This window comes from Endozoicomonas gorgoniicola (assembly GCF_025562715.2).
GTDB classification, from domain to species: Bacteria; Pseudomonadota; Gammaproteobacteria; order Pseudomonadales; family Endozoicomonadaceae; genus Endozoicomonas_A; species Endozoicomonas_A gorgoniicola.
Window position 1 is genome coordinate 5515191 of sequence record NZ_JAPFCC010000001.1, and the last position, 56625, is coordinate 5571815.

General features: G+C 48.9%; 62 protein-coding genes and 1 pseudogene (2 of these 63 running past the window's edge). 47 read left to right on the forward strand and 16 right to left on the reverse strand.

Annotated features, from left to right (window positions below; translation table 11 throughout):
- Positions 1-1129, reverse strand: partial view of a choice-of-anchor I family protein gene (locus NX722_RS24765; protein WP_262565538.1) — the 5' portion only. Its footprint begins 590 nt before the window's first position; only the first 1129 of its 1719 coding nucleotides appear in the window; it begins with the start codon at positions 1127-1129; the stop codon falls past the left edge of the window.
- Between the two features lie 126 nt (positions 1130-1255).
- A complete protein-coding gene (locus NX722_RS24770) occupies positions 1256-1942 on the reverse strand; it encodes a hypothetical protein (protein WP_262565539.1) in 687 nt (228 codons plus the stop codon).
- 147 nt (positions 1943-2089) lie between these two features.
- Here NX722_RS24770 and NX722_RS24775 point away from each other — a divergent pair, with 147 nt between their 5' ends.
- Positions 2090-3457, forward strand: a complete 1368-nt coding sequence (locus NX722_RS24775; RefSeq protein WP_262565540.1) for a sodium-dependent transporter — start codon at positions 2090-2092, stop codon at positions 3455-3457.
- Positions 3458-3495: 38 nt separating this feature from the next.
- Here NX722_RS24775 and NX722_RS24780 read toward each other — a convergent pair whose 3' ends face one another.
- Positions 3496-3861, reverse strand: coding sequence for a hypothetical protein (locus NX722_RS24780; RefSeq protein WP_262565541.1), 366 nt, complete (start codon positions 3859-3861; stop codon positions 3496-3498).
- A gap of 119 nt (positions 3862-3980) precedes the next feature.
- Entirely contained in the window at positions 3981-4991 is a 1011-nt protein-coding gene (glpX, locus tag NX722_RS24785) for a class II fructose-bisphosphatase (protein WP_262565542.1), read from the reverse strand.
- A 251-nt stretch (positions 4992-5242) separates the two neighbouring features.
- Between glpX and NX722_RS24790 the strand changes: the two genes are divergently transcribed.
- The 33 genes from NX722_RS24790 to rplQ all read left to right on the forward strand — a co-directional run bounded on the left by NX722_RS24790 (position 5243) and on the right by rplQ (position 27825).
- Positions 5243-8551, forward strand: a complete 3309-nt coding sequence (locus NX722_RS24790; RefSeq protein ID WP_262565543.1) for a hypothetical protein — start codon at positions 5243-5245, stop codon at positions 8549-8551.
- Positions 8552-8888: 337 nt separating this feature from the next.
- Positions 8889-9263, forward strand: coding sequence for a 30S ribosomal protein S12 (rpsL, locus tag NX722_RS24795; RefSeq protein WP_034841716.1), 375 nt, complete (start codon positions 8889-8891; stop codon positions 9261-9263).
- Positions 9264-9426: 163 nt separating this feature from the next.
- Positions 9427-9897 carry a 30S ribosomal protein S7 gene (gene rpsG / locus NX722_RS24800; RefSeq protein WP_034877899.1) on the forward strand — a complete coding sequence of 157 codons (471 nt, stop codon included), beginning with the start codon at positions 9427-9429 and terminating at the stop codon, positions 9895-9897.
- A gap of 18 nt (positions 9898-9915) precedes the next feature.
- On the forward strand, positions 9916-12018 hold the full coding sequence (gene fusA / locus NX722_RS24805) for an elongation factor G (protein ID WP_262565544.1): 2103 nt from the start codon (positions 9916-9918) through the stop codon (positions 12016-12018).
- Positions 12019-12107: 89 nt separating this feature from the next.
- Entirely contained in the window at positions 12108-13331 is a 1224-nt protein-coding gene (gene tuf, locus NX722_RS24810) for an elongation factor Tu (protein ID WP_262565545.1), read from the forward strand.
- Positions 13332-13732: 401 nt separating this feature from the next.
- Positions 13733-14047, forward strand: a complete 315-nt coding sequence (gene rpsJ, locus NX722_RS24815) for a 30S ribosomal protein S10 (RefSeq protein WP_034841731.1) — start codon at positions 13733-13735, stop codon at positions 14045-14047.
- 101 nt (positions 14048-14148) lie between these two features.
- Positions 14149-14787, forward strand: a complete 639-nt coding sequence (gene rplC / locus NX722_RS24820) for a 50S ribosomal protein L3 (RefSeq protein WP_262565546.1) — start codon at positions 14149-14151, stop codon at positions 14785-14787.
- A gap of 11 nt (positions 14788-14798) precedes the next feature.
- Positions 14799-15401, forward strand: coding sequence for a 50S ribosomal protein L4 (gene rplD / locus NX722_RS24825; protein WP_262568718.1), 603 nt, complete (start codon positions 14799-14801; stop codon positions 15399-15401).
- A complete protein-coding gene (gene rplW / locus NX722_RS24830) occupies positions 15398-15694 on the forward strand; it encodes a 50S ribosomal protein L23 (RefSeq protein ID WP_034877904.1) in 297 nt (98 codons plus the stop codon). The genes rplD and rplW overlap by 4 nt, the downstream gene beginning before the upstream one ends.
- An 11-nt stretch (positions 15695-15705) precedes the next feature.
- Positions 15706-16533 carry a 50S ribosomal protein L2 gene (gene rplB / locus NX722_RS24835; RefSeq protein WP_034877905.1) on the forward strand — a complete coding sequence of 276 codons (828 nt, stop codon included), beginning with the start codon at positions 15706-15708 and terminating at the stop codon, positions 16531-16533.
- Between the two features lie 21 nt (positions 16534-16554).
- Positions 16555-16833: a 30S ribosomal protein S19 gene (gene rpsS, locus NX722_RS24840; RefSeq protein WP_034877906.1), complete on the forward strand. Its 279-nt coding sequence runs from the start codon at positions 16555-16557 to the stop codon at positions 16831-16833.
- A gap of 10 nt (positions 16834-16843) precedes the next feature.
- On the forward strand, positions 16844-17179 hold the full coding sequence (gene rplV, locus NX722_RS24845) for a 50S ribosomal protein L22 (protein ID WP_034877907.1): 336 nt from the start codon (positions 16844-16846) through the stop codon (positions 17177-17179).
- Between the two features lie 11 nt (positions 17180-17190).
- Complete coding sequence (rpsC, locus tag NX722_RS24850; protein WP_262565547.1) at positions 17191-17889, forward strand: 30S ribosomal protein S3; 699 nt, start codon at positions 17191-17193, stop codon at positions 17887-17889.
- An 11-nt stretch (positions 17890-17900) separates the two neighbouring features.
- Complete coding sequence (gene rplP, locus NX722_RS24855) at positions 17901-18314, forward strand: 50S ribosomal protein L16 (protein WP_034877909.1); 414 nt, start codon at positions 17901-17903, stop codon at positions 18312-18314.
- Positions 18314-18505 carry a 50S ribosomal protein L29 gene (rpmC, locus tag NX722_RS24860; protein WP_262565548.1) on the forward strand — a complete coding sequence of 64 codons (192 nt, stop codon included), beginning with the start codon at positions 18314-18316 and terminating at the stop codon, positions 18503-18505. Before rplP ends, rpmC begins: the two co-directional genes overlap by 1 nt.
- Before the next feature lie 2 nt (positions 18506-18507).
- Positions 18508-18771 carry a 30S ribosomal protein S17 gene (gene rpsQ, locus NX722_RS24865; RefSeq protein ID WP_034877911.1) on the forward strand — a complete coding sequence of 88 codons (264 nt, stop codon included), beginning with the start codon at positions 18508-18510 and terminating at the stop codon, positions 18769-18771.
- 158 nt (positions 18772-18929) lie between these two features.
- Positions 18930-19298 (forward strand): 50S ribosomal protein L14, encoded by a 369-nt coding sequence (gene rplN, locus NX722_RS24870; RefSeq protein WP_034877912.1) that lies wholly within the window; start codon positions 18930-18932, stop codon positions 19296-19298.
- An 11-nt stretch (positions 19299-19309) separates the two neighbouring features.
- Positions 19310-19627: a 50S ribosomal protein L24 gene (gene rplX, locus NX722_RS24875; RefSeq protein ID WP_262565549.1), complete on the forward strand. Its 318-nt coding sequence runs from the start codon at positions 19310-19312 to the stop codon at positions 19625-19627.
- Between the two features lie 13 nt (positions 19628-19640).
- On the forward strand, positions 19641-20180 hold the full coding sequence (gene rplE / locus NX722_RS24880) for a 50S ribosomal protein L5 (RefSeq protein ID WP_034877914.1): 540 nt from the start codon (positions 19641-19643) through the stop codon (positions 20178-20180).
- Positions 20181-20195: 15 nt separating this feature from the next.
- On the forward strand, positions 20196-20501 hold the full coding sequence (rpsN, locus tag NX722_RS24885; protein ID WP_034877915.1) for a 30S ribosomal protein S14: 306 nt from the start codon (positions 20196-20198) through the stop codon (positions 20499-20501).
- 29 nt (positions 20502-20530) lie between these two features.
- Positions 20531-20923 (forward strand): 30S ribosomal protein S8, encoded by a 393-nt coding sequence (gene rpsH / locus NX722_RS24890; RefSeq protein ID WP_034877916.1) that lies wholly within the window; start codon positions 20531-20533, stop codon positions 20921-20923.
- A 12-nt stretch (positions 20924-20935) separates the two neighbouring features.
- The gene (gene rplF / locus NX722_RS24895; protein ID WP_262565550.1) at positions 20936-21469 is read left to right on the forward strand and encodes a 50S ribosomal protein L6; all 534 of its coding nucleotides are present in this window, start codon (positions 20936-20938) and stop codon (positions 21467-21469) included.
- Between the two features lie 14 nt (positions 21470-21483).
- Positions 21484-21834, forward strand: a complete 351-nt coding sequence (gene rplR, locus NX722_RS24900; RefSeq protein ID WP_262565551.1) for a 50S ribosomal protein L18 — start codon at positions 21484-21486, stop codon at positions 21832-21834.
- An 11-nt stretch (positions 21835-21845) separates the two neighbouring features.
- On the forward strand, positions 21846-22361 hold the full coding sequence (rpsE, locus tag NX722_RS24905) for a 30S ribosomal protein S5 (protein ID WP_262565552.1): 516 nt from the start codon (positions 21846-21848) through the stop codon (positions 22359-22361).
- 3 nt (positions 22362-22364) lie between these two features.
- On the forward strand, positions 22365-22550 hold the full coding sequence (gene rpmD, locus NX722_RS24910) for a 50S ribosomal protein L30 (RefSeq protein WP_034877920.1): 186 nt from the start codon (positions 22365-22367) through the stop codon (positions 22548-22550).
- Position 22551: 1 nt separating this feature from the next.
- Complete coding sequence (gene rplO / locus NX722_RS24915) at positions 22552-22986, forward strand: 50S ribosomal protein L15 (protein WP_262565553.1); 435 nt, start codon at positions 22552-22554, stop codon at positions 22984-22986.
- On the forward strand, positions 22987-24312 hold the full coding sequence (gene secY / locus NX722_RS24920; protein ID WP_262565554.1) for a preprotein translocase subunit SecY: 1326 nt from the start codon (positions 22987-22989) through the stop codon (positions 24310-24312).
- Positions 24313-24359: 47 nt separating this feature from the next.
- On the forward strand, positions 24360-24473 hold the full coding sequence (rpmJ, locus tag NX722_RS24925) for a 50S ribosomal protein L36 (RefSeq protein WP_082212274.1): 114 nt from the start codon (positions 24360-24362) through the stop codon (positions 24471-24473).
- A gap of 381 nt (positions 24474-24854) precedes the next feature.
- Positions 24855-25211 (forward strand): 30S ribosomal protein S13, encoded by a 357-nt coding sequence (gene rpsM / locus NX722_RS24930; RefSeq protein WP_034877923.1) that lies wholly within the window; start codon positions 24855-24857, stop codon positions 25209-25211.
- 52 nt (positions 25212-25263) lie between these two features.
- On the forward strand, positions 25264-25653 hold the full coding sequence (gene rpsK / locus NX722_RS24935; RefSeq protein WP_034877924.1) for a 30S ribosomal protein S11: 390 nt from the start codon (positions 25264-25266) through the stop codon (positions 25651-25653).
- Positions 25654-25669: 16 nt separating this feature from the next.
- A complete protein-coding gene (gene rpsD / locus NX722_RS24940) occupies positions 25670-26290 on the forward strand; it encodes a 30S ribosomal protein S4 (RefSeq protein ID WP_262565555.1) in 621 nt (206 codons plus the stop codon).
- Between the two features lie 31 nt (positions 26291-26321).
- Positions 26322-27323, forward strand: coding sequence for a DNA-directed RNA polymerase subunit alpha (locus NX722_RS24945; RefSeq protein ID WP_034877926.1), 1002 nt, complete (start codon positions 26322-26324; stop codon positions 27321-27323).
- Between the two features lie 112 nt (positions 27324-27435).
- Positions 27436-27825: a 50S ribosomal protein L17 gene (gene rplQ / locus NX722_RS24950; protein WP_262565556.1), complete on the forward strand. Its 390-nt coding sequence runs from the start codon at positions 27436-27438 to the stop codon at positions 27823-27825.
- Between the two features lie 129 nt (positions 27826-27954).
- On the opposite strand, the gene NX722_RS24955 is transcribed toward rplQ, so the two are convergent.
- Positions 27955-28197: a hypothetical protein gene (locus tag NX722_RS24955; RefSeq protein WP_262565557.1), complete on the reverse strand. Its 243-nt coding sequence runs from the start codon at positions 28195-28197 to the stop codon at positions 27955-27957.
- A gap of 584 nt (positions 28198-28781) precedes the next feature.
- Here NX722_RS24955 and NX722_RS24960 point away from each other — a divergent pair.
- The 8 genes and pseudogenes from NX722_RS24960 to NX722_RS24995 all read left to right on the forward strand — a co-directional run bounded on the left by NX722_RS24960 (position 28782) and on the right by NX722_RS24995 (position 36651).
- Positions 28782-29261, forward strand: a pseudogene (locus NX722_RS24960) (DUF29 domain-containing protein).
- Positions 29262-29528: 267 nt separating this feature from the next.
- A complete protein-coding gene (locus NX722_RS24965; RefSeq protein ID WP_262565558.1) occupies positions 29529-30098 on the forward strand; it encodes a hypothetical protein in 570 nt (189 codons plus the stop codon).
- Positions 30099-30157: 59 nt separating this feature from the next.
- A complete protein-coding gene (locus NX722_RS24970) occupies positions 30158-30757 on the forward strand; it encodes a hypothetical protein (protein ID WP_262565559.1) in 600 nt (199 codons plus the stop codon).
- Between the two features lie 86 nt (positions 30758-30843).
- Positions 30844-31938 carry a hypothetical protein gene (locus tag NX722_RS24975; RefSeq protein WP_262565560.1) on the forward strand — a complete coding sequence of 365 codons (1095 nt, stop codon included), beginning with the start codon at positions 30844-30846 and terminating at the stop codon, positions 31936-31938.
- 47 nt (positions 31939-31985) lie between these two features.
- Positions 31986-34478, forward strand: a complete 2493-nt coding sequence (locus NX722_RS24980) for a CS1-pili formation C-terminal domain-containing protein (protein ID WP_262565561.1) — start codon at positions 31986-31988, stop codon at positions 34476-34478.
- Positions 34479-34508: 30 nt separating this feature from the next.
- On the forward strand, positions 34509-35240 hold the full coding sequence (locus NX722_RS24985) for a fimbrial biogenesis chaperone (RefSeq protein WP_262565562.1): 732 nt from the start codon (positions 34509-34511) through the stop codon (positions 35238-35240).
- A gap of 39 nt (positions 35241-35279) precedes the next feature.
- Positions 35280-35558, forward strand: a complete 279-nt coding sequence (locus NX722_RS24990; RefSeq protein ID WP_262565563.1) for a hypothetical protein — start codon at positions 35280-35282, stop codon at positions 35556-35558.
- An 85-nt stretch (positions 35559-35643) separates the two neighbouring features.
- Positions 35644-36651 (forward strand): hypothetical protein, encoded by a 1008-nt coding sequence (locus NX722_RS24995; protein WP_262565564.1) that lies wholly within the window; start codon positions 35644-35646, stop codon positions 36649-36651.
- A gap of 55 nt (positions 36652-36706) precedes the next feature.
- Here the strand turns inward: NX722_RS24995 and NX722_RS25000 are convergent, their stop codons facing one another.
- The 5 genes from NX722_RS25000 to glnA form a co-directional block, all read right to left on the reverse strand.
- Positions 36707-36955 carry a hypothetical protein gene (locus tag NX722_RS25000; RefSeq protein ID WP_262565565.1) on the reverse strand — a complete coding sequence of 83 codons (249 nt, stop codon included), beginning with the start codon at positions 36953-36955 and terminating at the stop codon, positions 36707-36709.
- 222 nt (positions 36956-37177) lie between these two features.
- Positions 37178-38668, reverse strand: coding sequence for a nitrogen regulation protein NR(I) (glnG, locus tag NX722_RS25005; RefSeq protein ID WP_262565566.1), 1491 nt, complete (start codon positions 38666-38668; stop codon positions 37178-37180).
- An 11-nt stretch (positions 38669-38679) separates the two neighbouring features.
- Positions 38680-39723, reverse strand: a complete 1044-nt coding sequence (gene glnL, locus NX722_RS25010; RefSeq protein ID WP_407648080.1) for a nitrogen regulation protein NR(II) — start codon at positions 39721-39723, stop codon at positions 38680-38682.
- Between the two features lie 217 nt (positions 39724-39940).
- Positions 39941-40471, reverse strand: coding sequence for a DUF4124 domain-containing protein (locus NX722_RS25015; protein WP_262565568.1), 531 nt, complete (start codon positions 40469-40471; stop codon positions 39941-39943).
- A gap of 166 nt (positions 40472-40637) precedes the next feature.
- Positions 40638-42041: a glutamate--ammonia ligase gene (gene glnA, locus NX722_RS25020; protein WP_262565569.1), complete on the reverse strand. Its 1404-nt coding sequence runs from the start codon at positions 42039-42041 to the stop codon at positions 40638-40640.
- A 666-nt stretch (positions 42042-42707) separates the two neighbouring features.
- Between glnA and thiI the strand changes: the two genes are divergently transcribed.
- The 4 genes from thiI to NX722_RS25040 all read left to right on the forward strand — a co-directional run bounded on the left by thiI (position 42708) and on the right by NX722_RS25040 (position 48976).
- Positions 42708-44168 (forward strand): tRNA uracil 4-sulfurtransferase ThiI, encoded by a 1461-nt coding sequence (gene thiI, locus NX722_RS25025; protein ID WP_262565570.1) that lies wholly within the window; start codon positions 42708-42710, stop codon positions 44166-44168.
- Positions 44169-44297: 129 nt separating this feature from the next.
- On the forward strand, positions 44298-44807 hold the full coding sequence (locus NX722_RS25030; RefSeq protein ID WP_262565571.1) for a dihydrofolate reductase: 510 nt from the start codon (positions 44298-44300) through the stop codon (positions 44805-44807).
- Between the two features lie 231 nt (positions 44808-45038).
- The gene (locus tag NX722_RS25035) at positions 45039-47384 is read left to right on the forward strand and encodes a hypothetical protein (protein WP_262565572.1); all 2346 of its coding nucleotides are present in this window, start codon (positions 45039-45041) and stop codon (positions 47382-47384) included.
- Entirely contained in the window at positions 47381-48976 is a 1596-nt protein-coding gene (locus tag NX722_RS25040) for an acetate and sugar kinases/Hsc70/actin family protein (protein WP_262565573.1), read from the forward strand. The genes NX722_RS25035 and NX722_RS25040 overlap by 4 nt, the downstream gene beginning before the upstream one ends.
- A gap of 35 nt (positions 48977-49011) precedes the next feature.
- Here NX722_RS25040 and argA read toward each other — a convergent pair whose 3' ends face one another.
- The 5 genes from argA to NX722_RS25065 all read right to left on the reverse strand — a co-directional run bounded on the left by argA (position 49012) and on the right by NX722_RS25065 (position 55305).
- A complete protein-coding gene (gene argA / locus NX722_RS25045) occupies positions 49012-50334 on the reverse strand; it encodes an amino-acid N-acetyltransferase (RefSeq protein ID WP_262565574.1) in 1323 nt (440 codons plus the stop codon).
- A 47-nt stretch (positions 50335-50381) separates the two neighbouring features.
- A complete protein-coding gene (gene argE, locus NX722_RS25050; protein ID WP_262565575.1) occupies positions 50382-51545 on the reverse strand; it encodes an acetylornithine deacetylase in 1164 nt (387 codons plus the stop codon).
- Positions 51546-51703: 158 nt separating this feature from the next.
- The gene (locus NX722_RS25055; RefSeq protein WP_262565576.1) at positions 51704-53005 is read right to left on the reverse strand and encodes an OprD family porin; all 1302 of its coding nucleotides are present in this window, start codon (positions 53003-53005) and stop codon (positions 51704-51706) included.
- A 324-nt stretch (positions 53006-53329) separates the two neighbouring features.
- On the reverse strand, positions 53330-54601 hold the full coding sequence (locus NX722_RS25060; RefSeq protein ID WP_262565577.1) for an inorganic phosphate transporter: 1272 nt from the start codon (positions 54599-54601) through the stop codon (positions 53330-53332).
- A 26-nt stretch (positions 54602-54627) separates the two neighbouring features.
- Complete coding sequence (locus NX722_RS25065) at positions 54628-55305, reverse strand: TIGR00153 family protein (protein ID WP_262565578.1); 678 nt, start codon at positions 55303-55305, stop codon at positions 54628-54630.
- Positions 55306-55458: 153 nt separating this feature from the next.
- Between NX722_RS25065 and NX722_RS25070 the strand changes: the two genes are divergently transcribed.
- Entirely contained in the window at positions 55459-56070 is a 612-nt protein-coding gene (locus NX722_RS25070; RefSeq protein WP_262565579.1) for a CYTH domain-containing protein, read from the forward strand.
- Here NX722_RS25070 and NX722_RS25075 read toward each other — a convergent pair.
- Positions 56067-56625, reverse strand: the 3' portion of a protein-coding gene (locus NX722_RS25075; protein WP_262565580.1) for a hypothetical protein. The gene runs 35 nt beyond the window's last position; the window shows 559 of its 594 coding nt (coding positions 36-594); the start codon falls outside the window, past its right edge; the stop codon is at positions 56067-56069. The two genes, NX722_RS25070 and NX722_RS25075, sit on opposite strands and share 4 nt — an antisense overlap.

Here is a 56625-nt window from a genome sequence, read left to right on the forward strand (position 1 = left end):
CCCGGACTTCTTCAGAAAAGCCAAGACAGCCGTCTTCTTTATTAAATTTGAGCCCGCCTGAAGCAAGGCACTCTTTTTTGGAAAGGCTGTTGTACCAGTAGTCTCTGGCATCCCCTTCATTAGCGCTGACCACAAAGGTTTTGCCATTAACCGTATAGGAAGCAATGGTGTCGGGTTGATACATGCCGTATACACCAGACCATTTTTTCAGGTTTACACCGTCCTTATCGCTAAGGTCTGTCAGGAAACGACCAAAATCTTTAAAGCCCAGCGGTACTACTTTTGCCACTTCAGCTTTATCAATATCAATAATTGCCAGAGCGTTATTTTCCTGCAGGCTGACAAAAGCGGTCTTTGAGTCATCAGACACGGCTATATATTCCGGTTCAAGGTCCTGAGCAACGGATGCATTCCGGCCAAATACTCGCACGTTCTCATCCAGCTCCGCATGCCTTGCTCCACCCTTGTTAAAATCTGCAAAACTGACCCGGCGTACTTCACCTACGGTGCCATTGTCGTGAATTTCAACGATACTGACTGAGCCTTCAGGGTCGACCTTGTAATCATCGGATGGCTCGCCTTCGTTGGCTACCAGAGCATAATGACCGTCTGGTGTGATCGTCACCATATCGGGTAGCTCGCCAACATAGACGTAATCCCTGAAAGTCACCCGACCGGATTGATTGACCTCAAAAAGCATCAGCACACCCTGCTCCTGTTTGTTTTCAGCTTCGACGACAACCGCTAGAAGATCACCATGCAAAGCAAGGCTGTTTGCATTGCCCAGAGGAATCCCTGGTAAAAAGCGTTGAAGGTTAATGAAGCCGCGTTTAGTCAGGTTTGAATTCGTAAGAGGGTTGGGCAGTCGCTGACTGCTTAAGTGGCTGGCATCCAGAATATCGATGGTTTTGCTGCCTGAATTAATAACAAAAACTGACTGACTGCCTGAATGCCAGCTAATAATTTCTGCGGCTCCATCATGAAAAATTCCTGAAGCATAGCGCCCTACAGGTTGCATGTCCGGATGTCGAGCCGTTTCCCTTTGATGTTTTGGTGCACACCCTGTCAGAACGGTTGTCAGGGCTACGGTAGTCAGAAGCAGGCTGCCTTTGAGAGACTGAGGTTTCATTTTCTTACCTGTCGTTTTTATTGTTCATAAAGCAGCGTTATAGCATGAGAAGATGATAAGCAGATGACAAGCTGGCTTATACAGGATGTGGGATTGAATGGCTTTCTGGAGGAATCCTGTCCGGAGTTAGAATTGATCCACAATCGCCCAGTTTGGATTGCCGTTAAGGTAGTTTACCAGATCTTTTGGCAAGGCCCGTCTGGCATCAATAGCCATATAATTGTGAATCAACGCAGTGGAGCGGCAGGCTGTCTGGTAAAGGGCGATGGGCAGGTAAGTGCATATCGCTCCCGAAAACCATCCTGAATGTCCGGATTGAAGTTCGGCAGGCGGTTGCCCGGTACAGTTTACACAAAGGTATTTCGCATAATGTATGGCTTTTGCTCCAAAACAGGCATCCCCAAAAAATGATGAAACGGTGCTTGAAACACTGTAGGTTCCCCTTGCTGATGTTCGGCCGACGCTATGCACATATTTTGCTGATTCGTTCATGCAAACCCAGATATGGCCAATAGAAGCGGCTTTTGCCGGAATCATTTCATCGTTAAGGCGAAAAACGGACCAGACATCATTAAACTCTTTCTCTACGGTCAGGTCACAGGGCAAAAGCCTTTTGGAGAATCCCAGGGATCGGACCATATCGAAAATAGCCGGGATCCGATTCTGTGTCAGTGCAGGCTGAGCGACGACAGCAATATGAAAGTTCAGGGCTTTGGTAATATCCTGGTCTTTACCGTGCCGAACCAGAATATCCCCCTTGCATAAGGTGAATATCTTTTTCAGTGTATTCATCTTTTTTGTTGCTGTTCCCATGAATGACCACCTCCCAGCATGACAAAACTCCATCACCACCTATAATAGCGGCTGATTGAAGTGCCGATTCTGCCAGACGTTGTATACTCAATCTGTCCAGTGTCTACCTCTCCTTATTCCCCGCATAAGTCTTTATTGAGACATACCATGTCAACATCTGAACCGGAAAATGAAATCTGGGAAAGCAGGTTAACTTTTGTGCTGGCGGCCTCAGGCGCTGCAATAGGGCTGGCTAACCTGTGGCGCTTTCCTTACATTGCTATTCAATACGGTGGGGGAGCTTTTATTCTTGTCTATCTGTTGACTGTACTGTTTCTGAGTCTGCCGCTTATGATAGCTGAGGTCGGTCTGGGTCGTTATTCCCGCAGTGACCCAATTACAGCCATGGCGTCTCTGGCTCGCCATGCTGGTAGTTCGCGTGGATGGGGGAGTATCGGCATCACAGGTGCTGCTGCCAGTCTTATTATGCTCTCTTTTTATAGTGTCGTTGGTGGTTGGGCCATAGCTTACATGTTCAAATCTTTCAGCGGCACTTTTGCGGGAATGGATGCGACCAGTATTTGTGATTATTTTGATGATATGGTCAGTGACCCGGTTGCCCTGACTGTCTGGCACTCGGTGTTTATGCTGGCCACCATTATTATTGTTGCCTTTGGCATTCATAAGGGGCTTGAAAACAGTCTTAAGGTTATGATGCCTGCAATGATTGTCATCCTGCTGCTGATGCTTGTCTACGCAATTACTGAAACGGGGCAGTTTGGTCGTACAGTGGCATTCATGTTCAGGCCTGATTTCAGCAAGCTCACTATTGACGGTGTAATAGCGGCAACGGGGCAGGCATTTTTTACCCTGGGGTCTGGCTTATGCATGATGATGACTTATGGAGCCTATATTTCAAAAAAAAATAAAATCCTGACAACAAGCCTGGCCGTTGTCGGGTTTGATACAGCGGTCGCAATTCTGGCTGGTCTTACCATTTTTCCGGTAGTGTTTGCCTTTGGTCTTGAAGCGCGCTCAGGTCCGGGTCTGTTGTTTGTATCCCTGACGACGGCACTGGCACAAAAAACCTTTGGTGCTCTGCTGGGCGGCACAATTTTTATATTGGCGAGTATTGCTGCGCTCAGCAGCTCTATTTCCCTGATGGAGCCTGCTGTTGCCTGGTTGCAGAAGGGTTTTTCCATCAAGCGCTTTTGGGCTGCCGGTGTTGTTGGTTTTCTGGTCTGGTTGTTGGGGCTGGGCAGTGTGTTCTCTTACAATATCTGGTCAGGCGTGGACTACCAGTGGTTTGGCAAGTCATTCTTTGATTTGATGGTTTATTTAACAACCAGTTTGATGATGCCACTGAATAGTCTGATGATTGCGCTGTTTGTTGGCTGGAAAATGGGACGCAACCGTATGGCTGGCTTGCTGGATATGGCTGGTATCCCGCTCAATATCTGGATGTTTTCAATCCGTATAGTTGCCCCGTTGATGATTGTATTCATACTGTTGATGTCTCTTGGTTTATACCGCTAGTTGCACTCTTTGAACCGTTGGGGAAGGGCGGGAAGGGATTAAGGACCCAGCTTCCAGAGCTGTATCGGTAGCTGATAATGGTTGACAACCTTTTGCAGTCGATCCCAGTGCTGCTGATCAGACTCTGAGTTAAGGATCAACACAACACCGGCTTTCTTGCCTGTCAGCATGGCGTAGTCCAGCGACTGACCAATGGCCTCCTGCCATTTACTGGCGAAATCCATTTCGATGGCATACTGTTCTGTCAGGCAGTCTACCCTGCGGCCATCCGGCAAGCGCTGCTCGATCTTGCCACCTCTGCCTTCGCACCAGACCTTCTGATACCAGATTTCCCCGGGGCGGGAGGCGCTGCTAAGGCTTGATGTATATAAAAGAGTGCAGAAGAGCAAAGAGGCTTTTGGCATAGGGTTCGTCCAGTGAACTGTCATTAACAGTGTAGGACGAAGTGTGCGGTACGCTGGAAGCAGGAAGCAGGAAGCAGGAAGCAGAGAGGCCTGCTTCCCGAAGAAAAATCCTGAAACTGTTACAGAATTACATTCTTGATGTCATCGTCTTTACGATCCAGATAATGGGTAGACTGGATGCGACGGATAGTGCGTGAACGACCACGAACCACCAGGGTTTCGGTCTGGGCAATATTGCCTTTGCGGGTAATGCCTTCCAGCAGATCGCCTTTGGTGATGCCGGTGGCGGAGAAAACAACATTGTCTGAGCTTGCCATATCTTCCAGCTTCAGAACGATACCGGTTTCTATGCCCATTGCCGCACAACGTTTGCGTTCCAGCTCGCCTGCTTTTACATTCTCTTCAGACGCACCTTTGGCCTCGTCGCGGGTGACCAGTCGACCCTGCATATCACCACCCAGGGCGCGGATAACAGCCGCGGATACAACACCTTCCGGAGCGCCGCCCACACAGTACATCATGTCGACTTCGCTGTCTGGCATGCAGGTCAGGATGGAGGCTGCAACGTCACCGTCAGGGATGGCGAAAACCTTGACGCCCATCTTCTGCATCATGGTAATGGCGCTGTCGTGGCGAGGCTTTGCCAGCGTAATAACGGTCAGGCTTTCAATGGATTTGTGCAGGGCGGCAGCAACATTGCGAATGTTTTCTACCAGCCCAAGGTTCAGGTCAATGGCACCTTTAGCGGCCGGGCCAGTGACCAGCTTTTCCATATACATGTCAGGGGCTTTCAGGAAAGAGCCTTTCTCGCCGGCTGCCAGTACGGCGACGGCGTTGTTCTGACCCATGGCGGTCATGCGGGTGCCTTCGATAGGGTCTACGGCGATATCAACGCTTTCTCCATGACCCATACCGACCTTTTCACCAATAAAAAGCATAGGGGCTTCATCGATCTCACCTTCACCGATGACGATCTCCCCGTCTATCTCAACTTTGTTGAGCATGGCGCGCATCGCTTCTACAGCGGCACCGTCAGCAGCGTTTTTATCGCCTCGTCCCAGCCACTTGTAGCCTGCCAGGGCAGCAGCTTCGGTTACACGGGAAAACTCAATAGCCAGTTCGCGTTTCATGGGCTTTTCGCAAGTCAAAAGTGGATAACGGCGGGACTTTACCATAAGTATCCGGATTTTGGGGATAAATTGGCCAGAAAGCTGGAGCGACTGGTTTGAACTAAATGCAGAAGCGCCTGTCATAAATGTTAATGATTAAATGGACAGTTTTTTAATTCATTCCTTGATCGCCAGGTCGAAATCGTTGAATCCACAGGGTTTTTTGCAGAATGAATTATAAGGATTGCTGACATGAGAAAGGAGTCTCAAAAATGCACACATTTGACACACCAGTAGGTAAAATGCTTAACCAATTTGCTTCAGAGCACTTTGGAAAAGGATGGGAAGAGCTTGATAAATCTCAGAGAGATGGTTTATGTAATTATTCCGCCAGCTATAGCTCTGAAAAGGGAGAACTTAAATATGTTGAGCGCGCTCCAGGCCTGGTTTGGGGAACACACACTGTAGAAGGAAGTGGCCCAGCTGCTGAGCGAGTGATGGGTTATATGAAAACTTTCGCTGATGAATATTCAACTTTTAGCGGGGAACTGGGAAAGCGCGTTTCACTACCGACCCGTAAGATATCTAAAGACTGCACCATTAAAGAGCTTTCAGACTTGAAGATTCTGCTGGATGAGTGGGCTTCACAAAACAAGGGTAAAGCCCTGCAGGTGGCAAAAGAGACTTGTACAGGTCTTAATAATGCAGTGGTTAATCAAAGGCTTTTCAGGAGTGATTCAGCAGAAGATCGATCAAATATACAAGAAAAAATTCAAAATGCTGTTATTTCAGCGGTGGTTGCTGGTTCTGAGGTAGCAGAAACATCCAAAGGGATTACTCAATACCTTGTAAGTCAGGCAACAAAAGTCAAAAAGCAGGTGGTTGAAGGCGATTCCACTTACTTTGCTCGTGATACTTACCTGAAGATAAGTCAAAACGCACAGAGGCTGGCTGCCCATATCGACGCTATTAAAGCGGATGTGGAGATAGAAGACTATGAAAAGGTCTTGAAAGTTTTGTTCAGGCTTGATTCAGCAGTACAACAGGATCTGGGTGATTCTGCCCTGTTTGATTCAACAGTTAAAGAGTTGATAGCAAGCTTTCCAAATAACAAAGAAGGGGTTAAGGGCGCACACCTTTTGGCGTCCATGTCTTTGAACCCTATGAATGAAAGCGTTAAAAGTAAGTTGAACACTATTTGTGAGCAGTCGTTAAATGCTCAGATTGAAGTGGCACGCAGGAAAAACCGTACAATCAAAACCGGCATTCCACATATTCTCAATCAAATGGCTATGAGGTATGAAGTTGAGCAAAAAAATGGTCAGAAGACGGACTCCAGGAGTCCTGATTATCAACACCAGTCCTCAATAAGCTTTGATGAACTTCCTGAACACATGCAAGAAAATCTTGGAAAAAAGGTTGCGGCATTGCATAAACCAGAAGATAACGGGACTGTCTATTCTTTTGACGATGTTGGTTATGGTCTTCGTTCCGTAGAGGGGGCTGATCTACTGGCAAGCTCGGTTCAAAAGAATGCTGGTGGCGCAATTGATAAAATCAATGCTCTGGCTGAAGCCGCAGGATTTGAGTCAAGCTTTGAGCCTCTGGAACAAACCAATCGTTATTTGGTATCTGAGCTGATAGCTTTGAATGACAAGCTGGCAGTATGGGCTAAAGAAAATCCGTACCTGATGGATCTCAATGAGTATGAAGAAGAGTTATCAGGCCTGGCTTTGCGCAAATCATCGGATTCAGAGTCTGCTCAAGCTGTTCAAAGAGATATTGATGCCTGTTTGAACAAGATCATTACAGCCTGTGTAGATGGTGGTGTTAACAGCCCGGCAGCCATCCTTGGCATCCTTGGGCATTTGAATACAAAGGCGTATGACTGGAGAGATAGCGCCGGCACACAGGCTAAGTCATCCTGTGATTACATAGCTAACAGGACAAAAGAGCTGGGTCATACCGTAAAGCACTTACAAGAAATTCAAAAGGCTAAACCAGACGTAATAACAAAGCTTGACGGAAAAGCTTTTGTTGCGATCATTGCAGAACTTACCTCTCTGAGAGATTCTTGCGCTGATCAATCGCAGAAGCGGCATGGACTGGTAAAGGCTCTCGATTCCTTCAGGGAGAGCGTTGGCAGTAGTAATGAATTTGACCGTTCCTACTGGCAGACCCTGAATACTCTTATGGAGGCGGGTCTCCCGGCTGAAGAGTCTGCGGGTATTATCCGCGACCAGCTGGCTGGAATTCCAGACATTGATACAGGCGGTTTGCTTAAAGGCATGGCAGAAACGCTTCCACTTATTCCTTGCACCAATCCTGTTAATAAAGAATACGTTAGCCTGGTTCGCAGCTGTAGCACTTATATCAACGACCTTCGAGAGGCAGGCAAGAATATAGAGCAATCGGAAAAGGCGAAGGAGGCTATTAACCAGTTTGCAGCAGAATTGATTCAGCAACCAAATATTGTTTCCACTGATGAAGCTTTGAAGCGTATTGAAAAGTGGATTGAAGGTCAGGCAGCGTCTGGAGAGCTTTTTCAAGCCACTGGCTCGGTACTTTCTCAGTGGACAGGCTATGCGCAGTATTATGACAGGGAGCTGAAAGAAACCACGGCAAATATTAGTCGATTGTGTAGGGATTTTGATGCTCAGCGTGATGAATTTGATAAACCAGGTAATTACGGTAAGTTCGTGCCATCGAAGTGGGTTAATGATAAAAGTCTTACTGCGGAACTTAGTCAGGCTTTCATAAAAAGAGGTCGTTTAAGTGATCAGGAGGAGTCTGGTGCATTCTCAGGGAATAACCTTCCACCGTCACCGTCACCGTCACCGCCAACGCCAACGCCAGCGCCAGCGCCAGCGCCAACGCCAGCGCCAGCACCGCCGCCACCGCCACCGCCACCGCTACCGCCACTTCCCAAGGATAGGGCAGCGGCCAACAATAAAAAAACTGAGGTGGCTGGGCAAAAACCTGAGACTGCGATTAAGCAAAAGTCGGCTGCCAGAGCATCGACTAGTGGTGTGAGGCTGCCTGACTTCAACCCTGCAACGGTGTTACTGAAGAAAACCGGTAGGGACACAACTGGTAACCTTGGAGGAAATAATTCTGAAAAGAAAGCAACCCCGGGTTTGATAGATGAGATAAAAAATGCAGGGGGAAAGGTAAAAAATAACAGTCCTCGCCTTTCCAGTGAAACGATCCAGCCAGAAGAGCTGAGGCGTAAAGAACTGGAGGCAAGCCAGAGGTCTCTCAACAGACAGCTGAACTCTCTTAAAGACGAGGTTGCTCGTCTGGAGGGTCTTTTGAAAAAAGGCTCAGATGACAAAGGTGTTGAAAATGTCCACAAGAGGGAGCTGGATGAGGCAAAGAAAGCTCTTAAGGAGTTTCATAAGAAGAACCCTCATTATGAAAAGGGAACTTTGACAAATGTGCAGCTTACTAAACAGCTTTCATTAAGAAATGAGGATCCACGCAATGCGCTTGAAATCGCATTGCGAAAGAGAGCTGAAGTAATGCTACATAGCCTGGGGCCGGAGAGTTTGAGCGACCAAAATGATGACTGGTCACTTTGAAATGCAGGCTAATTGACATTCTCACCCAATAAAAAATGCCGACACTGTTCGGCATTTTTTTATTAAAAACAACCCGTTAATAAAATAGCGTAAAATGTAGCCTTTATGGTTAGTCTCCGAGCTGTAAACTTTGAATACTGATACTTGACGCCATTTCCCGCTTTCCGTACAATTTCGCAGCTTTATTTTACCCTTGGTCTATGATCGACCGGGGTAGCTCTGGCCGGTTTTATACCGGCTTTTGCTGTTTGAAGACCGAATTAACTGTGCAAATCCTCTGGTACAGCAACATTCGACCTCAATAGCTCGAATATAGAAATAATCTGGAGTTCGCTGAATGGCAACTATTAACCAGCTGGTGCGTAAGCCACGCAAGCGCAAGGTCAAAAAGACCGACGTTCCTGCGCTGCAAGCTTGCCCACAGCGTCGCGGTGTTTGTACTCGCGTATACACTACTACTCCTAAGAAGCCTAACTCTGCGCTGCGTAAAGTATGTCGTGTGCGTCTGACTAACGGTTTCGAAGTGACTTCCTACATCGGTGGTGAAGGTCACAACCTGCAGGAACACTCCGTTGTTCTGATCCGTGGCGGTCGTGTAAAAGACTTGCCAGGTGTTCGTTACCACACTGTTCGCGGTAGCCTGGACACTCAGGGCGTTAACGACCGTAAGCAGGGTCGTTCCAAATACGGTACTAAGAAGCCTAAGTCCTAAGGTTAAAGCCTTAAGAGACTGCTGGTTCAGCCGTTTTAAAAGAGTCCTGAGCTCTTTTGCCGAAAATGCTGTGCCCCGTTGCACAAAGAATTTAACAGTAGGTTGATAAGAGTAAGGCCGGATCTATTCCGGACTGCCTGAAGACCGAAATGAGGGCTTATCAATGCCAAGAAGACGCGTAGTCGCTAAGCGCGACGTGCTGCCAGATCCTAAGTTTGGTAACAAAACCCTGACCAAGTTCATCAACCACGTGATGATCTCCGGTAAGAAATCCGTAGCGGAAAAAATCGTATACGGTGCGCTGGATAAGGTTCAGGAGCGCTCTAACAAGGATCCGCTGGAGCAATTCGAAAAAGCTCTGGAATCCATTGCGCCAATGGTAGAAGTAAAGTCCCGCCGTGTGGGTGGTGCTACTTACCAGGTGCCTGTAGAAGTTCGTCCGGCTCGTCGTACTGCCCTGGCAATGCGCTGGCTGGTAGACGCGGCACGTAAGCGTGGCGAAAAGTCTATGGAACTGCGCCTTGCGGGCGAACTGCTGGACGCAGCTGAGAACAAAGGCGCTGCTGTCAAGAAGCGTGAAGACGTGCACCGCATGGCTGAAGCGAACAAGGCGTTCTCTCACTACCGTTTCTAAGTATCAGAGGATTGAGTCGTGGCCCGTAAAACCCCGATCAACCGCTATCGCAACATTGGTATCTGTGCCCATGTTGACGCGGGTAAGACAACGACCACTGAACGCGTACTGTTCTACACTGGTCTGAGTCACAAAATTGGTGAAGTTCATGATGGTGCTGCCACCATGGACTGGATGGAACAGGAGCAGGAGCGTGGTATTACCATTACTTCTGCGGCTACCACCTGTTTCTGGCGTGGTATGGATGCTCAGTTTGATGAGCATCGCATTAACATTATCGACACACCCGGACACGTTGACTTCACTATCGAAGTAGAGCGTTCCCTGCGTGTACTGGACGGCGCAGTTGTTGTGCTGTGTGGTTCCTCCGGCGTACAGCCTCAGACTGAAACCGTATGGCGTCAGGCTGACAAGTACGAAGTGCCACGTATGGTATTCGTCAACAAGATGGACCGTACCGGTGCTGACTTCACTATGGTGGTTGAGCAGCTGCGTGAGCGTCTGGGCGCAATCGCTGTGCCAATGCAGATGACCATCGGCGCTGAAGACGAGTTTAAAGGTGTTGTTGACCTGGTTAAGATGAAGTCCATTATCTGGAACGAGTCTGACCAGGGTATGTCTTTCACCTATGAAGATATTCCTGCTGACCTTCAGGATACTTGCGACGAAATGCGCGAGTACATGATGGAAGCAGCTGCAGAAGCGACTGAAGAGCTGATGGAAAAGTACCTGGAAGAAGGTACTTTGACTGAGGAAGAGATCAAGGCTGGTATCCGTGCGCGTACACTGGCGAACGAAATCATCCCTGTCTTCGGTGGTTCTGCGTTTAAGAACAAGGGTGTACAGGCTGTACTGGATGCTGTTATCGAGCTGATGCCTTCTCCAAAAGAAGTTAAAGCAATCGAAGGTATCCTGGATGACGGTAAGGATACCGTTGAAACCCGTGAAGCTGATGATAGCGCTCCGTTCTCGGCGTTGGCGTTCAAAATTGCTACCGACCCATTCGTTGGTACTCTGACGTTCGTACGTAACTACTCCGGTACCCTCAAGTCCGGTGATACCGTATACAACCCTGTTAAGCACAAGCGTGAGCGTGTTGGTCGTATGGTGCAGATGCACGCCAACACCCGTGAAGAGCTGAAAGAGTGTGTTGCGGGCGATATCGTTGCGTTGATCGGTCTGAAAGACGTAACCACCGGTGACACCCTGTGTTCCATGGATAGCGTTATTACCCTGGAGCGTATGGAATTCCCTGATCCTGTAATCTCTGTTGCGGTTGAGCCTAAGTCCAAGGCTGACCAGGAGAAAATGGGTATTGCTCTGGGTAAGCTGGCTCAGGAAGATCCTTCCTTCCAGGTTAAGACCGACGAAGAGACTGGTCAGACCATTATCTCCGGTATGGGTGAGCTGCACCTCGATATCCTCGTTGACCGTATGCGTCGCGAGTTCAAGGTGGAAGCTAACATTGGTAAGCCTCAGGTAGCTTACCGTGAAAAGATCAAGTCCTCTGTGGACGCGAACCACAAGTTTGCCAAGCAGTCGGGTGGTCGCGGTCAGTACGGTCACGTTGTTATTGAATTCTCTCCTGCCGAAGGTGGCGAAGAGGGTCTGGAATTCATTAACGAAATCGTGGGTGGTGCTATTCCTCGTGAATACATCCCGGCTGTACAGAAAGGTATCGAAGAACAGATGCAAAACGGCGTTATCGCCGGCTACCCGCTGCTGGGTCTGAAAGCGCGTCTGTACGACGGTTCTTTCCACGATGTTGACTCCAACGAAATGGCGTTTAAAATCGCTGCTTCACAAGCGCTGAAGAAATATGCGCCACAGGCTCAGCCTGTGCTGATGGAGCCTATGATGAAGGTCGAGGTGGTAACACCAGAAGACTACATGGGTGACGTTATGGGCGACCTGAACCGTCGTCGCGGTATCGTTCAGGGCATGGATGATACGCCGTCCGGCAAGACTATCAATGCTCAGGTGCCGCTGGGTGAAATGTTCGGCTACGCCACAGATCTGCGTTCAGCAACTCAGGGGCGTGCAACATACTCAATGGAATTCTCCGAGTATGCTGAGGCGCCAAACAGCATTGCTGAAGCGGTCATCAAGAACCAGGGTTGATTGAATTCCGCATTTTGGCAGTCGTTTTGATTTGCTAGAATGCGGGCTTTGACTGTTACCCAGAACCATTGAATCAAAGGTTAAGAGAAATGGCTAAGGAAAAATTTGAACGTACGAAGCCGCACGTAAACGTCGGCACCATCGGTCACGTTGACCACGGTAAAACTACCCTGACTGCTGCGCTGACTCGCGTTTGTGCTGAAGTTTTCGGCGGTGAGATGAAAGCGTTCGATCAGATCGATAACGCTCCTGAAGAGCGTGAGCGTGGTATCACCATCTCTACTGCTCACGTAGAGTACGATTCTAACGAACGTCACTACGCGCACGTAGACTGCCCGGGACACGCTGACTATGTTAAAAACATGATCACCGGTGCTGCTCAGATGGACGGCGCTATTCTGGTATGTGGCGCGACTGACGGCCCTATGCCTCAGACTCGTGAGCACATCCTGCTGTCCCGTCAGGTTGGTGTACCTAACATCGTTGTATTCCTGAACAAAGCTGACCTGCTGGCTGAAGACTGCGGCGGCGTTGATTCTGAAGAATACGCTGAGATGCTGGAACTGGTTGAAATGGAAATCCGTGAGCTGCTGGACACTTACGAATTCCCTGGCGACGACACTCCAATCATCGCTGGTTCCGCTCTGATGGCCCTGAACGGCGAAGACGAAAACGAACTGGGTACTACTGCTGTTAAGAAGCTGGTAGAAACTCTGGATTCCTACATCCCAGAGCCAGAGCGTGCTATCGATCAGCCATTCCTGCTGCCAATCGAGGACGTATTCTCCATCGCTGGTCGTGGTACTGTAGTAACCGGTCGTGTTGAGCGTGGTATCATCACTGTTGGTGAAGAAGTAGAAGTTATCGGTATCAAGGAAACTTCCAAGACTACCGTAACTGGCGTTGAAATGTTCCGTAAGCTGCTGGACGAAGGTCGTGCAGGTGAGAACGTTGGCTGTCTGCTGCGTGGTACCAAGCGTGAAGAAATCGAGCGTGGTCAGTGCCTGGTTAAGCCAGGTTCTGTAACTCCACACGCTAAGTTCGAAGCTGAAGTGTACATCCTGTCCAAAGATGAAGGTGGTCGTCACACTCCATTCTTCAAGGGCTACCGTCCACAGTTCTACTTCCGTACTACTGACGTGACCGGTAACATCGAGCTGCCAGAAGGCGTTGAGATGGTAATGCCAGGCGACAACATCAACTTCATTGCTGAGCTGATCACTCCAGTTGCAATGGAAGACAACCTGCGTTTCGCTATCCGTGAAGGTGGCCGTACTGTAGGTGCTGGTGTTGTAGCTAAGATCCTGGACTAATTGGCAAACGCTAATAGTTCGTGATCTGAACTCACCCTATAAAAACCCCGGGCCTTGTTAATAACAAGGTCCGGGGTTTTTTTATTTCAGGGTTCGATGGTTGTCGGTTTGCCTTTTTTGATGAAGGGGCGAGTTGGTTATTTACGTCCGGGCGTAATTAACAAAAAAGAAGGAAGTAAAATTCCATCTAATTCAGGCACTTGTCCGTATCTTGTTTGTTCATTTCTCCCGTTATTATAATTCCGGAATTTGAATGCGCAGATGAACAGGCTCTTCTTTTTAACAATGGGGTTAGCCCTTGTGTTGACTCATAGTTATGTGCTTAGTACAATGCTGCGTCCTTTTTGTCCGGGCGACAATGATCGCCGGGCCTAGTTCTTTATTGATATGGTTAGAACAAGATGAGTCAAGCTCAGCAAATTCGCATTCGCCTGAAGGCTTTTGACCATCGTCTGATCGACCAGTCCACGCAGGAAATCGTTGATACTGCGAAGCGTACTGGTGCTCAGGTGCGTGGTCCAATTCCTCTGCCAACACGAAAAGAACGTTTTACTGTACTGATTTCTCCTCACGTAAACAAAGATGCGCGTGACCAGTATGAGATCCGTACCCATAAACGTCTTCTCGACATTATCGAGCCCACCGAAAAAACCGTTGACGCACTGATGAAGCTGGACCTGGCAGCCGGCGTTGAAGTGCAGATCAGTCTCGGTTAATTGCGGCTTAGGGCGCCATTCCAGTGTGCACAAGCTTTTGTGTAACGCTCTGCAATGGGCGGCCATAGTGGGTGAAAGCCCCGTACACGAGAGAGGTTGAAATGACTATTGGATTAGTCGGCAAGAAGTGCGGCATGACCCGTATCTTCACAGAAGACGGTGCTTCTGTACCAGTCACTGTAGTTGAAGTTGATCCTAACCGTGTTACCCAGGTTAAAACTCTGGATGTAGACGGTTACAACGCAATTCAGGTGACAACTGGTGCTAAGAAAAGCAGCCGTGTCATCAAGCCAGAAGCTGGCCACTTTGCTAAGGCAAAAGTTGAAGCTGGTCGTGGTTTGTGGGAATTCCGCACCGAAGAAGATGCCAGCTTTGAGCTGGGTCAGCTGATCGGTGTAGACCTGTTCGAACAGGGTCAGAAAGTAGACGTTACTGGTCAGTCCAAAGGTAAGGGCTTCCAGGGCGGCGTTAAGCGTTGGAACTTCCATATGCAAGACGCTACTCACGGTAACTCTCTGTCTCACCGTGCTCCTGGTTCCATCGGTCAGTGTCAGACCCCTGGTCGCGTCTTCAAAGGTAAGAAGATGGCTGGTCACATGGGTGCTGAACAAGTGACTGTACAGTCTCTGGAAATCGTTCGTGTTGACGCTGAACGTAACCTGCTGCTCATCAAAGGTGCAGTTCCAGGTGCGACCGGCGCTGACGTTATCGTTAAGCCGGCTGTTAAAGCGAGCGCCTGAGGGGATTGATGATGGAACTGAATGTAACAGGTGCAGGTACGGTAGAAGTTTCTGACGTGACTTTCGGCACTGAATTCAACGAAGCTCTGGTTCACCAGGCAGTAGTTGCTTTCATGGCTGGCGCTCGTCAGGGTACCCGTGCTCAGAAAACCCGCAGCGAAGTAAGCGGCGGTGGACGCAAGCCTTGGCGTCAAAAAGGTACTGGTCGTGCACGTGCCGGTACTATCCGTAGCCCAATCTGGCGCGGGGGCGGCAAAGCATTTGCTGCTAAACCACAGGATCACGCTCAAAAACTGAACAAGAAAATGTACCGCGGTGCTCTGCGTGCAATCTTGTCTGAGCTGGTTCGTCAGGAGCGTCTGGTTGTTGTTGAATCCTTCAACGCCGAAACTCCTAAGACCAAACAGATGGTCGCAAAGCTGAAAGAACTCAATGTTGAAAAAGGTCTGATCGTTTCTGAAGAAGTCGACCAGAACCTGTACCTGGCTACTCGCAACATCCCTCACGTGGATGCCCGCGACGTGCAAGGCATTGATCCAGTAAGCCTGATTGCCCACGAAAAAGTTGTAATGACTGTGGCAGCCATCAAGAAGTTCGAGGAGATGCTGGGATGAACCAGGAACGTATCTACAAAGTTCTGCTTGGTCCGCACATTTCCGAGAAGGCGACCGTAGTTGCTGAAGAACACGGCCAGTACGTCTTCAAGGTAGCTAAGGACGCCACCAAGCTTGAAATCAAAAAAGCTGTTGAACAGCTGTTTGAAGTAAGCGTCAATTCTGTTCGCACTGCCGTTGTTAAAGGCAAAACTAAGCGTACACGTTTCGGTATGGGCCAGCGCTCAGACTGGAAGAAAGCTTACGTTAGCCTGGAGCAAGGTCAGGAAATCGACTTTGCGGACGCGGAATAAGGAGTTAAAGGATGGCCGTAGTTAAATGCAAGCCGACTTCTCCGGGTCGCCGCTTCGTCGTCAAGGTCGTAAACCCTGACCTGCACAAAGGTCGCCCACACGCGCCTTTGGTAGAGAAGAAGAGCAAGTCCGGTGGTCGTAACAATGCTGGTCGTATCACAACCCGTCATCGTGGTGGTGGTCACAAGCAGCATTACCGTATCGTAGACTTCAAGCGCAACAAGGACGGCATCCCAGCTGTTGTTGAGCGTCTGGAATACGATCCAAACCGTACCGCACACATCGCCCTGTTGAAATACATGGACGGTGAGCGTCGTTACGTGATCGCACCTAAGGGTGTGAAAGCTGGTGACGAGCTGTACTCCGGTGTCGATGCGCCTATTAAAGCGGGTAACACATTGCCACTGCGCAATATCCCTCAGGGTTCCATCGTACACTGTGTAGAGCTGAAGCCAGGTAAAGGTGCGCAGATGATTCGCAGTGCTGGTGCTTCTGCCCAGCTGGTAGCCCGTGACGGTGCCTACGTAACCCTGCGTCTGCGTTCCGGTGAAATGCGTAAAGTTCTGGCTGACTGTCGCGCCACTCTGGGCGAAGTCTCCAACAGTGAGCACAACCTGCGCTCTCTGGGTAAAGCTGGTGCCAAGCGCTGGCGCGGTGTTCGTCCGACCGTTCGTGGTGTTGCCATGAACCCGGTAGATCACCCGCATGGTGGTGGTGAAGGTCGTACTTCCGGTGGTCGTCACCCAGTGACTCCATGGGGTGTTCCGACTAAGGGTCGTAAGACTCGTTCCAACAAGCGTACGGACAAAATGATCGTACGTCGTCGCAGCGCTAAGTAAGCCTAGAGAGAGGATTCGACAGTGCCACGTTCATTGAAAAAAGGCCCATTTATCGACCTTCACCTGTTGAAGAAAGTCGAAGATGCGGCTGAAAGCGGCAACAAGCGTCCGATCAAGACCTGGTCTCGCCGCTCTATGATTATCCCTACTATGGTAGGTCTGACCATCGCTGTTCACAACGGTCGTCAGCACGTTCCGGTTTTCGTCACCGAAGACATGGTCGGCCATAAGCTGGGTGAGTTCTCTGCTACCCGCACCTATCGCGGTCACGCAGCGGACAAAAAAGCCAAGAAGCGCTAAGAGGTAAGAAATGAAAGAAGTAGCTGCTATCCATAAAGGCGCTCGCATTTCTGCCCAGAAAGCGCGTCTGGTTGCTGACCAGGTTCGCGGTAAAGCAGTAAGCGAAGCCCTGGACCTGCTGGCTTTCAGCCCGAAAAAGGCTGCTGAGCTGGTTAAGAAGGTTCTGGAGTCTGCTATTGCAAACGCCGAACACAACGAAGGCATGGACATTGATGAGCTGAAAGTCTCCACCATCTATGTAGATGAAGCGATGACTATGAAGCGTATTCGTCCGCGTGCCAAAGGCCGCGCTGATCGCATTCTCAAGCGGTCTTGCCATATCACGGTTAAGGTTGCAGAGGTCTAAGGAGCGATCAGATGGGTCAAAAAGTACATCCTAACGGGATTCGACTGGGCATCGTAAAACCTCACAGATCTGTGTGGTTTGCTGAAGGTCAAGAGTATGCTGACAAGCTGATCTCTGATCTGGAAGTTCGTGAATTCCTGCAGAAGAAGCTGAAGAACGCTTCCGTAAGCCGTATCGACATTCAGCGTCCAGCGCAGAGTGCTCGAGTTACCATTCACACTGCCCGTCCAGGCATCGTGATCGGTAAGAAAGGTGAAGATGTTGAGAAACTGCGTCGGGCAGTTACCAAGATGATGGGCGTACCTGTCCACATCAACATCGAAGAAGTTCGTAAGCCAGAACTCGACGCTATGCTGGTTGCTCAGTCTATCGCTGGTCAGCTGGAACGTCGTGTCATGTTCCGTCGCGCTATGAAGCGCTCCGTTCAGAACGCTATGCGTCTGGGCGCGAAAGGTATCAAGGTTCAGATCGGTGGTCGTCTGGGCGGTGCTGAGATTGCCCGTTCCGAATGGTACCGTGAAGGTCGCGTACCTCTGCACACCCTGCGTGCAGATATCGACTACGCTACCTACGAAGCCAAGACTACCTACGGTATTCTGGGTGTTAAAGTTTGGATCTTCAAAGGCGAAGTGATTGGCGGAATGGCGGCTGTTGAACAGCAGGCTAAGGAGCCAGCGAAGCGTCCTAAGAAGAGACAACCTAAGAAGTAAGGAGCGCGGTAATGTTACAGCCAAAGCGTACGAAGTTTCGTAAGCAGCAAAAGGGTCGCAATCGCGGCCTGGCACACCGCGGCTCCAAAGTTAGCTTCGGTGAATACGCATTGAAGGCCACTGGTCGTGGACGTATAACTGCTCGCCAGATTGAAGCAGCTCGTCGTGCCATGACTCGTCACATCAAGCGTGGTGGTAAGATCTGGATTCGCGTCTTCCCTGACAAGCCTATCTCCAAGAAACCTCTCGAGGTTCGTATGGGTAAAGGTAAGGGTAGTGTCGAGTACTGGGTAGCACAGATCCAGCCGGGTCGTGTCCTGTACGAGATGGAAGGTGTATCCGAAGAACTGGCTCGTGAGGCATTTGCTCTGGCTGCTGCCAAGCTGCCTGTGGAGACCACCTTCGTTAAGCGGAGCGTGATGTGATGAAAGCAGCTGAATTGCGTGAAAAAACCGTTGAACAGCTCAATGAAGAGCTGATCAGCCTGCTGCGGGATCAATTTAATTTCCGCATGCAGAAAGCGACTGGCCAGCTGAATCAGACTCACCTGATGAAGCAAAACCAGCGCGACATTGCCCGTATTAAGACGGTGCTGAATGAGAAGGCAGGTATCTAAAGATGGCTGAAGTCAAGAAAGTCCGTACTCTGACCGGCAAGGTTGTGAGCGACAAGATGGACAAGACCGTCACTGTCCTCATTGAACGCCGTGTTAAACATCCGCTGTACGGTAAAATCGTAAAGCGGTCCACCAAGTTGCACGCGCACGATGAAAACAACGAATGTCGTATGGGCGACATCGTGACCATCAAGGAAACACGTCCAATGTCTAAGTCCAAGACATTTGAACTCGTTTCCATTGATGAGCGTGCTACTCAAATATAAGGCCAGGGTTCTCAGACTCTGAGTAACGTTAGCCTCTAGCTGTCACGCCAGATGGCTTCAGGATGGCCGGTTGCACTAACCAACCAGTGTTGTGTGACCGGTCAGTCATTACGCAGATTAGCGAGTACCAGTCTGCAGTTTGGGCTTGGAGAATAAGCATGATCCAGACAGAATCTCAACTCGAAGTAGCCGATAACTCCGGCGCTCGTCGAGTACAGTGTATTAAGGTGTTGGGTGGTTCCCATCGCCGTTACGCCCACATTGGCGACATCATCAAAGTATCCGTTAAGGAAGCTATTCCTCGCGGTAAGGTCAAAAAAGGCCAGGTGATGAACGCTGTTGTGGTACGTACCAAAAAAGGTGTACGTCGTCCAGACGGTTCCCTGATTCGCTTCGATGGCAACGCTGCCGTTCTGCTGAACGCAAGCAACCAGCCAATCGGTACCCGTATCTTTGGCCCGGTGACTCGTGAATTGCGCGGTGAGCAGTTCATGAAGATCATTTCTCTGGCGCCAGAAGTACTGTAAGGGAGCAGGAAATGAAAAAGATCCGTCGTGATGACGAAGTCATCGTAATCGCTGGCAAGGACAAAGGTAAGCGCGGTAAAGTGCTGACCGTTCGTGCTGACGGTAAACTGATTGTTTCTGGCATCAACATGATGAAGAAGCATCAGAAGCCTAACCCAATGTTGGGCACCCCGGGTGGAATCGTAGAAAAAGAAGCTGCTATTCAGGCTTCCAACGTTGCGATCCTGAACACAGAAACCGACAAGGCTGATCGTGTTGGCTTCGCTATCTCTGAAGATGGCAAAAAGCAGCGCGTGTTCAAGTCCACTGGCAAGCCGGTTGACGCGTAAGGGGTGGTATAGAATGGCAAATTTTAAGACTAAGTACCGTGAAGAAATCCGCGCCAAGCTCAAAGAAGAGCTGGGCCTGGCCAACATTCACGAAGTACCACGCATCACCAAGATCACCCTGAACATGGGTGTGGGTGAAGCGATCGGTGACAAGAAAGTCATCGAGCACGCTGTTTCCGATATGGAAAAGATTGCTGGTCAAAAAGCAGTAGTAACCAAAGCTCGCAAATCTGTTGCTGGCTTCAAGGTTCGCGAAGGCTGGCCAATCGGTGTCAAAGTGACACTGCGTGACGAACGTATGTACGAATTCCTGGAACGTCTGGTAGACATCGCTCTGCCACGTGTTCGCGACTTCCGTGGTGTAAGCCCGAAGTCCTTTGACGGTCGTGGCAACTACAGCATGGGCGTTAAAGAACAGATCATCTTCCCGGAAGTTGACTACGATAAAATCGACACTCTGCGCGGTCTGGACATTACCATGACCACTACTGCCAAGAGTGATGACGAAGGCCGTGCTCTGCTGCGTGCTTTCAACTTCCCATTCCGTAACTGATAAAGGTACGAGCTTATGGCTAAAGTATCCATGAAGCAGCGGGAGTTGAAGCGTCAGCGCACCGTTGCCAAGTATGCTGAGAAGCGCGCCGCTCTGAAGGCGATCATCAATCACCCAAACAGCTCTGACGACGAGCGTTGGGACGCACTGGTTGCAATGCAAAAGCAGCCACGTGACGCCAGCTCCTCCCGTCTGCGTAACCGTTGTCGTGTGACAGGTCGTCCACACGGCTACCTGCGCAAGTTCGGTCTGAGCCGCATCAAGCTGCGTGAAGCAGCGATGCGTGGTGATGTTCCAGGTCTGGTTAAGGCCAGCTGGTAAGCGCGTTTCATCTTCTGGAGAGATAGATAATGAGTATGCAGGACCCGTTAGCAGATATGCTAACTCGTATCCGTAATGCCCAGATGGCAGAACATGCTTCTGTTGAAATTCCTTCTTCCAAGGTTAAGGCTGCAGTAGCCAAAGTCTTGAAAGAGGAAGGCTACATTACTGACTTTCGTGTAGAAGGCGAGATCCAGAAATCTCTGGTTATCGACCTGAAATACTACGAAGGCAAGCCGGTTATCGAAAACCTGAAGCGCGTAAGCCGTCCGGGTCTGCGTTCTTACACCGGTAAAGAAGAGCTGCCTAAGGTCAATGGCGGCCTGGGTATCGCTATCGTTTCTACCAACAAAGGTGTAATGACCGATCGCGCTGCCCGTGCAGCCGGTGTTGGTGGCGAAATCCTTTGCACCGTATTCTAAGGGAGGGTTGATATGTCTCGAGTAGCTAAAAGCCCAGTAGAAATCCCTGCCGGTGTTGAAGTTAAGCTGAATGGCCAGAACATCTCTATCAAGGGATCCAAAGGTCAGCTGGATCTGAACATCCACGCGAATGTTGTCGTAAGTCAGGAAGACAAAGTCCTGACTTTCGCTCCACGTGATGGCGCCAAGCACTCCCGTGCTCTGGCAGGTACCACTCGTGCGCTGGTTAACAACATGGTAACCGGCGTTACTGCTGGCTTCGAGAAGAAGCTGCAGCTGGTTGGTGTTGGTTACCGTGCGCAGACTAAGGGTAAGACCCTGAACCTGTCTCTTGGTTTCTCTCACCCAGTGGACTACACCATGCCTGAGGGTGTGACTGCGGAAACTCCATCCCAGACTGAAGTCGTTATCAAAGGTATCGACAAGCAGCTGGTTGGACAGGTTGCTGCGGAAATCCGCGAATTCCGTCGTCCTGAGCCATACAAAGGCAAGGGTGTCCGCTACGCCGACGAACACGTTCGTCGTAAAGAAGCCAAGAAAAAGTAAGGTAGGGTGACATCATGATGGATAAGAACTCTGCTCGCCTGCGTCGTGCTCGTCGTGCTCGTATGAAAATGCGTGAACTGGGTGTTAACCGCCTGACCGTTCACCGCTCTTCTCAGCACATGTATGCACAGGTGATTGCCCCTGAGGGTGACAAAGTGTTGGCTGCGGCCTCCACTGTCGAGAAGGAGCTGCGTGCTGAAGCTACCAGCAATGTTGAAGCTGCTAAGAAAGTAGGCGCTCTGGTTGCAGAACGTGCTAAAGCTGCTGGCATTACCAAGGTTGCTTTTGACCGCTCCGGTTACAAATATCACGGTCGTGTGAAGGCGCTTGCTGACGCTGCCCGTGAAGCCGGTCTGGAATTCTGAGGGTAGGCATCATGGCAAAAGATGAGCGTAAACCGCAAAACAACGACGAAGGTCTGATCGAGAAGCTGGTACAGGTTAACCGAGTAGCCAAAGTGGTGAAAGGTGGTCGTATCTTCGGCTTCACAGCTCTGACCGTAGTAGGCGACGGTAAAGGTAAAGTAGGTTTTGGTCGTGGTAAGGCGCGTGAAGTGCCAGTAGCGATCCAGAAAGCTATGGAATCTGCTCGCCGTAACATGATTCAGGTTGACCTGAACGGTGACACTCTGCAGTACCCTGTGAAAGCCCGTCACGGTGCTTCCAAGGTTTACATGCAGCCTGCTTCCCAGGGTACTGGTGTAATTGCCGGTGGTGCTATGCGTGCCGTTCTGGAAGTCGCTGGTGTACACAACGTACTGGCTAAGTGCTACGGTTCCACCAACCCGGTTAACGTTGTATACGCGACCTTTAAAGGCCTGCGTGACATGCGTTCTCCTGAAGGTGTGGCAGCTAAGCGTGGCCTGTCCGTAGAAGAAATTCTGGGGAACTAAGTCATGGCTAAGAAGATGATCACTGTAAAGCTCGTTAAGAGCACCAACGGTCGCCTCGAAAGCCACAAGGCTTGCGTCCGTGGCTTGGGTCTGCGTCGCATCAACCACACCGTTGAAGTGGAAGACACTCCTTCCGTACGCGGCATGATCAACAAGGTATCTTACCTCGTTAAGGTCGAAGGAGAATAACATGCGTCTGAATACTCTGAGTCCAGCTGAAGGTTCTCGTAAAGAGCGCCAGCGCGTTGGTCGTGGTATCGGTTCCGGTCTGGGTAAGACCGGTGGCCGTGGTCACAAAGGTCAGAAGTCTCGCTCCGGCGGTTCTGTTAAGCCTGGTTTCGAAGGCGGTCAGCAGCCACTGCAGCGTCGTCTGCCTAAGTACGGCTTTACCTCTCGTACAGCTCGCTTCTCCGCAGAGATTCGTTTGCACGAACTGGCCAAGGTTGAATCCGAAGTGATCGACCTGGCTGCTCTGAAAGCTGCGAACCTGATCGGCGGTAGCATCCTGCGCGCTAAAGTGGTACTGTCCGGCGAACTGAATAAAGCCGTAACCCTGAAAGGGTTGGCAGCTACTAAAGGCGCTCGCGCCGCGATCGAAGCTGCTGGTGGTAAGATCGAGGACTAAATGGCTAAGACACTACCTGTTGGGAATCAAAGCGGCTTAAACGAGCTCTGGTCTCGTTTAAAGTTCGTGTTTTTGGCGATCCTGGTTTATCGGATCGGTGCGCACATTCCAGTCCCGGGCATCAACCCAGATGCCCTGGCCAGAATGTTTCAGCAAAATGAAGGCACAATACTTGGTCTGTTCAACATGTTCTCCGGCGGTGCGCTGGAACGCATGTCTGTACTCGCACTGGGTATCATGCCTTACATTTCGGCGTCCATCATCATTCAGTTGATGACTGTGGTCAGTCCGCAGCTCGAACAACTGAAAAAGGAAGGCGAAGCCGGACGACGCAAGATCAGCCAATATACACGCTACCTGACGGTGTGTCTGGCGTTCGTCCAGGGTATGGGTATGACCGTAGGTCTGGCCAACCAGGGTGTCGCCTTCAATCCCGATTTCGGTTTCTATCTGGTGGCTGTCGTCACCTTCGTAACCGGAGCCGTATTTATGATGTGGCTTGGTGAGCAGGTTACCGAAAGAGGGATTGGCAATGGCATATCGATACTGATTTTCGCTGGTATTGTCGCCGGTCTGCCGACTGCAATCGGGCGTTCCTTCGAGTCCGCCCGTCAGGGTGATATCAACATTCTGGCATTGCTCACAGTTGCGTTTCTTGCAATCGCAGTAATCGCCTTTGTCGTGTTCATGGAACGCGGTCAACGTCGTATTACTGTCAATTACGCCAAGCGTCAGCAAGGTCGTAAAGTATTTGCAGCACAGAGCAGCCATTTGCCCCTGAAAGTGAATATGGCGGGTGTTATTCCGGCTATCTTCGCTTCCAGCCTGCTGCTGTTCCCTGCGTCTATTGCGCAGTGGTTTGGTCAGGGCGAAGGCATGGGCTGGCTTCAGGACATCGCTTTGGCGTTGGGTCCGGGTCAGCCTCTGAATATCATTCTGTTCTCGGCAGGCATTGTCTTCTTCTGCTTCTTCTACACTGCCCTGGTCTTCAATCCGAAAGACGTGGCAGACAACCTGAAGAAGTCTGGTGCATTCATCCCGGGCATTCGCCCGGGTGAGCAGTCTGCACGATATATTGATGGCGTTCTGACTCGTCTGACGATGTTCGGTGCCATCTACATGACAGCAGTGTGCCTGTTACCTCAGTTCCTGGTAGTTTGGGCTAACGTACCTTTCTATCTTGGTGGTACCAGCTTGCTGATCGTCGTTGTGGTTGTCATGGATACCATGGCTCAGGTGCAATCTCACCTGATGTCGCACCAGTACGAATCACTGCTGAAAAAATCCAATCTTAAGGGCTACGGTGGTGGTGGCCTGACCCGCTAAGCCGGGTTTTGCAACACCCCGGTTCTGCAACGATGGTGGAGTGAATAATGAAAGTACGTGCGTCGGTAAAAAAAATCTGCCGTAACTGCAAGATCATCAAGCGCAAAGGCGCTGTACGTGTGATCTGCGTTGAGCCACGTCACAAGCAGCGCCAAGGTTAATTGTCGTGCAAAGCTCTGCGGAGTTTTGCATAATAAGAAATCTTTGCCCTCGCAGCTTGAAAGAGTGGCTCTGGAAATCGCAATCAATAATGTGATTTCAGGCAAAACACAACCGCTCATGTCAACATGAGCGGTTGTGTTTTATCGAAAGGGAGATTAGAATCTCCGCCTTTCGACCTGTCGGTCACCCCGTGACTGACTCATCAGTAAAGTCAAACTCTGGATTTACTGAATCACGTTATCTGCCTTTGGATAGCGAGTAGATATTCGCACTGGCTTTTAAGTCAGCTTATCTACAAGGCGAAAACAGCCGTGAACTCAAAAGATAGTTTGCAAATCGCAAACTATGCACTCACGGAAAAAACAAACGGAGACGATTGAATGGCCCGTATTGCTGGCGTCAACATCCCGGATAACAAACACGCTGTTATCTCGTTGACCTACATATTCGGCATTGGTAAGCCAACAGCTGCACAGCTGTGTGAAGCTACTGGCGTTAAGCCAGATGCCAAGATCGCTGACCTGAGCGAAGAGCAACTGGAAGCCCTGCGTGGTGAAGTTGCCAAGCTGGACACCGAAGGTGACCTGCGTCGTGAAATCAGCATGAACATTAAGCGCCTGATGGATCTGGGTTGCTACCGTGGTATCCGCCACCGTCGCAGTCTGCCCGTTCGCGGTCAGCGCTCCAAGACGAATGCTCGCACCCGTAAGGGACCGCGTAAGCCAATTCGTAAGTAAGTATTTTTAGAACTGGTTAAGTCCGTTCTTATGACACAGGATTTATTCTGATATGGCAAAGCCAGGTACTCGCTCACGTAAAAAGGTTAAAAAGACAGTCGTAGATGGGATTGCCCATATTCACGCTTCTTTTAACAACACTATCGTGACAATTACCGACCGCCAGGGTAATGCGTTGGCATGGGCAACTTCCGGTGGCTCCGGCTTCCGTGGTTCCCGTAAGAGCACGCCGTTTGCTGCACAGGTTGCTGCTGAACGTGCTGGTCGCGCGGCCGCTGAATACGGTCTGAAGAATCTGGATGTATGCGTGAAAGGACCTGGTCCTGGCCGCGAATCCGCTGTACGCGCTCTGAACGCTTGTGGCTACAAGATCACTAACATCACCGATGTTACCCCGATCCCACATAACGGTTGCCGCCCGCCTAAGAAGCGTCGAGTATAAGCAGGAGACGATATAAATGGCTAGATATATTGGTCCAAAGTGCAAACTGTCTCGTCGTGAAGGCACCGATCTCTTTCTGAAGAGCGGTGTTCGCGCACTCGAGTCAAAGTGCAAAGCAGAAATTCCTCCTGGCCAGCATGGCCAGCGTCGTGGTCGTCTGTCTGACTACGGTGTACAGCTGCGTGAAAAGCAGAAAGTTCGTCGTATCTACGGTGTTCTGGAAAAGCAGTTCCGTAACTACTACAAAGATGCAGACCGTCAGAAGGGTGCTACTGGTTCAAACCTGTTGCAACTTCTGGAGTCTCGCCTTGATAATGTAGTTTACCGCATGGGATTTGGTTCCACCCGTGCTGAAGCACGTCAGCTGGTAAGCCACAAGGCTATCCTGGTTAACGGTAAGACTGTGAACATTCCTTCTTACAAGGTTGTTCCGGGCGACGTTATCGCTATCCGTGAGAAGTCTCAAAACCAGCTGCGTATTAATGCAGCACTCGAATTGGCAGCTCAGCGCGGGTTCTCTACCTGGGTTGAAGTAGATGCCAAGAAGAAGGAAGGTACCTTCAAGGTGCTGCCCGAGCGGAGTGATCTTGCAGCAGACATCAACGAGAACTTGATCGTCGAGCTGTACTCCAAGTAAGGGATAGACAGTTAGGTGGGGTGTAACATCCATGCAGAATTCGGTTACTGAATTTCTAACTCCTCGACACATTGACGTTGAGGAAATCAGCCTGACACGCGCCAAGGTTACCCTTGAGCCGCTGGAGCGGGGCTTCGGTCATACTCTGGGTAACGCGCTGCGTCGCATTCTTCTCTCTTCCATGCCAGGCTGTGCCGTAACGGAAGTAGAGATCGACGGTGTTCAGCACGAATACAGCGCGATTGAAGGTGTGCAGGAGGACGTAATTGAAATCCTGCTAAACCTGAAAGGTCTGGCTATTCGTATGAATGGCCGTGATGAAGCAACCCTGACCCTGAACAAAAAGGGCGCAGGTGTTGTGACCGCCGCCGATATTCAGCTGGATCACGATGTTGAAATCGTGAATCCTGATCACGTTATCGCTCATATGAACGATAAAGGTGACCTGAATATGAAACTGAAGGTAGCTCGTGGTCGTGGTTACGAGTCCGGCGAAAGCCGTCGTCACGACGAAGAAGAAACCCGCGCTATTGGCCGCCTTCAGCTGGATGCCACCTACAGCCCTGTATACCGCGTATCCTATGTCGTTGAAAGCGCCCGTGTAGAACAGCGTACTGACCTCGACAAGCTGGTGATCGACCTGGAAACAGACGGCACACTGGATCCGGATGAAGCGATTCGTCGCGCTGCTACTATTCTGCAGCAGCAACTGGCGGTATTCGTAGACCTGGAAGGTGAAGCTGAGCCTGAGCCAGTGAAGGAAGAGGACGACGTTGATCCTATCCTGCTGCGCCCGGTTGATGATCTGGAACTGACTGTACGTAGTGCGAACTGCCTGAAAGCAGAAAACATCTACTACATTGGTGACCTGATCCAGCGTACTGAAGTCGAACTGCTGAAGACCCCGAACCTGGGTAAGAAGTCCCTGACTGAAATCAAGGACGTTCTGGCCTCCCGTGGTCTGAGCCTGGGTATGCGTCTGGATAACTGGCCACCTGCCAGTTTGAAGAACGACGACAAGATTTCTGCTTAAAACAGCCATGCAGTCCTGACGCCTTTATCCGCTGTCATCAACTCATTCATTTGAATGAGTAAACGGTGGAAGATAAAGGCGGGGCTGATGGCAGAACGAGGAAGTTTGTGCCATGCGTCATCGTAAGAGTGGCCGCAAGCTCAACCGGAATAGCTCTCATCGTAAGGCTATGTTCCGTAACATGACCAGTTCCCTGGTTGAGCACGAAGTAATCAAGACAACACTGCCAAAAGCTAAAGAGCTGCGTCGTGTTGCTGAGCCCCTGATCACCCTGTCTAAAGAAGACAGCGTGGCTAACCGTCGCCTGGCGTTTGATCGTCTCCGTAACAAGGCAACTGTTGGCAAGCTGTTCTCTGATCTGGGTCCACGCTTCAAAGAGCGTCCAGGTGGTTATATCCGCATCCTGAAGTGTGGTTTCCGTAAGGGCGACAACGCTCCTATGGCTATCGTTGAGCTGCTGGATCGTCCAGTTGATGCTGAAGCGGTAGAAGCTGAAGATTAATTTAATCATCAGCTATTGAAAAACCGGGTATTCACCCGGTTTTTCTGTATCTGGAGTAAGGAATAGCTTGGGCAACCCTGGTTCATCTGCCATTGAAGGCGTTTAGACAGAACCATTTGGAAGGTGGTATCACTTGGCGGCTAGATTGTTGACGATTTGTATGAGAAGTTCTTCGATTTTTTCAATACGTCTATCTTGTTGATCGAACCTAGTATTGAGTGAAGCTATGTCTTTGCGGGTTTCAACCTGTTCTTTTAGAACTAGCGAAACCACCTCATGAGTACCGTCGATAACGCTAACCATTCTCTCAAAGCAATCATCCTGTATTCTTTGCTTTGATTCTATTTTTCTCAGTCGACTTTCCAGAGACATAAGAACTGCTCATTTTTATTGGTTGGGGAGTAAGAATAGCAGGCAATGGACAGCTGGACACATCACTTCCGCATGTATGCCACTCCCGCGAAGGTATGAGTTCACCACGAGCAGTAGTTTCCAGCCTTGTCGGAGGGCGAACAGTACTTAATCATCGGAAGGTTATTTTTTGTCGCTTCGCATCTCCGGACTAAAAACGTTGCATTGAATCGTCGAAGTGTTGGCAGCTGCAAAGCCAGAAATAAGAATAAGCGTTAAAGCGAGTGTGATAATGTTGCAGGAACGACCAACGCGGCACTGCTTCTCGTCGCTACGGCACTGGTCGTAAGGTGATAAATCCATTTCTCTAAAGCCTCATAAAATCGTGTACTGGAGCTTTGGCTTCACAACTACAGCATTCCTTTCATGAAGCTACATAACTAAGGGTAGATTAGCAAAAAAATCGCTTTCCGCTTTCCGCTTTCCGCTTTCCGCTGTTGCCTGGTGGTTGTATGAACAACTAATAGCCAGAAGCTAAAAGCTCATTATTTTTGACCCTTTCAGTTTACTGTCTAAATTAGTTAGCGAATAGTGGGAGGCAGAGTATGAAAAATCTCTATAAAACTGATTATTACCAGTGGCTGCAACAGCAAAAAGACTACCTGTCGAATCGGCAGTTTGACAAACTCGACATTGAAAATCTGATCGGTGAAATTGGCGATATAGGTTGGGAGCTGGATACTCTTGAAACACGTCTGACAACTTTGCTCCTGCATCTGCTGAAATACCATTACCAGACCCAGGTCATTAACCCTGTCCTACCGGAGCCGTATAATTGTCGCGACTGGAAAAATACCATTAGCCGAACAAGGCTTGCTCTTATCAAGTTGATTAAATGACGCCCGCATCTTAAAGGTCATGAAAATGATATTCTTCCTGAATCGTACAAGGATGCCAAACACCTTGCTATCGAGGCTATGAACTATTACGTTCAGCCCCATCAGCAGTTAAATAATGAAAGTTTTCCCGACGTTTGCCCGTGGAGCTTCGAGACTATTATGCAGGAAGGCTGGTTGCCAGCCTGATGCCTTATCACTGCCCTCCACAATCCCGCCTTGCTGCCTCATAACCAAATCCGCAAGTAAAACGACAAGTGTTTAATAGAAAATGTTCACTTGTGTTGATCTCGGATAGTTTTTGTGCAATATTTCTCGCTCCTGAACGTAATAAATAGAGCAATAAAATTATTTCATGCGGACTGTTGATCTGGATCAACTAACCATGCAGAATTAAGTTGTAAGTGAATCCTGCTGTAGTCGTATAATTTAAAATTGACCTGAAGGTCGAAAAAAATGATTTACAGTTATTTGATAGCAATAATAATCGCACTACAGTCAACCGTTTCAATGGCTGTGTGCATACCCAGCGACGGCGACGGCGATGGCGATGGTGATCTCGCTGACGAATCCTGTGCGGTATCAGACATAACCCTGTCTGTCCCGGAATTGGCAAGAGTCAACCAGTTGCAGGAATTCTCTCTGGGTGAGTTTGATTATGAAACAGTTCCTCAGTCCATCAACGATTTCTGCATCTGGTATAACACAGAAGAATTCTCATTAACGGTGAACAGTGCCAACAGCGCTGGCGACAGCACCTTTGGTTTGCTGGGAACCAGCTCGGCCGTGAGAATTCCCTATGAAGTAATTTGGTACAACCAGACTGGTGGTGGCGGTACAGAACTTAACCTGACGGCTCAGGAAAATATTCCACAACAGCAGTTGAGGTTGCTAACCCAGGCGGTGAACTCAGATTGTGAAGAGAATAATACTTCGATAAACGTCAGGGTTCCGCTACAGAACCTTGAGAACCAACCGGAAGACAGTTATTCCGATACGTTGACGGTGACGGTTTCCGTGCAGTGAGTGGGCAAGTTAAAGATTAAAAAAACAGCACGAAGTGCAAACTGGAAGGGAGAGTTAAAATGATTAATAAAAGTACAGTAGCCTTTTTAAGTGGGCTGGTGATTTCTACTGGTGCTTTTGCCATTGGTGATGATAGTAATGATGGGAACAGTGGAGGCTTAGGCTTGAGCTCGCGTGGTGACCTAAATGTCACAATGAATGTCGCCAAGTTTGGTGATGGAGTATCGGGCGGTAAGGTTATGATAAAGCACCTGGATAATATTGGTTTAGGTACTTTTGGTATCAGTGATAATTTGGAGGGAAGTTCTAATTTTTGCATTTATGCAACCGGCTATTCAAGCACTGACACATATGAAGACATAAGCGTAAAAATTGGTGGTGGAGTGGCGGGTACTGATGCGTTTGAACTCACTGGACCTAATGGTGCTGTTGTAAATTACACAGTGACCTATGAGGATGGAGGTAATACAGCAAAAGATACTGCTGCTGCTGGAGGTAATAATACATTTGCTGGACTGACGAGTGTCGGTTTAGATGCAAACCAAAATTGTACCGCTGAAAATGCAACTATTTCGGTTGCTGTAAGTGATGTTGATGCTTCACAAGCTCCAGCTGGTTCATACACAGGAACTTTGGCGTTAATTATTGCGGCAGAGTAATTTGTTAACAAGTAGATTGGGAGTTGCTACGCTCTTCCCAACCTACAACGTAAAAACAAGCATCAGCAACACTCCGGGTTTCTGGCATGAAGTCAAACAACCAGTACAATAAAAAACCAAAACACCTTAAACAGGCGACCGCTAATTTATGGTCTGCTTGTTTAAGGCGTTGTTTTTTTATGCTGCTGCTAATATTCCCTTTGTTTTTAACTGAAGAAGCACAAGCCGGATTCTGTTGGGCTATGGGAGGCGCTGCAACCTGCACACTTCAGGATAACAGTGGTTCTATAAACTACGATGACCCCCATACATTGCAGCCTGTTGTCGTTGACAAAGATCAGACGTTTACCTCTAACATTCCATTTCAGTTTCGTTCTGGCTGCACCGCCAAAGATGGCTGTAGCGGTGGGCTGAACTGGGAAGTGCATTTTGTAAATTTTAAATATAATGGTTCAAATGTTGATAAAGGACTGTTCAATGACAGAACTCATTATGACCTTAAAGGCTTTTTTAACATTAATGGCTTTGGTTATGATGACAAAGACCTAAATCCTTGGCCTATGGACGATAAGTTTAATGGTAACGGTGAGGACAATCTTTGGGCTGGTCAGATGTCAGGTTTTTCCCATATATCGTTAATCCTCAAGTACAAATTATTGAAAGACCTTCAGCCGGGTGATCATCACTTCACAGTGGTCATCGAAGGCAGGGAAGTACAAGAGTCTGGTGTTACAAGAACCCTTAATTACAATTTCTTTATCAAAGTTCCCGAAAACAAACAGGTTCGTATATCCGGATTACGGAATGTCCAGCTTGGCACTTTTCCTGAGCACTCTAGCTACGATTCACAAAATTTCTGCATTCATTCCTCCGGTGAGGGAAACTTCAAGATTCGTGCAGAGGGTGGCGATAAGCGAGATAATAATTTCCAGTTAAACAGTGCTTCCAACACTATTTCATACTCTCCATTGTTTGGGGTTGGCAATTCACTTCCTGAAGGTAGCTTACTAAGAATGAATGACGAAACTTCAGGTCAGTTCAAAGGGCATAAGGATGATTTTTGTGGTGGTGGAACCAATATGACACTGGCTATCAAGCTTAATACTACGTTTGAGGAACTCAGCATAAAACCGGCAGGTAATTATACCGACACGTTAACATTGCATGTTGAGGCAGACTAAGTTTTAAAACATCCTGCAGAATGGATGCACAGTACAGCAGGCAAAAAATGATTAAAAAAAATACAAAAACACTGTGCTTTATTGCTGCATGGTTATTCGCTTTAAAAGTGAGTGCAAAAGAACCCCTGATTATTTCCCAAACCTCTGTCCCTGCCGGTTTTGAAGATCTGCTCGCCCCTCAGCAAAGCATGATCGACGTCTACTTTGGCGGTCGCTTTGTCACCACTATGTCTGCCACCTTCACCACCAGTACCGTCGAGTTCGAAGACCCGGAAAAACTGGTCAGGCAACTCCCGGCGGTGCTTGATGCTTTTCCTGTGATTCAGGCGCTGGAAGGCGAGCTGGATAGCCATACGGAAGCCGTCTGCTATGGTCGCTCTACCCAAGGTTGCGGCATCATTGAGCCGGAAGTCGCCGGAGTTATTTTTAATGCCGATAACTTCAGGGCCGATCTGTTTATTCACCCCAGCCTGCTCACCGTTCAGGCGCTGGACAAAAATCGCTTTCTACCGGGTTCTGAAGCGGGGCCTGCGGTTATCCAGAACTTGTCTGCCAATATTTCCGGCACTCTAAACGATGGTAACTCCGAGGACAATTACACCGTCTTTGGGAGTAGCTTTTTGTCGTTTGAAGAAAACAGCGTTCAGGCCAACTGGGATTTTTCAAGAGATCAGAAGGCCAGCGTCAACACACTACTTTTTGAGCGAGACTACCAGGGTCACTTATGGCAGGCGGGTTTAGTCAATACCACGGGCTTTGGTCTGAATTTCAGTGCCAGTCGTCGTCTATGGGGAGCAAGGGTTGCCAGCTCTTTCAATACCCGCACGGATCGTTCTTTTACCCAGGGAACACCACTGGAAATCTACATGCCGGTGCGTGGACGCTATGAAATTATTTATGAAGAACGGCTGATCAGTAGTGGCTTTCTGGAAGCGGGTAATCAGGAACTGGACACCACTAACTTTCCCAGCGGCGCTTATGACCTGACCATAAAGATACTGGATGAGGCAAATAATCTGGTACGCACTGAAACCCGTTTCTTTGCTAAACAGACCCGTCTGGCACCTATTGGTGAGAACGAGTATTTCCTCGAAGGCGGGCGGGTTTCTCTGTCTTCTGCTGATAAGATTCTTCCGGAAGTACAAGACGATGTTCTGGTAAGAGGCGGTGTTAACATGCGCCTTGGAGATACCTTATCCGGCTCTTTTGCGTTGGCAGCCACTGAAGGGCAGAGTCTGGCAGAGGCTTCTTTCTTCAAGATCGGTCGCCGTTACGAGCTGGCTCCCTCTTTTATGTTGTCTGATGAAGGTGACTACGGTGGCAAGCTGGATGCACGCTACCGTTACGGCCAGTTTAATATCAGTGGCAGCTATTTTCAGTTGTGGCGCAGTGATGAAGTCCGACCCACAACGGAATTTGATTTGCTGGGCAATGAGTTCCGCCAGAGCAGTGTGTCCATGAACTATCCGCTTCTGGATGGGAATGCCAGCTACCGTTACAGTGAGAGTGAAAGCGCATCGACGGATGGCACCACCAATAACCATCAAACCCGTCAGAGTGTTGGCTACAGCCGAAGCATTTACCGTGACGGGCTGTATTCCGTGTCCATGCGTTTTGATACCTCCTGGACCGATGAAGGGCAGATCAGCGGGCTGATCTCTTTTGACCTGAGTCGTTCAGAGAGTCAATGGACGTTCCGGGCAAACCCCCAGGCTCGTTATGACAAAGATACTGAAGGCAAGAGCGACCGGACCGAGCAGATGCAGGTATCGGCCACTTATAATAACAGGGACTCCGTTGCCGGAAACTTCCGTAGTACGATCAGGGCAGAAAAAAGGTCGTCGGGTCAAACCACGGCAGGACTGACTAGCCGTCTGGCATCCACCTGGGGAACCGCGAACCTCAACGTTAACCATGTTGACAACGATTCCAACAGAACCACAGGTTATTCCGCAAACCTGAGTACCAGCTTTATGGCTAACAGCAATGTGTTTGCCTTTGGTGGCGAGTCCCAGTCCCGCTCTGCCGTGGTGGTAACGGTTGATGGTGCATCACTGGGGGATCAGTTTGATGTCTATATAGACAACCAACGTCGTGGTTATGCGCTGGGTGGCAAGCCTTCGATCATTCACCTTAGTCCGTTCAGAACCTATAAAGTCAGCATCAGGCCAACAGGTAGCAGTATTTTCTCTTTTGACGAAAAAGAGTACGAGGTGACTCTGTATCCCGGCAATGTCATGGATCTGGATTACAGCGTTGACAGTGTCCGGGTGTTATACGGCAGAGTAAAAACAAACGACGGCGACTGGCTGGCTAATGCCAGTGTACAGGGTGGTGTAGGTCTGGCTGTCAGTGATGAGTATGGCATGTTCCAGGCTGAAATTACGGACGACAGTAAACAGCTTATTTTTGTAAAAGGCGGCAGGCAGTGTCTGGTTGATCTGGATGTTGGAGACAAGAAAGATGACTTTATTAATCTCGGACAAGTTGTCTGTCACTATGCAGACGTTCATAATCAGGCAAAAGCAGACGGTATTTAAAACTTAATAACTCACTGTCAGGATGATGTCGTGGAAGTAAGAAAAAAAACAGGGCTGGTGGTTGCCTTACTGGTTACTTTGAAAGCCACTTTACTGGCCTCACCCTTTGCCAGTGCCAATATGCTGCTGGATCGGATGATTGTCTACTTTGAGCCGGGCAAGCAGCCGCGCCAGGATATTCGCGTCACCAATGTCAGCGATGACAACCTGTTTCTGCAAACCGAGATTTACAAGGTGGTTAACCCCGGAGCAGAAAATGAGGAGCGCATCCGGATTACTAATCCTGATGAGATGAAGTTGCTGGCAACGCCGCAAAAGTCTATTGTTGCGCCGGGAGGGCGTCGAACCGTTCGCCTTGTGAGCCTGGAAACCCCAAAGGAGACGGAAGACGTTTATCGGATTACGTTCCGACCCGTAACCGGTGATGTAGAAGCCAACCAGAATGCGATTCAACTGTTAATTGCCTATCAGGCACTGATTTTTATCCGCCCCGAAAAGCCTGTCTATGAACTGGTTGCAAAGCGTGAAGGCGATAAAGTGACCTTTACCAATAAAGGCAACAGCAATGTCATTCTTCGTAATGGTGAACAATGCGCATCCGCAGAGGGTGAAGACGACTGTGTTGAAATCACTTCAGGCGGTCGTATTTATGCGGGGCAGAGTTTAACGCTGGACTTGCCAGGTAAAGGTAAGCTGGTTCGTTTCGGGATGTTTGACGGAACCCGTGAACAGCGCCGGGAATTTACTTTCCCTTTGAAGTAATAGGCCTATACTCAGCACTCATAAAAAAAGGTACGCAGTATGCTGAATGAAAACTTGTATGAAATTCTTGTTGATCTTGGGGCGGACAAGGACAAGGCGAAAGAGGCTGCAAAGGAAGACAAAGAGCTGTCAGAGATAAGAAGATTGATCTTCGAGCTGACCCGGCAGTCGGGCGATATAAATTCTCGTCTGGTCGTGGTCGAGTCTGATACTTCAACCATTAAAAACGATGTCAGATCACTGAGATTTCGATTCGACACAATGGATGCCAAACTGGATTACCTGACCAGTCTGGTAAAAGAACTGGTTGCGACCTAAGGAAAAAGTAGAATCAGGGAAGATCATAGTTAGGGAAAAAGAAAGCTCAGACTTTGGTTATCAAAGTCAGCAGTAAGGCTTTGAAATGAAGTATTTCCATATTAAATTGCTGTTTAATTGTTTATCTGCCAACAAGGGAGCACGGCTGTGGCTCACTTTTTTACGTCTGTCGATTTATTGCCTGACCATTTTTTCTCAAGTTGCTTATTCTGATGAAGTGTTCTGTTTTACTGATTTAGGTGGCGGTACATGTGACTCCAATGAATGGGTTAAAACGGGTTCCCTGAATAAGGTCGTCATCGGTAATAGCAGTGACTACGTCTCCATAGATTTCAGATTTCGTGCTTTTGATGATGATGAGAGTGAAGAGTGGGAACTAGAGCATCGCTCGTTAAGGTCTAATAACTGGCCCTGGTACAGTCGTATAAATGAATCCGATTACACCCTTGAAATGACTTCTCCAAAGAATCAGGCAGGATGGCCTGCTGGGGAAAGTGGAAAAATATCTGGCGGTAATGATGATGGAGATTCTGAGAAATACTACAGTGTCAAGCTAAATCTGGCTTTTAAGGATCACTTTTTAAATGGACTGCAACCCGGTGATCATACTTTTTTGTTGCCTGTACTTGGCCGCATCAAAGGTAATCTTATTTACACGCGCTTTTTTATTTGGATAACCATTGAATTAAAAAACAGAGTTAAGATCAGTGGGCTAGAGAACGTTGCTTTCGGTACATTCTTGGCGGATGACTTTAGCAGGAGTCATAGCCAAACATTTTGTGCTCATGTACAGGGCGGTGGAAACTTTAAGTTAATGCCCACCACTGATAACGGAGCGTTTAAGCTGAAAGGCAATAATACGGGCGATTCAATCGATTACAGTGTTTACCTTGCCAATGTGGGAGACTTTCCGAAGCAAATAAGTTATGGCGAGATTCGGCGGGGGTTGCGTGGTGACGCATCTGAGAACTGCACGACAGGGGGTGGCGAGAACATGCAGTTAAAAATAGAGTTGCCAGAGATCAGCATTCTCAGTGTTAAGCCTGCTGATATTTATATGGATACGCTGACATTGACTATTGAAGCTGACTGATTGCCTGCTGGTTTAGAGGAACCCCTGAAGCGTGTCAGGAGTTCCGCCTTTATCGTTACTTCTGACCGGTCTTCTCAGAAGACTTTTCAGAAGTCGTTTGCCGGGCAGTTGATCGTTGTGCTTTATCCGGTCTGGGTGGAATCACCAGCGTGATTCTGGCAGAAGCACTGGAGCTTTTGCCAATAGGACCCGCGAGGATCATGGGCTTTTTATTGCTGGTGTCTGCCTGAACAGGCATTACGAATGTAAACAGGATGGAAAGCGCCGCGCCAGACATCCATTTCACTTGGCGTTTAACGTTCATTAGGGTACTCCTTAATCAACAACTTTTCTGATTTATCCCTGAAAATTGAATTATAGATATTATCTGCTGAAGGCTTTTCAGGTATTTATTGATATTGTCTTTAAAAACAACGAGATACGAAAATGATAAGCTTTTCTTGTTACAGCGATATTGATGAGAGGGCAAATGTCAGGATGAGTGGAAAGAGCCGTGTCAGATGCCTGGCTCTTTCCGGTTGTGGAGTTATTCAGTCAGTGATTTGTCAGTCACGTTCTTGTCGGAAATACCCAGTTCTTTGATCTTCCGGGTCAGGGTATTACGTCCCCAGCCCAGCAATTCAGATGCATCTCGCTTACGCCCACTGGTGTGCTGTAATGCTGATTCAATAAGAATGCGCTCAAAGGCAGGCACCGCAGTCTCCAGAATATTGGTGTGACCAATCGCCAGCTCTTTTTCAGCCCACTGTTTCAACCGTTGTTCCCAGCTATCGGCTTTCACTGCCCGTGGCTGTTGATCCTGGTTTAGCAGCTCTTTATTCAGGAGCTTTTTATTTAAGAGCTCTGGAGGAAGGTCTGAGATCAAGACTTCTCTGCCAGAAGCCATCACGGTCAGCCAGCGGCAGGTATTTTCCAGTTGACGGACATTGCCAGGCCAGGGCAGTAAGGCGATATAGCTTTCAGTTTCAGGCGTTAGTATCTTGGTTTCAACATTCAGCTCTTGCGCAGCCTGGTCGAGGAAATGGCGTGCCAGAACAGGAATATCTTCAGATCGTTCGCATAGTTTGGGCAGATGCACACGAATAACGTTTAAACGATGGAATAAGTCTTCCCGAAACTTACCCTGGCTAACCAGTGTTTCCAGATCTTGATGAGTGGCGGCAATGATTCTTACATCGGCCTTTACAGGTATGTGACCACCCACTCTGTAAAATTCACCATCGGCCAGAACCCTGAGCAGGCGGGTCTGGGTATCGGCAGGCATATCGCCGATTTCATCCAGAAACAGGGTGCCATTCCCAGCCTGCTCAAAGCGCCCTTTGCGCATGGCTCCGGCACCGGTAAAGGCGCCTTTCTCATGGCCAAAGAGTTCGGATTCAATCAGGTCGTTTGGAATCGCAGCCATGTTCAGGGCAATAAATGGCTTTGCAGCTCTGGGGCTGTGTCGGTGTAATGCGCGGGCAACCAGCTCTTTGCCGGTTCCGGATTCGCCATTAATCAATACCGTAATATTGGAGTGAGACAGCCTTCCGATGGCACGAAATACTTCCTGCATGGCGGGTGCTTCACCAATGATCTCTGTGGAGTTATCCACAGGCTCAATCGTACTGACTTCCTGTGCCTGCTGGCGGCTATTTTTCAGCTGAAGGCTATGTTCCAGCGCCCGTCGGGTCAGGGAGATGGCGTCATCAATATCAAAGGGCTTGGGCATATAGTCAAAAGCACCGCTCTGATAGGAAGCCACTGCACTGTCGAGATCAGAATGAGCGGTCATGATGATCACAGGTAACTCAGGGTAGGAGTCCTGTACCTGCTTCAGAAAATCCAGACCATTGATACCCGGCATCCGGACATCGCTGATAATGGCTTCTGGTTTGCCGTTGTCCAGAGCTTCTATCGCTTTATCTGCACAATCAAAGGACTCGACACTCAGCCCTTCTCCCTGCAGGGACTTTTCCAGCACCCAGCGAATAGAACGGTCGTCATCAATAATCCAGACTTGCGAATCGGTAGTCATTAGCACGCCTCTCAGAGAGCAATCGGTATATAAACATTGAAACAGGTTCGGCCTGGCTTGCTTTCACACTCAATCAGTCCTTTATGCTGGCTGATGATTGACTGTGCCATGGGCAGGCCCAGCCCGGTGCCTTCCGCGCGGCCACTGATCATGGGGTAGAAGATGGTTTCGATCATATCTTCGGGAATGCCGGGGCCGTTGTCGATAATGCTGATATTGCACACCAGGCGGCAGCGCTCGTTGGCAATGGTGAACTGTCGGATAACCCGGGTCTGGATCGTGATCTGTCCATCGCTTAATGGCATATGCTGTTCAATCGCCTGCATGGCATTACGAACCAGGTTCAGAACGGCCTGAATCAGCCGCTCCCGGTCTGCTGGTATCTCTGGAATACTGGGGTCGTAATCCCGGACGAATTGAATGGCACCACCCGTTTCCGCCTCTGTCAGTTGCATCACCCTTTCAATCACTTCATGCACATTCAGTGCTTTCAGACAGGGTGGTTTGACAGGCCCCAGCATCTGGTCCACCAGGTCACGAAGTCGATCGACTTCTTCGATAATGATGGTTGTAAACTCCTTTTGACCATTATCGTTTAACTGGCGTTCCAGCAGTTGTGCTGCGCCCCGAATCCCGCCAAGGGGGTTCTTTACTTCGTGAGCCATACCCCGGGCAAGGCTTTTGGCGGTTTCCTGCTTGGCAACCAGAGAGGCTTCCCGGGTAATGCGCTGCAACCGGTCCCTTGGGTGTATTTCCAGCAGAATACTGAAGTCTGAATAATCTACCGGGGTTACGGTGTAATCAACAGTGACCGTTTCGCTGTTGATACGAATGCAGGCTTTACGGCGGGTGAACGGTTGTTGCTGGGACTGTGCCCGCTTCAGGTCATCTTCCAGACCGGGTTGGGTTAACAGTGTCTCCACAGGCTGGCTATAGCTGCGCCGTTCACTGATATCCAGCAGGTTTTCAGCAGCATGATTGAGATAGCTGACTCTTAATTCCCGATCAAGGGCAATCACCGCAGTATTGAGATTGTCCAGTACAAATTGTTCGATCATCTGAACATCCCTGATGTTGTTATTGTTCGACACATTGTGATGTATTCCCTGATAACTGTTCAGTCATCATTGAACTCAGCAATAATTGAACCAGTTTGCCCGGAGCGCACTATGTAATGGTACAAATGCAGGGTAACGCTTGCTGAACCGTAGATTATAAAGAGATATAAACTGAATGCACTAATTTGGTGCATTTAATGGTCAAAGCTCTGTGTCAGGGAGCAGGAGGTCTGTAGATAGTGCGCTGCACGTGTACCGTGCTTTCAGTGGTCTGAATCACTTTCCCTGAATGATTAACCACCTCCGCCCTGATCAGGTGGGTTCCCCGGTTCATATTTTCGACCTGATGGCTGAGCGTTCTTTGTGGACCAGCAACAGCCTGACCATCAATAAAAAAGCGTACTCTGTGTCCTCTGTTCAGATTGGGCTGAAGACTGACTTTTATCGTGAAGCTGCCATTGTTCCGAACCGTTGAATCATTAGCCGGATTGCTGATTGAAAAAACGTTGTAGCCTGGTTTGCCATGCCTTGTTGGCTCAGCAGCGGAGTGGCTGGAGGGTATGTTGGGTGGGGAAGGCAGGCTGGTGGTGGGTTTTAGCGTAACGGGTTCACTGGGTTGGTTAGTGGAAGGCTTGTCGGTGAAGACAGCATTGCCATGTTTATCGATGGACTTATAAATCTGTGTACTGGCATTGAAGGACGCAGTTATCAACATTAAGAAAAGTGGCAAAGTTTTTATTGTCATTGAAGCCTACCCATGGATAACGGTATACGAATAGATTACTGCTCTGAAAGGTCATTGAATAGTCGGAAAAGAAAATGGCTAATCGGGTAAATACCACAATTAGCCATTTCAGGGTTTGAAAAGCATTTTGATAAGGCAGAGTGTTCTGCCTTATCGATACGAGCAATCAAACAGAGTAGTACAGGTCAAACTCTGCAGGGTGAGTCGTCTGGCTGATGGCCAGGCACTCTTCCTTCTTCAGCTCAATATAAGCGTCGATCATGTCGTCGGTGAATACGCCGCCAGCGGTCAAAAATTCACGGTCAGAGTCCAGAGCAGCCAGGGCTTCTTCAAAGCTTTCAGCAACGACCGGAATTTCCTTGGCTTCTTCAGCTGGCAGGTCGTACAGGTCCTTATCAGCGGCATCACCAGGGTGGATCTTATTCTTGATGCCGTCCAGGCCAGCCATCAGCAGTGCTGCGAAGCACAGGTATGGGTTAGCAGTCGGGTCAGGGAAGCGAACTTCTACACGACGGGCTTTCGGGCTGTTCACGTAAGGGATACGGATAGACGCAGAACGGTTACGGGCAGAGTAAGCCAGCATGACCGGCGCTTCAAAGCCGGGAATCAGACGCTTGTAGGAGTTGGTGGACGCGTTGGCAAAAGCGTTGATCGCTTTAGCGTGCTTGATGACACCACCAATGTAGTACAGGGCGGTTTCGCTCAGACCCGCATAGCCATCACCAGCAAACTGGTTGTCACCGTCCTTGCTCAGGGACATGTGAACGTGCATGCCACTGCCGTTGTCGCCGACCAGAGGCTTCGGCATAAAGGTAGCGGTTTTGCCGTAAGCGTGAGCAACGTTATGTACCGCATACTTCAGGATCTGAACCTCGTCAGCCTTCTTAACCATGGTGTTGAACTTAACACCGATTTCACACTGACCGGCAGTACCTACTTCGTGGTGGTGTACCTCAACTTCCAGGCCCTGGTCTTCCATCGCCTGACACATCTTGGCACGCAGGTCGTGCAGGGAGTCTACCGGAGGAACCGGGAAGTAACCGCCTTTAACCTTTGGGCGATGGCCGGTGTTACCGTCAGCAAAGGTAGCGTTGCTGGACCAGTGAGCTTCTTCAGAGTTGATTTCGTAGGATGCGCCGGAAATATCAACTTTCCACTTAACGTCATCAAAAACGAAGAACTCTGGTTCCGGACCGAAGAATGCAGTGTCCGCGATGCCGGTGGACTTCAGGTACTCTTCTGCGCGCTTGGCAACGGAGCGAGGGTCACGCTCATAGCCCTGCATGGTGGCAGGTTCAATGATATCGCAACGGATGTTCAGGGTAGTTTCGTCGGTGAACGGGTCGATTACAGAGCTGCTGTCGTCTGGCATCAGGATCATGTCGGATTCGTTGATGCCTTTCCAACCTGCGATAGAGGAACCGTCGAACATTTTACCCAGTTCGAAGAAATCGCCATCTATTTCACTGATTGGCATGGAAACGTGCTGTTCCTTACCCTTGGTGTCGGTGAAGCGCAGGTCAACCCACTTAACGTCATGATCCTTGATCAGGTTCAGGGTCTTGGACATTTATTATTTCCTCCAGAGGACTTAGCTCAAAACTGAGAGCATCGCTTTTGGCTCTGATCTTCAACGTCAACCTTCAACGTCAATCTTTAACGTGAGCTGGGTTGAGTCGATTGAATGATCTTCCGCCGGGCTCAATGGTTGGTCACAGGTGTGACTGATCTGCATTTGGAATAGCAAGCAGCGTGCCAGCTTTTCAAAATACTGTTTCATGCCCTCTTGTGCAGCTGTTTAAAGGATTTTGTATTTGAATCCTGAAATATTGCACTAAAAGTAAACATGGTAGACCATTTCTATGCACTAAATTGATGCAAAACAGGTTTGCCGAATCCTCTTAGCGCATAACTCTTGGTGCATAACTCTTGGTGCATAACTCTTAGTGCATAAATAGCTGCATAAAAAGCCTGTACTGCCTGATTTTGCTGCTCCCAAAAACAGGCGGCATTCAGTGTATCGTGAAATTGCGCGGACTACTAACGCCTGTTGGTATTTACATGCCCTGGTGCAGGTGTCAGGGGCGGTTATCCGTCGGGCTTGAGGGATATGTCACAACGGTGTGTTTCTGTATAATTCCGCCACTTTTCCTCAATATTTTGCTGTCAGGTTTCAGTAAGCTTTACTTCTCATCGTTTTTAGTGTGCCTGCGGCATGATCACGGTAGCCCGAACCATGAAGTTCATTATCAAGCTGTTTCCGGAAATTACGATTAAAAGTACTCCGGTTCGCAAACGCTTTATTAAAGTGCTGCGAAAGAATATTCGTACCATTCTCAAGCGTTCCGATGAGGGTGTAGATGTTCGTGGTACCTGGGACTTTATCGAAGTCACGACCTCTTCTGATGATCCTGTTTTACAGGCGGAAGTCGGGGATCAGCTGAGTCATATCCCCGGTATCGCCTACTGGATGCAGGTGACAGAATACCCCCTGACAACCATTGACGACATTCTTGAAAAAGCACTGCCTGCTTTTCGTGAGCGTCTGGCAGGCAAAACCTTCCGTGTTACCTGCGCCAGACAGGGAACCCATGATTTTCAGTCTATTGATGTAGAAAAACAGGTGGGCGGTGGTCTGAATGTCCACACTGAAGCGGCAGGCGTTAAGCTCAAGAACCCTGATGTTACGGTAAAAATTGAAATTAAACGCGACCGTTATTTTCTGGAGACAGCCCGTGGTGAAGGCCTTGGTGGCTACCCACTGGGTTCTATGGAGCCTGTTTTATCCCTGATTTCCGGTGGTTTCGACTCAACGGTTTCCAGCTTCCTGACTATGAAGCGGGGTATTCGTACGCACTTCTGCTTCTTTAACCTCGGTGGCCATGCCCATGAGCTGGCGGTTAAAGAAGTGGCTTATTATCTGTGGAGCCGTTTTGGTTCATCCCATAACGTTCGGTTTGTCACTGTCCCGTTTGAAGGGGTTGTTGAGGAAATCCTGAAGAATGTGGATAACTCCCAGATGGGGGTGATTCTCAAGCGTATGATGCTGCGGGCGGCTACTTCGGTGGCTAAAGAAATGCACGTGGAAGCTCTGGTGACCGGTGAGGCAGTGGCTCAGGTATCCAGCCAGACGCTGACCAATCTGGCGGTGATTGATGCTGCGACGGATCATCTGGTGTTGCGTCCGCTGGTGGCGATGGATAAGCAGGATATTATTGATATCTCTGCTCGAATTGGCACTGAGGAGTTTGTTAAAAATATTCCTGAGTACTGTGCGGTTATCTCTAAAAATCCAACGACGAAAGCCAAACCTGAGAAAATTGCAGCGGAAGAAGAACGCTTTGACTTTGCTCAGCTGGATAAAGCCGTTGCAGAGCATCGCATTGTTTCGGTCAGCGACATTATTGCTGATGACTTAACCCGTGAAGAAGTGGAAGTGGTTGATCATGTGGATCAGGGCGAGATCATTATTGATATTCGCCATCCGGATGAAGAAGAGATCAAGCCGTTCTCCATGTCAGGTCGTGAAGTGATACATGTACCTTTCTACCAGTTGCGCACAAAATTTGCTGAACTGGATCGGGAAAAGCACTACCTGTTGTACTGTGAAAAAGGCGTTATGAGCCAGCTGCACGCCATGCACCTTCGTGAAGAAGGTCATGATAATGTGTGTGTGTTTAATCCGGATAAAAAGTAGCTTTTATCGCAGTCCGCAGTCCGCAGTCCGCAGTCCGCAGTCCGCAGTCTGATACCCTTGAATCACTCAGGTTTCAGCAACACAATGGCAGTTAATTGATCTGAGTTTTAGAACAAGGTTGTGCAAGTAATGAAAATAGCGATGATTGCTGCGGTTGCGGAAAATAACGCAATTGGCATTAACAACAAAATGCCCTGGTATCTGCCTGGTGACCTGCGTTATTTCAAAGCAGTGACCATGGGTAAGCCGATTATCATGGGGCGTAAGACTTTTGACTCCCTGCGCAAGCCCCTGCCCGGGCGCACCAATATCGTCATCACCCGGGATGCTGACTGGCACCATGAGGGGGTAAAAGTGGTTCACAGTCTCGATGAGGCGCTGGCACTGGCAGAAGACATTGCCCTGATCAATGGCAATGACGAGGTGATGGTCATTGGTGGTGCGCAGATCTATCAGCAGGCTCTGGGTAAAGCTGACCGGCTTTATCTGACAAAGGTTTACCAGAGCTTTGAAGGCGATGCTTTCTTTCCGGACATTAACGAAAGCGACTGGCTTGAAACCGCCAGACAGGATATGCAGTCTGAAGATGAAGAACCCCTGACCTTCAGCTATCTGGTGCTGGATCGTAAAACGCAATAAAAAGAATGATCTGCCTGAGTGCATACTGTTTCTGTCGCTTTTGCTGTGAAAGGGACAGTATTCACTCGTGCTGACTGCAAATCTGACCTGAATCCCCCGTCATCTATATTTTAAAAGTCGCTGCATAGAAATTTTTTAATTTCTATTTGTGATTTAAAAGAACGATTGAATACCGAAAATAGTAAAAACAAGAGTTCTTATCGAATTTAAATATCTCAGGGATTCAGAGGTATGCACAGACTCAGGGCTGATAACCTTTCAGGAGCCAAACCAAATCCGGAACTGCCCCCGCTGTCAAACCCGAATAGCAGGGAGCTTGTGGTTTCTGAATATCAGACCTGGAGGGGACATCTGGTCTCCGCCTTTTCTTCCTTTTCTCATGGGGTTAAGCGTTTTCTTTTCGGAAAGCCTTCTGCAGAGCGAGTGTTAAGTCTTTATGACTCATTTTGTATGGAGGCACGAAGTCGCATTCCCGATGCGTTCCACCGCAGTATCAAGGATTATGAAATAGCCTGCGTCATGCACCTCCATGGCATTGGGGAGGTTAAGAGCAAGACTATTGATGATCAGCAGTTTGCGGTGCTTGCAGAGGGCTCGAAACTTGTCCGTAAAAATCTACTGGATTCAATAAAGGCGGATGTCGAGCTTTCGACCACTGAACTGGCTTATCGCTTTCTTTCTGAAGACCGGAGGCTGCCAACCGGGTTTCTGGAAAGAGCGTTACTTCCTCATTTTGTCGATACGGTGGTTCAATATTACACCGATGACCGGGATGCGGCTGAAGACCTGGTGGCTGAAATCGCACTTTCTCAGGGTTTGCGAGAAGATCGGGATATTACTTTCGAACGTATTCTGGAAGTCAAAAACCGCATCCGCTGGCATTTCAGTGGTCAGCCTGATCCGGAAAGAGCGCGAATGGATTATCCGGATAAACCAGCGGAGCTACTGGTCTTTGACCGCTCAAACCCAGCTTCCACTGCACCGGCTCTTGAGCAACCGGGTGAGAGCCGTTATGAGCTGGATCGGGAAGATAAAAAGTACATTCGAACGGTGGTGGATAATGGTAAAGGCTTGAAAATCCCCCGGCATGATTTGCTGAACCGACTGAAGCGCAAGACATTAAGAAATAAGAAAGAAATGCTTATTGGAGCCTTAGGGACTCTGTTCAGTACTTTTTTTCTTGGTGTTGGTACGGGTGGTATGGCAGCAGTGCTGAACCTTGTGTATTACTTTGGCTATTACGCTCTCTGGAGTGGTATCACCCATGCAGTGAGGATGGTAAAGGCTTTAAAAGCCATCCAGAGAATGCAGATGTCCGGAGACTTTCGTCTGAATGGCACTGAGTTTAATGTGATCAGTGAACTGGATGAAAAAAAACTGAGGGTGTTCCTGCGCAGTCTGCGTTATGTCTGCAGCCATGAAACGCTGGCACGTATTTATAATGCTTATGCTGAACTGGAGAAAGATGCAGAAGTACGACTGGCTATGACGCCTGACGCCCGTTCTCTGGATGATTTAATAAAACTGGAAGAAGGGCGTGCCCGCTATTTGCATCGGCGTGGAAATCTCAGAAAGGCTTTCAGGCTTTACGATATTCTTTATACGACCATCACAGCTGACCTTGGCAGAATGGATCAGGAATGGGAAAAGAGTGTTGGTGACTTATGGAACGCCAAGTTTGAAAAAATGAACCCTGCCCGTCGAGAGGCTCTTTTTAACCGGGCGGCCAATGATTCCAGGGTAACGGAAAGCAGGTTTCATGTGGTGACGAATAAGTCGGGCTGGCTAAAAAGTATCTTTCCGAAGCTTTCAAAAAATAGAGGGTTACGCTCTGCCAAACGGCAGCAGGCACTTGAAGACTATGAGCGGATTGTTAATCAGGAAATACCGGAACTGACTCATAATGAGGCTGACAGGAATATGTTAAGCCGGCATGCCGAAACGGCAGTTCATGTTGCCAAGGATGGAATTGGCCTCTACATGATGAAGCTGGTGAGAGATACGGTGAACTCAACACTGGCTCACGGACTGAAACTGGGTTGGTCCAGTATTCAGGGAGCTCCCAGGCTGGAAGTCTTACCTTTAGTACCCAAACCCTCACTTCAGGGACTGTCGATGTTTGGCTTTTTCTTCACAGTCGACTTTTTGCTGGAGCGGGTAAACTCAAGGATCAATAAAGAGCGGTTTCAGGCCATCCAAAGAGGCAGTAAAAAGAAGACAGGGTTTGGCCCATGGCGCAGATATCGAACCGGACGCGAAGAAGTCAATACCATGCGCAGGCTCTCGAAAGACCAGCTTCCTGATTTTGTCGAAAAAACGCTGAAGTTGCACAAGTATCACAAAGAGCTGATGGATGAGCTGGCATTTCAAAAAGAGTTGGGTAATAAAAGCTCATCCGCTAAACCTTATGAGTACATGGATGAATATGAAGCCGCTATCATGATTCTGAAACGGAAAAAATATGAGTTCTGGGTCAGGGAAATGATGGCTGGCGCTGTTGGTGAGCTGCATCGAAGTATTCAAACCAAAACACAGTATCTTGATTCCAGAATGGCAGATATTATCGCTGGCGAATGATTTTTTCTGCGCTATTCTTTGCTTTCCTGAAAATTTTAAACATACTAAAATTTGAAATCATAATGATGCCTTCATTGATTTTTCTTCGAACCTTATTTAGTGGAATAACTGAAAGTAAGCCATATTTAGCTATTTTTTCCGAGCAGCCAGCCCGATTATGCTTTTCCTTTCTTGTAACCGCATTTTTTGGCCCTTCATTATTTGCCGATTCAGAACAGGAATACCTTGAAACTCGAAAACTGGTTCTTGTTGATGATGGCAGTTCATCGTCAAGACTCATGTCTTTCTGTTTTGGCAGACACTCGGTTAATGAAGAGTTTCGTCTAATCAGGCAGTCACCTATGAAAGAAGGCAGCCCTCTACGTCTTGATCACGGTGGAATTGATGATGATTCAGCACAAATCATTGCGAATCTTCTGAAAGATGAAAACTTCTGTAAATCAGCTAATAAGGCGACAGAGCGCCCGGCTTTCTTTCTTGGAGCCACCGCAGGTAAGCGGAGTGACAGTATAAATACAGAGAAACTGTTCCTGAAGATCCGGGATAAACTGGCAAAATTTGGCGTTACTGATAAAAAATATGATATTGAGTTGAAGTTGCTTGAAGGCTGGAAAGAAGGTGCGATGAACTGGCTTGCTGTCAATCATTTTTATGGTCGCTTTGGTACTAACGAGAAACCGTTTGGCATTGTGGAGCTGGGCGGGAAATCTACTCAAATGGCATTCAGTCTTGCAGGGGCTTCGATTACTGCAATTAAGCCAGGGCTCAGTAACAATATGGCTGAATCTATTGCCGTCCCTGGTGACGATTACAATTACGTTGACATTGATCGTGAAGACGATGAAAAACCCGAAGTGACGGTTTTTTCCGAATCAAAAATGGGTTTTGGTCTTAACCATGCCTACCAGGTCTACAGTGACAGGTTTACAGCGGATAACCCTTGTGAAGCAACTGAGAAGGATACAGAGGCGAATGCAGGCGAATGTCAGAAAGCCATGGATAGCCTGTTTCAGCCAGATAACATCAAGACTAACGACAAGGTGCCTTTAAATTTCAGACAGAAAAACGAGCAGTTGCATCAGTACATGCCGGAGACCTTTTATCTGAGTGGTTATTTTTATGACTATACCGTACATCTTGGGCTTCACTCCCAACTGACAATTGATGACCTGGACAAAGCCGCAATCTATTCTTGCAAGAACTTTTCGGGAGAGTATCTGGGAAAGGCACAGCGTAAAGAAGTTGAGCCAGATATTCTAAAATTGTTTTCTAACAATGAATTGGCTACAAAGGAGAGTGCCCGTGTTGTCACCTCCCCGGATAGTTTTAAGTACAGTGGTTCTATTCAGAGAGTCAATTACAGCCGTCTCTGTGGAACTTTGACTTATATGGTTTCGCTATTGAAAAATCTGGGAATTAAGTCTCATCATAAGCTAATTATGGTTAAATCATTCGTCTTCGAAGGCAAACCGTATCCGGCTACCTGGTCTCCCGGTTACGCTTATGCTTGGTCTAATGACTACGCTTCCAGCCTGATACAAACAGACTCAGCAAGAAACGATAAAACGAATACGCCATCTCATAATCCATAATCCATAAGCCGCAGCCGCGACCAGATGAAGTCGAATCAAATACTAAGAGCCAGTATTTTTGACTGCCGTTTAACGTTGTACTGCTGCCTTTTCTCAGGTAGCAGTGCCTTGGCATCGACCTCTTTAAAACCACGCTCCATAAACCAGTGAACGGTTTGCGTGGTTAAAACAAAAACCTGTTCAAGTTTTTGCTGCTTTGCCTGTTCTACTATGGCTTCCAGCAGGCTGTCACCGCGCTTGTCTTTACGATATTCAGGATGCACCACCAGACAGGCCAGCTCTGCTGTTTTCTTACCGGGGAAAGGGTGAATAGCTGCGCAACCAATAATGGTGCCATCAAGATCAATGACCCGGAACAGGCTGATTTCCCGTTCCAGCTCTTTTCTGGACCGGCGTCTGAGAACGCCCGCTTCTTCCAGAGGCCTGATCAGTTCAAGAATGCCGGTAACATCTTCAATGGTGGCCGTACGGATTTCCTCATAACGATCACGGGACACCATCGTGCCTCTGCCATCCCGGGTAAACAGCTCCAGCAACAGGGAACCGTCTTCCTGAAAGTTCACTATCTGGGCTCGCTCTACGCCATCAAGGCAAGCATTGATGGCAGAAGACAAAAGACGTGTAAGGTGAATCTGGTCATCTTGCTTTTTCAGCTTATCCAGATACTGGTTTGCAGTGGCTGGAGATAGCTGACTGATTAACTGGCCGTCTTCGTTGGTAACCCCCCCCTGCTTTCCAAACAGAACAAGCTTTTCAGCTTTTAAGTGAATGGCGGTATGGGTTGCCAGTTCTTCGACTTCAATATTGAACACTTCGCCTGTTGGTGAGAGACCAAGGCAGGGCAGTAACACAATGTAATCATTGTCCAGCAGCTGGTGGATGGCTTTATCATCAATGCGACGCACTCCGCCCGTATGCTGGAAATCATTTCCGTCAAGCACCCCCAATGGTTTAGCGGTCACAAAGTTACCACTGACAACACGGATGCTGGCACCCTGCATGGGGGAATTGACCAGACTGGAAGACAGGCGCGACTCAATCAGCGCCCGCAGGTTGCCAACGGCATCCATAACGCACTCAAGGCTTTGTTTGTCGGTAATGCGGCGATTCTGGTAATAGTTTGACTTAAGCCCTTTTTCTTTCAGTCGGTTTTCGATCTGGGGACGAGCGCCATACACCAGCACCATACGTACCCCAAGACTGCTTAGCAGGGCAATGTCATTGATTATGTTCGTCAGATTGTCATGCGCCAGAGCCTCTCCCCCCAGAGTGATGACAAATGTTTTGCCATGGTGGGCATGAATATAGGGAGAAGACTGACGAAAAAATTTTACATACTCGGTGCTGAAATCATTCACAAGTTGGCCAGGTAGTTATTTTCTTCGTTGATTACTGCATTTTCCGCTCATGGCTGTTTGAGACAATACTGCCTGATCAGGGCTTTTAGCAAACTTATTGTAGGTTCGATTCGGTCAAGGGCAAGGAATTCGTCTGGCTGATGAGCCTGATCAATATCACCGGGACCCAGAACCACAGTGTCCATTCCCATCTGACTGAAAAAAGGCGCTTCTGTTGTGAACACGGCGGACTGGGCTTTATGCCCGGTCAGGGCTTCACAGGTTTTGACCAGTTCGGAGTCGGCAAGGCCTGAAAACGGATCAACACAGGCCTGAATGGGTTCCAGGTTCAGCTCTACACCATCGGCACGGGCAATGGGTTGTAGTCTGTTATTGAGTTTTAAACGAACTTCATTGCTGTCCATACCGGGTAATAGCCGGACATCAAAATCAAGCTCGCACTGCCCGCAGATACGGTTGGGGTTGTCACCACCATGGATACAGCCAAGGTTCATGGTGGGAGATGGAATGGTAAATCCGGGGTTGTTATATTGCTCAGCCAGTTCTGCCCGAAAAGTCATCACTTCGGAAATCACTTTGTGTGCGGTTTCCAACGCGTTCTTCCCCAGCGCCGGGTTGCTGGAATGTCCTGACTGACCAACCACCCGTATGCGTTCCATCATAATGCCTTTGTGCATATAGATTGGTGCTAAGCCGGTGGGCTCACCGATCACGGCATAACGAGCCTTTGGACGTCCTGCGGTCACCAGAGCCCTGGCACCTGACATGGAAGACTCTTCGTCTGCTGTAGCAAGGACAATCAAAGGGGCTTTCAGATCGCCTTCGGCAAACTCTCTGGCGGCTTCCATAATCAGTGGAAAAAAGCCCTTCATGTCACAACTGCCAAGCCCGTAGAAACGATTATTTTTCTCTACCAGCTTGAAGGGATCAGTTTGCCAGAGCTGCTCGTTGTAGGGAACCGTGTCTGTGTGTCCGGCCAGAACCAGCCCCCCGGGACCCTGTCCCAGAGTAGCAATAAGGTTGGCTTTCCCGGAGAGTCCCGGAACCGGCATGATTTCACAATGAAACCCCATGCTTTCAAACCAGCTGGCCAGTTCATGGATAACAGGCAGGTTGCCCATATCCAGTGACGACTGGGTAGAGCTGACAGAAGGCAGCTCAATCAGACGGGAAAGGGCTGATCGTAAATCGGGCTGAATGCTTACAGACATATTCTGGTACCGGTTCCGGGTCGCCTTGATTCTGGAGTCAACGGTTTTGGCAGCTTTCTCATGATATCAGTCTGTCGGAATAATGAAGAATTATTTATGCGGAAAGGCGGTACAGAAGCTCTCCCGGCCTTATCAGCCGGGAGATGGTGACGAGGTGATCAGAAGACTTTAACGGTGTAATCAAGATACACCCTCAAGTGCTCAGACTCGATGTCTTTTTTGGTATCGTACTTTTCAGTATGCCAGGCTTTGATGGCTCTGAAAGAAACCCCTTTGAAGGTGCCTTCCTGCACTGCATAACTGATGATCAGGTCGGTCTCGTTTTCGCCGGTCATCTTGTCGCTACCCTGATCCTTGATGTCAGAGCCATCGGTGTAGGTCAGGCTGACGTTCAGCCCTGGTACATTGAGATCGGCAAAGTCGTAGCTACCCTGCACCTGTAATACCTTTTCACCGTCGAACATAAAGTCGGACCAATAGCGACTGACGGCTGAAGGACTGGCACCGTATTCATTATCACAGTAGGTGTATTTCAGATAACCAAGACCGCCTTTCTTTTCTGCGTCCGTCGTTGCGTAGGACAACTTCAGCCCCAGTCCGCCCAGTTTCAGCTCGGTGTTCAGGTTCAGGTGGCTGGCCTTGTCATCAAAAGCATTCAGACTCTCTTTCTTGTCATTCAGGTTATTGTTCCAGATGCTGCCGCTACCCTTGGCGTAATGATAGTTACCGCTGACAATCAAACTGGTATTTTCTGCCAGGTCGAAGGTGTAGCCGAGGTTCAGCATGGATTGTTTATGAAAGCCCTTAGATTGCAGGTGCACTACTTCAGCATCGACATTGTTTGCCTGGTAAAGGGTGCCGACCTGCCAGGCGTGCTTGATGGTGTCGCCACTTTTCGTCTTGAACTCGTCCCAGCTGTTCTCGGTTCGCATGCTGATACGATCCACATAAGTTCCGTAGACGGTAAAGTCCTGAACATAGACCTCACCGTGTGCGCCCCGGTAAGAGCTTGGAGTCGAACGGGAGCCGGAACCCAGAATCAGGCCTTTCTGGCCAGACATATAACCGGCCTGGCCATAAAAGCCCTGCTGTTCATCACCAAACTTTGCCTTGAGGTAAGCCTGACCAAACTTGTGGTAGCTCTTGTAGTCTTTGGTGAGCAGCTGGCCGCCATCCATAGTGCTGCTAAACGGGTCTTTACCGGTATGATTCAGTTTCAAGGCTCCATAATAAGAGGCGTCAAAACCAATAGCGTCACTGATATAGCCTGATTTAAAGTTAGCCTGCACCCCTTGTGCCCACTGACTCCAGTCGTTTCCCGGAGTATCCGTTTTGACATCAAAATGAACATTACGCAGTTTAATGTCCAAGCTACTGTCGTTTAAAAAGTCGGCTTGAACACTAACGGAGACAGTAGCCAGTACGGCTGCCGCCAGGGCAGATAATCTCATTCCTTTCATACTACATCCTTTTCGGAATAAATTATTTTTATGAATTTTTATGCAAGTTTTTCTAAGGCAGTTATGGCTTATCTTGCGGACTAAGGCTGCTGTCAGATTATTGCGTGTTTAGCGTTGTGGGTATTTTTACTAACAGACGACTACAGTCTTTCATAAAGAGGCTTACAAATTAATAGCGAAGCTTTTACAAAAAAAGAAACTGTGGATTTTATTGATACAGGTCGGTCTTTTGCGGATTAAAACTCCCCTACGAGGGGGGCTTAAGGTAGTATTTGTCGGTTTTTCAATGGGATAGCCCGCCGGGAGTGGCGGGTTATCGAATGATCAGCCAAAGATAAAGTACAGGCAGTGATAGTAGACAATAGCAAGGAAGGCGCCAGCAGGCAGAGTGATCAGCCAGGACATGAAGATGGTGCCAATGACTCTCAGGTTAAGGGCTCCAATACCCCGCGCAAGGCCAACGCCCAGAACAGCGCCTATCAGTGTATGAGTCGTAGAGACCGGTAAGCCTGTGCCGGAAGCCAGAACCACCGTAGACGCTGCGGCCAGTTCTGCGGCAAAGCCACGGCTGGGTGTTAGTTCGGTAATATGAGTGCCAATGGTCGCCATGACCCGGTAACCGTAGGTGGCGAGTCCGACGACAATGCCGGCAGCACCCAGCAGCAATACCCAGCTTGGCATACCGGTCTGCCCCGAGACTTCGCCACCGCTGCTAATGATGCTGGCAACGGCTGCCAGAGGTCCAACGGCATTGGCAACATCGTTCGAACCGTGGGCAAACGCCATGGAGCAGGCAGTGAAAATCATCATGACACCAAACACTTTCTCTACGCTGGAGAAGTGGAATGCTTTGTCAGCCTGAGCATCTTCCTTGATTCTGGTCAGCGATATTTTGCCTGCGATCATAACCAGCAGACCAATGCCCAGGGCTAGCGTAATACTCTGTTTGTTATCCAGTGGTAAGCCAATATGCTTCAGCCCTTTGACCAGAGTCACCATGGAGATCATGAAACCGACCAGAAACATATAGACAGGGACATAGCGCTTGGCGTTTTTGAAAGGGTTGTCGGTATCAAGAATCAGCTTTTGCACGCTCATGAAAATCATGAAAGACAGTGTTCCGGACATAACGGGTGATACGACCCAGCTGGCGACAATAGAAGACACTTTGCTCCAGTTTACCGCTTCAGTAGAAATGCCAACTGTTGCAAACCCTACAATGGCACCAATAATTGAGTGGGTTGTTGAAACGGGCCAGCCGTAATGGGTGGCGACCAGTAGCCAGGTGCCGGCGGCCAGCAGGGCAGCCATCATGCCATAAACGAGCAGATGGGGATTCTCGATCAGTAACGGCATGTGGGGATCAATAATGCCTTTTCGAATCGTGTCGGTCACTGACCCTCCGGCCAGGTAAGCCCCTGCAAACTCCAGTATGATGGCAATGCAGATGGCCTGCTTGATGGTCAGGGCTTGTGATCCGACCGATGTTCCCATGGCATTGGCAACGTCGTTGGCTCCAACCCCCCAGGCCATGAAAAAACCAAACAGGCAGGCCAGTGCCAGCAGTATCGTGCCATATTCTGCGATAATGCTCATGGATATGCTTCCGGTTGGTGGTTCAGTTAACGGGCAAGAAGTAACTGGAGATAGCCGCCCACGCGAGAGGCGCGGTCTGCGAGGTCTCCAACCCAGTCAATGATTTTGTAAAGGAATATGACGTCCACGGGAGGCAGGTCTTTTTCCAGCCTGAACAGTATTTTTCGGACTTCAACTTGATGCTCATCGGTTTCACTTTCAATTTGATCCAGTTCATCGATTAACTGTTCTACAAGGTTGACTTCCCTTCCCTTGAAGCCGGTCTCAACCAGCTCATCCAGCTCGTCCATGGCACGGAGCGCCTGGGCAGAGGTAGCAATAGAGCGTTTCAGATAGTCGAGAAAGGCTGTCCGGATTTCGGGTGGGATGACCATGTGACGACCCAGCACGATACCAGCAATATCTTTGGCACGATTGGCGACTTTATCCTGTACTGTGACAATTTCAAGCAGGTCGGTGCGGGGAACGGGCAGGAACAGGCTGTTGGGCAGGGACAGTCTGACGCTCCTTTTCATATCGTCTGCCTCGCGTTCCAGTAGCACAATTTTTTGTTGGATTGATTCAGCCTGCTTCCAGTCGCCATCGAAAGCCGCAATAAAAAACGGTTCCAGTTCCATGGCGCATTCATGCACCTTGGTTATGTGCTGCTGTATCGGACCAATGGGAGACCGGCCAAATACACTGGACAGTAAATTGCTTGGCATAACTGCAAATCCGGTTAACTGAACGGGGAATTATAGGAGTCATATGCAAATTATGCACACTCCAGTTGGGACGGGCTTTTTGCTACCCCGTTGCTGTTAAGATCACGTAAACTCGGTGCTTCTGTAATCTTGAAGCGTCGAGACTTTTTTTCTATGAGTTTTGAAACTGAGCTAAAACTGTCGCTGTCTGAAAACTCTATTTCACAGCTTAAGACCCACTCGTTCTGGAAAAAGTTCGCTGTTGAAGGTCCAAAAACCTTTCATCTGGGTAATATTTACTACGACACTGCGGATATGGCTCTGAATCAGGCCAGGGTGGCACTGCGCATTCGTGAAAAAAATGGCGAGTATTTTCAGACCCTTAAGACGAAAGGAGAGAGCGCTAACGGCCTGACCCGCCGTGGAGAGTGGGAATGGCGTATTCCGGACAACCAGCTGGACTTTTCAGGGCTTACTGAGGTCTGGCCTGAGTCCCTGCAGGGTGTTGCTCCGGATCAGCTGCAACCTCTGTTTGCGACTGACTTTGACCGAACTACGTGGCTGGTTGAATACAGCGGGGCAAGAGTTGAAGCGGCTCTGGATAAAGGGCTGGTTAAGAGTGGTGAGGCTCACTCCCCGATCTGTGAGCTGGAACTGGAATTAATAGAAGGTGATGAATCTGTTCTTCAGCAGATAGCCGATGAGCTGGGTCAAACTATTCAGTTAACGCCTTCTGACCAGAGTAAAGCTGAACGGGGTTTTGAACTGCTTTACCGATCCGGTTAGTCAAAGATGGATTTCACTCTGAGAACTCCCCAGTTGTCGCCAAGGCATTTTGAATAAAACCCAAAAATGACTTCGTGCAGGTGCGATATCAAACTCTTCAGGTCAGTGTACTGAAACAGGCCGAGGTCGGGTTCAAACATTTCCAGCACATTACCTTCAGAGCGCATGCCCATTATATGGCCCGCTCCTGATATCTCGTTATTAAAGGCGATAATACAGTGGCTGGGCTTGAATGATGCCCAGCTCGCAATGATACCGGGATTCAGATGGTATTTTCCACGGTAAAAATCCCAGCAAACCAGATTCTGAAAGTTTATCAAAGGGGTGATTGAATCAATTATATCGTAGTCTTGTGGTCGGGGCATTTTTCTGCTGAATGCTGAATGTATGATCCCCATCAGGTGTTGCGAGCCCAGCTCATCTGCTGTTTTGATGCCTCTGCCCTCGGATGCCAGACTTTTGTTTATCCAGACCGCAGTGATACCTGCACAATACCCGATGATATCTGCTTTATTACGATACTCCATGCAGGTATTAGAACCCAACGATGTTTGA

Coding starts and splice junctions, on each gene's coding strand:
- rpsL (WP_034841716.1), top strand. CDS start 8,889: ATGGCAACTATTAACCAGCTGGTGCGTAAGCCACGCAAGCGCAAGGTC.
- NX722_RS25070 (WP_262565579.1), top strand. CDS start 55,459: ATGAGTTTTGAAACTGAGCTAAAACTGTCGCTGTCTGAAAACTCTATT.
- rplV (WP_034877907.1), top strand. CDS start 16,844: ATGAAAGAAGTAGCTGCTATCCATAAAGGCGCTCGCATTTCTGCCCAG.
- NX722_RS24965 (WP_262565558.1), top strand. CDS start 29,529: ATGATTTACAGTTATTTGATAGCAATAATAATCGCACTACAGTCAACC.
- tuf (WP_262565545.1), top strand. CDS start 12,108: ATGGCTAAGGAAAAATTTGAACGTACGAAGCCGCACGTAAACGTCGGC.
- NX722_RS24945 (WP_034877926.1), top strand. CDS start 26,322: ATGCAGAATTCGGTTACTGAATTTCTAACTCCTCGACACATTGACGTT.
- NX722_RS25040 (WP_262565573.1), top strand. CDS start 47,381: ATGATTTTTTCTGCGCTATTCTTTGCTTTCCTGAAAATTTTAAACATA.
- NX722_RS25065 (WP_262565578.1), bottom strand. CDS start 55,305: ATGCCAAGCAATTTACTGTCCAGTGTATTTGGCCGGTCTCCCATTGGT.
- rpsQ (WP_034877911.1), top strand. CDS start 18,508: ATGGCTGAAGTCAAGAAAGTCCGTACTCTGACCGGCAAGGTTGTGAGC.
- rpmC (WP_262565548.1), top strand. CDS start 18,314: ATGAAAGCAGCTGAATTGCGTGAAAAAACCGTTGAACAGCTCAATGAA.
- NX722_RS24990 (WP_262565563.1), top strand. CDS start 35,280: ATGCTGAATGAAAACTTGTATGAAATTCTTGTTGATCTTGGGGCGGAC.
- rpsJ (WP_034841731.1), top strand. CDS start 13,733: ATGAGTCAAGCTCAGCAAATTCGCATTCGCCTGAAGGCTTTTGACCAT.
- rplF (WP_262565550.1), top strand. CDS start 20,936: ATGTCTCGAGTAGCTAAAAGCCCAGTAGAAATCCCTGCCGGTGTTGAA.
- NX722_RS24790 (WP_262565543.1), top strand. CDS start 5,243: ATGCACACATTTGACACACCAGTAGGTAAAATGCTTAACCAATTTGCT.
- secY (WP_262565554.1), top strand. CDS start 22,987: ATGGCTAAGACACTACCTGTTGGGAATCAAAGCGGCTTAAACGAGCTC.
- rpsM (WP_034877923.1), top strand. CDS start 24,855: ATGGCCCGTATTGCTGGCGTCAACATCCCGGATAACAAACACGCTGTT.
- NX722_RS24995 (WP_262565564.1), top strand. CDS start 35,644: ATGAAGTATTTCCATATTAAATTGCTGTTTAATTGTTTATCTGCCAAC.
- rpsE (WP_262565552.1), top strand. CDS start 21,846: ATGGCAAAAGATGAGCGTAAACCGCAAAACAACGACGAAGGTCTGATC.
- NX722_RS25030 (WP_262565571.1), top strand. CDS start 44,298: ATGAAAATAGCGATGATTGCTGCGGTTGCGGAAAATAACGCAATTGGC.
- rpsC (WP_262565547.1), top strand. CDS start 17,191: ATGGGTCAAAAAGTACATCCTAACGGGATTCGACTGGGCATCGTAAAA.
- rplD (WP_262568718.1), top strand. CDS start 14,799: ATGGAACTGAATGTAACAGGTGCAGGTACGGTAGAAGTTTCTGACGTG.
- NX722_RS24955 (WP_262565557.1), bottom strand. CDS start 28,197: ATGTCTCTGGAAAGTCGACTGAGAAAAATAGAATCAAAGCAAAGAATA.
- rplR (WP_262565551.1), top strand. CDS start 21,484: ATGATGGATAAGAACTCTGCTCGCCTGCGTCGTGCTCGTCGTGCTCGT.
- rpsH (WP_034877916.1), top strand. CDS start 20,531: ATGAGTATGCAGGACCCGTTAGCAGATATGCTAACTCGTATCCGTAAT.
- NX722_RS24775 (WP_262565540.1), top strand. CDS start 2,090: ATGTCAACATCTGAACCGGAAAATGAAATCTGGGAAAGCAGGTTAACT.
- rplP (WP_034877909.1), top strand. CDS start 17,901: ATGTTACAGCCAAAGCGTACGAAGTTTCGTAAGCAGCAAAAGGGTCGC.
- argE (WP_262565575.1), bottom strand. CDS start 51,545: ATGTCTGTAAGCATTCAGCCCGATTTACGATCAGCCCTTTCCCGTCTG.
- NX722_RS24970 (WP_262565559.1), top strand. CDS start 30,158: ATGATTAATAAAAGTACAGTAGCCTTTTTAAGTGGGCTGGTGATTTCT.
- rplO (WP_262565553.1), top strand. CDS start 22,552: ATGCGTCTGAATACTCTGAGTCCAGCTGAAGGTTCTCGTAAAGAGCGC.
- rpmJ (WP_082212274.1), top strand. CDS start 24,360: ATGAAAGTACGTGCGTCGGTAAAAAAAATCTGCCGTAACTGCAAGATC.
- NX722_RS24770 (WP_262565539.1), bottom strand. CDS start 1,942: ATGGGAACAGCAACAAAAAAGATGAATACACTGAAAAAGATATTCACC.
- glnA (WP_262565569.1), bottom strand. CDS start 42,041: ATGTCCAAGACCCTGAACCTGATCAAGGATCATGACGTTAAGTGGGTT.
- rpsG (WP_034877899.1), top strand. CDS start 9,427: ATGCCAAGAAGACGCGTAGTCGCTAAGCGCGACGTGCTGCCAGATCCT.
- rpsD (WP_262565555.1), top strand. CDS start 25,670: ATGGCTAGATATATTGGTCCAAAGTGCAAACTGTCTCGTCGTGAAGGC.
- glpX (WP_262565542.1), bottom strand. CDS start 4,991: ATGAAACGCGAACTGGCTATTGAGTTTTCCCGTGTAACCGAAGCTGCT.
- rplW (WP_034877904.1), top strand. CDS start 15,398: ATGAACCAGGAACGTATCTACAAAGTTCTGCTTGGTCCGCACATTTCC.
- NX722_RS25000 (WP_262565565.1), bottom strand. CDS start 36,955: ATGAACGTTAAACGCCAAGTGAAATGGATGTCTGGCGCGGCGCTTTCC.
- NX722_RS24980 (WP_262565561.1), top strand. CDS start 31,986: ATGATTAAAAAAAATACAAAAACACTGTGCTTTATTGCTGCATGGTTA.
- rplB (WP_034877905.1), top strand. CDS start 15,706: ATGGCCGTAGTTAAATGCAAGCCGACTTCTCCGGGTCGCCGCTTCGTC.
- rpsN (WP_034877915.1), top strand. CDS start 20,196: ATGGCTAAAGTATCCATGAAGCAGCGGGAGTTGAAGCGTCAGCGCACC.
- glnG (WP_262565566.1), bottom strand. CDS start 38,668: ATGACTACCGATTCGCAAGTCTGGATTATTGATGACGACCGTTCTATT.
- NX722_RS25015 (WP_262565568.1), bottom strand. CDS start 40,471: ATGACAATAAAAACTTTGCCACTTTTCTTAATGTTGATAACTGCGTCC.
- thiI (WP_262565570.1), top strand. CDS start 42,708: ATGAAGTTCATTATCAAGCTGTTTCCGGAAATTACGATTAAAAGTACT.
- NX722_RS25060 (WP_262565577.1), bottom strand. CDS start 54,601: ATGAGCATTATCGCAGAATATGGCACGATACTGCTGGCACTGGCCTGC.
- NX722_RS25035 (WP_262565572.1), top strand. CDS start 45,039: ATGCACAGACTCAGGGCTGATAACCTTTCAGGAGCCAAACCAAATCCG.
- rpsK (WP_034877924.1), top strand. CDS start 25,264: ATGGCAAAGCCAGGTACTCGCTCACGTAAAAAGGTTAAAAAGACAGTC.
- rplQ (WP_262565556.1), top strand. CDS start 27,436: ATGCGTCATCGTAAGAGTGGCCGCAAGCTCAACCGGAATAGCTCTCAT.
- rplE (WP_034877914.1), top strand. CDS start 19,641: ATGGCAAATTTTAAGACTAAGTACCGTGAAGAAATCCGCGCCAAGCTC.
- rplX (WP_262565549.1), top strand. CDS start 19,310: ATGAAAAAGATCCGTCGTGATGACGAAGTCATCGTAATCGCTGGCAAG.
- NX722_RS24780 (WP_262565541.1), bottom strand. CDS start 3,861: ATGCCAAAAGCCTCTTTGCTCTTCTGCACTCTTTTATATACATCAAGC.
- NX722_RS25055 (WP_262565576.1), bottom strand. CDS start 53,005: ATGAAAGGAATGAGATTATCTGCCCTGGCGGCAGCCGTACTGGCTACT.
- rplN (WP_034877912.1), top strand. CDS start 18,930: ATGATCCAGACAGAATCTCAACTCGAAGTAGCCGATAACTCCGGCGCT.
- NX722_RS24975 (WP_262565560.1), top strand. CDS start 30,844: ATGAAGTCAAACAACCAGTACAATAAAAAACCAAAACACCTTAAACAG.
- rpmD (WP_034877920.1), top strand. CDS start 22,365: ATGGCTAAGAAGATGATCACTGTAAAGCTCGTTAAGAGCACCAACGGT.
- rplC (WP_262565546.1), top strand. CDS start 14,149: ATGACTATTGGATTAGTCGGCAAGAAGTGCGGCATGACCCGTATCTTC.